Below are 57,671 nucleotides of genomic sequence, written 5' to 3'. Positions count from 1 at the left end.
TTCTGTAGAGAGATAGAATTGATTAGCTGCATATAGCGTTGTATAATAAGTTAGCTTGTTTTGCCCGGTAAAGCGAAAGGTATTGGCTACGGCGCTGCAATTTGGAAAATCCCGCAAAATAAATTGTGATGTTTTTAAGGCCTGGTTGATGTATACATCTTTATCAGTTATTCCGTTAAAGCCAGGTGTAATAGGTACATTCAGCATAGTTTCTGCGGCCCAAATGTTGCCCATTATTAAATCGCAATAATCAGCCAGTTGGGGTACTACTTCATTGGGTAGTCTGCCATATTTCCAGAGTTTGGAGCGATAATTCAGATCAATAGAAACCCTGATGCCTTTCTTTTTGGCAGCTATCAGTGCTTCCTGGCAAACCGCTGCTACATTTTCATTTATTGCCGGGCATATTGCGCTAAAATGGAACCAGCTTACATCATCAAATTGTTTATCCCAATTGATCATGCCGGGTTTGAGGGCGGCAAAAGAGGAGTGTGCCCTGTCATAAATTACCCCGTTGCTCTTTAAATCTGTTCCCTGGGTTAAAAAGTACAGGCCAAGCCTTTCTCCCCAATAAATAGTATCGGCAACATTGATGTGCTTTTGTGTGAGATCAGCAGCAATATGGTGTGAAAGCTCATTATCGGGCATTGCCGTTAAATATTTGGATGGAATATCCCACATGGCCAGCGCTGTTGCTACATTTAACTCAGCACCGCCAACGTAAAAAGGCAGTTGATTAGTTTTTAGCCATTTTGCCTCATTATCCAAACTAATACGGAGCAACAGCTCGCCGAAGGAAAGCACGGTTCCGGTTTGTAGGCTAAATAGCTGGTTGGATGATGATGACATGAGGCTACTTGCTAATTGTATTTATGTTTTAGCTGGGTATTACTAATCAGCCATTTAACAACATCATCAGCAGCTTTGTCATTTTCATAATCGGCCGGTAAGCGTCCGTTCACATATTCGTTATACACCCATGGATCGCCAACGGCCATTACCATGCCTTTGCCGTATTTAGCAATAGCAATAATAGTTGCGCCGTTTTTATTTTTTAATGCAGGCATTGCATTGTTTAGGGTGCTTATAGAACAAACGTCCTTCAGGAAAATTTTATGAGCCGTTTTCAGGATCGGATTATTTACCGGATAAACCGCGCCATCTTCAAAATGCTTATCATCAATTACATGATTTTGCAGATCATCATTAAAATGCATACCGAATACCGCAGCGAGGTTATTAAAATGAGGCAATTCAACATTGGCGCTATCATTTGCCAGCATTAACAATACACCGCCTGAGTGCACCCATTTGGCAATTTCAGTAATGTCTTTTTGTTCGATATAATTTGGATTGGGACTTTCTTTTTTGGTATCAGGATCAACAATAATATAGATGTCTGATTTTTTTAACTTATTGACTGTAGGTGCTGTTGCCAATGTATCTAGTTGAGCCCCGTTTTTCCTGAAGATCTTACCCAGTTTGGAGAAACCAGTATTGGCAGAATCATTCCACATATAATGGTAACGTTCAATTTTACCGGAGGAGGTTTTATGCACTTCGTGATTAAAATAGTAATCTAAAGTTACTACCTGGGCATGTGCAGTGTTAAAATAGGTTATAATGATAAGGCCTATCAATGATAAAGCTTTCATAATTCTTGTACTATGGATGAAATAATTGGTCTGATTTCAAAAGTATCATACCTGAACTGTTTCAACAAGCTTAGTGCATTAATTATTCACGAAATCGTTTTCAGGATTAATCCCGTTTAGCAGGGGAAGAGGAGTTTCTGATATATAATTGAGTAGGCAAAACCCTGGTTTCGAATTCTGTAACCGGTCTTTTGCTTTCAATAATGCTGATCAGCATCTCAATTGCATTTTTGCCTATCTCAAATCCCGGCTGATAAATGGTGCTGAGTGATGGATTGAGTGCATCAGCAAGTTGTGTATTGGTAAAACCAAGTAATGCAATTTCATCGGGGATTTTCACTTTCATTTGCTGCAGCAGCAGAAGGGTAGTGGTAGTGATTCTGTCTGATGCGGTGAATATGGCATCGGGGCGGTTTTCAATGGTGAGCAGATCGTTTAAAGCGCTCTTTATTTCGTCCAGATCCCTGCCGCCGTGCATGCAATATTTAACGTAGTCTTCATTAAATGCAATGCCGCGGTCTTCAAGTGCTTTAGTGTATCCCTTTAAGCGTTCGCGGGTAATGGAAATATCAGGCGAGCTGGTAATATGGGCTATCCTTTTATAACCAGAATCCAGCAAATGCTGGGTGCCTTCAAAAGCGCCGTTAAAGTTGTCGGCAATAACTTTATGGGTATTAATTTCTTCGCTTATGCGGTCAAAAAACACAATCGGCAGTCCTTTTTTGTGTAATGATTTTAAATGTTCAACGTCGCTTGTTTCTGTTGAAAGTGAAATCAATATGCCATCAACAGAACGGTAGGTAAGGTGTTTTACGTTGAGTGCCTCCAGTTCGAAAGATTCATGTGTTTGGGTGATGATCACATTATACCCTTTACTGTAAGCAATGGATTCGATGCCGTTGATAACCTGCGAAAAAAACTGGTTATCAATAGTAGAAACAACAATGCCTATGGATTTGCTGTTGCCTTGTTTAAGGCTTTTTGCGATAGGGTTTGGGCGATAGTTATGTTCTTCGGCATATTCAATAACTATCTTTTTTGTTTTTTCGCTGATTTCATAACTATCACTCAGCGCTTTGGAAACGGTTGAAACCGAAAGTCCCAATGCGGTTGCAATATCTTTTATAGTTATGGCTTCGAAATTCATTTGGCAAGTTAATGGAATATGATGACAACAATGAATTTGTGAAAATTATAAAAAAATAAACAGGATGCAAAATGATCACATTATCCAAAAACTAAAGTTGATTACAATACAATTTGTTTTGATCGTGCGGTTAAGATGCGGATAACTGCCCATGCAATTATATAAGCAAGCGCACAAATGGTAAACATAATGCCGTATGCTATTTGAGGAGTGTCTTTATAATGATCTGTTAACCTGCCAGCCAGCAGTTGAACCAACACTCCACCTAAGCCGCCTGCCATGCCGCCTATACCGGTAACAGAGCCTACAGCCTTTTTGGGGAACATATCAGATACGGTTGTAAATATATTGCATGACCATGCCTGATGAGCCGCTGCGCCAATGCAAATCAATGCTACCGCCAGTATAATTGCATGGTCACCAAAGTGAGCCTTGTTGCCAAAGTATTGTGTGAATAACAGCACCAATGGAAATAGAGCTATAATAAACATGGCTGTCATCCTGGCTTTATAAACCGGCATGCCTTTATTAATAAGGAATAGCGGTAAACTGCCGCCAAATGTACTGCCCAATATGGCTACGCCGTAAACAATAAAGGTTGGCAGCATCACTTCTTCGCCGGTTAAGCCGAATTGCTTTTTCAGGTAATCGGGGAGCCAGAATAGCAGGAACCACCAGATTCCATCTGTAAGAAACTTACCGGTAAAAAATGCCCAGGTTTGCGGGTACTGTAAAAGTTTAAACCAGGATGTTTTTGGAGCCGCGGCTACAATTTCAACAGATTCAGTTGGAATTACGGCATCATCGCTATGGATATGATTGTATTCCTCTACCGATAGTTTTTTTGATTCAGATGGGGTTGTATAAAAAGCAAACCAGAAAATCAGCCATAAAAGCCCCGAAGCTCCCGTTAATAGGTAGGCCATTTTATAACCCATGCTATTGCCCCAGTAAGCCATACACCAGGGTACAAACAATGAGGCTATCATTGCACCAATATTGGCTCCACTGTTAAAAATTCCGGTAGCCAGTGCCCGTTCTTTTTTAGGAAACCATTCTGCGACGGTTTTGATAGATGCCGGAAAGTTGCCTGCTTCTCCAATGCCAAACAAGCTGCGTATAATAACATGCAAGGCGACTGTACTGCCTGCAAGTGCATTAAGCATCCCAAAAAAAGACCATATAATGAGTGATAAAGCCAGGCCTAATTTGGTACCTATTTTGTCAATTATCCAGCCAGCAAATACGGTAACTGTGGCGTAAAATCCGGTAAAACATGAAGTTACGATTGAAAAATCGGTGTTTGTCCACCCAAAGCCACCTTTTGATACAGGGGTTGAGAAAAACTCTTTTAGGTAACTGATTACCTGCCTGTCCATATAATTAATGGTGGTTGAGAAAAGTAATAACACGGTAATTACCCAGCGGTATTTACCTATTGTATTTTTGGATGGACCCTGCATAACAATTATACCCCACTAAAAATGGAAAATCCACCATCAACACAAACCATTGACCCGGTAACAAATGCGGACGCATCGCTCAGTAACCACACCAATGCCCCGATCAGTTCATCAGGATGCCCGAAACGTTTAAATGGCGTTTTGCGGATCACGGATTCTCCACGTTGAGTATAGCCACCCTCTGGTTTGGTTAATAAGTTGCGATTCTGTTCGGTTAAAAAGAATCCCGGTGCCAACGCATTCATCCTTATGGCATCACCATAACGATTAGCCAGCTCCACCGCAAACCATTGATTGTAGCAATCAACTGCTGCTTTACCCATGTTGTAACCAAGCACCCGTGTTACGGCACTTTTGGAGTTCATAGATGATATGTTGACGATACTGCCTTTCCCGGTTTTGGCAATGCTTTCGCCAAATACCTGTGTAGGTAATATGGTTCCCCAAAGATTTACTTCGAGCACTTTTTTCATGCCCTCCAAATTCATTTTAAAAATGTTTTCATCCGGCAGTAAAACTCCTCCAGGCATGTTGCCACCTGCGCCGTTTACCAATCCATCCAGTCTGCCAAAAGTATCCAGCACTTTTTGATTAGCCAGTTTTAATTCTTCTTCGTTTAATACATCCGCAACCAGAGCTATCGCTTTGCCGCCATTATCATTAATGGCTTTTGCCCGTTCGTTGGCAACAGTTTCATTACGGCCCAATATGCCCACTGCGCCTCCTGCTGCAACAATGCCATTAACAAAAGCATTCCCTAATATACCTGTGCCGCCGGTTACTATAATCACCTTGCCGGCTAATGAATAATTGTTTTCCAATTTATTTAGTGCTAAATGTTATCTTAAATCTGTTATTGCCAGGGCATCCATATCGGTATAATCCAGGTTTTCGCCACCCATCCCCCAAATAAAACTGTAGCTGGCCGTGCCGCTTCCTGCATGGATGCTCCATGGTGGTGATACTACAGCCTCATAATTTTTCATTAGAATATGACGGGTTTCATGCCCTTCGCCCATGTAATGAAATACCTGCTGATCTGCTGCCAGGTCAAAATAAAAATAAGCCTCCATTCGGCGGTCATGCACGTGTGGCGGCATGGTATTCCATACGCTGCCCTTGCCTAAAATAGTTAAACCCATTACCAGCTGACAGCTTTGAATACCCTCCAGGTGAACATATTTATTAATGACGCGCTCATTGGCTGTTGACTGATGACCTGCATTTACTTTGGCCGCCTGGGCATGAGTCATTAATGCAACGGGATAAGTTTTATGCGCTGGTGCTGAAAGTAAGTAAAATACAGCCGGGATATTGCTGTTTTTGCTCTTAAAAGCAACTTGTTTTGTGCCTTTGCCAATGTACAGGCAATCCAGCTTGTTTACCTCGTAGCTTTTTCCGTCAACTATTACTTCGCCATCTCCGGCTACGTTAATAATGCCGAGTTCCCGTCGTTCTAAAAAATATTCGGCTCGAAGGTTTGGGTAGCTGGGTAATATTAACTGGGTATCTGCAGGATTAACCGCTCCGACGATCATACGGTCATAGTGGGTGTAAACGCAGTTCAATTCGCCTGCTTTTACTAGATCATTTATCAGGAATCTTTCCCTGATGGTATTGGTCCGGTAATCTTTAAAATCCTCCGGATGCACGCTATGTAGTACTTTCAAGACTGAAATTTTTGTAAGTTGATGGTTCGTATAATTGAAAAGCAAGTCTACAACCTTGATTTATTATTCTGAAACAATTGTACAGGTATTTCTACGCAAACGTTATAGCTGACTATCGAGGAATAAAGTTATTTGTTTTACTAAAACGTTTTCGCATAAATACAAATTAAAATGGACGATTAAATGGTTTATAGCTTGTAATATTGTGTAAACAGATATTAATAACGAGTTTTGGCCATGAAAAACAGATTTTCAACAATTAAATTATCTTTCCTTTTTATAATCATCCTAATGGAATCACAACAACTTTTTGCTCAGCAATCAAATTCTGTAAAAGAAGTAACCATTGCTGTAGAACAACTGCGTAAGGCCATGATCAATGCTGATAGCTTAGAACTGGATAAGCTAGCTGCGCCTGAACTAAGCTATGGACACTCAGGCGGATTACTGCAAAATAAACAGGAATTTATACATTCCTTTACCAGTGGTGCATCTGTTTTTGTAAATATTGAGCTTAGCAATCAAACCGTAGAGATTGTGGATAATACTGCTATTGTTAGACATCTGCTTACTGCCGATACCAATGACAAGGGAAAAGGCTCGGGCACGGTTAAAATAAATATCCTGCTGGTATGGATTAAGAACAAGGCAGGAGAGTGGAAGCTTCTGGCAAGGCAGGCAGTCAAAGCCTAATTTTAATATAATTTACCCATCAAAGGATAGCTGAATCAATCCTGCCAAAAGAATAGTTTTTGGCGGGATTGATTGTTTTAGGAGATGCCCAAAGTTGTATTGCCATCTTCGCAGCATATATTTAATACCTGTTATTTCAGCATAATAGTATTAAAGCATTCATCCACTCAGCTGCTTCTGCAGACTGGTTTATCATTCACGTTCAGTGAATTGATATTATTTTTCCGAAAACGTATTCGTAAATAAAAAAGTCAAAGTATTACGATATAAGGCTTAATAAGGTAATTTTGGATGAGTGAAGCTAGCGGCTTAGCCATTTTTAACCAATTATAAACAGCGCTTACTAAACTATTTACGGCACAATGAATACCTGGATTACTTACTAGTACGCCCATCCATATTGATTTTATTTCAATATGTTTTTTGCTTATTTAATTTGACCGGGAATATTTGATAAAAGATGATTGTTATCTGATAACGTCTTATCGGATATGAAGAACTAATTAAAACCTAATAATGATTAAAACTTAAACGGATGGAAAACTAAACAAGGCTCATAAAAAAAACCGGTAGTGCTGGAACCACGGCCGGTTTTAAAGTCCCCCTTCAGATTCGCGAAAAAATGAAACAACAGTAGTTGTATGGGGCTTTTTTTGTCAAAATTAAAGAAAAATATTTAACAAATAATGTAACAACAATATGAAGAAAAGACTTCTACACATTAAATTTATTAAAGATGCGGTGCTGCCTATACTATGTGTTTGCCTGGTGGCAAATACGGTACAGGCAAAAGAATCAGGTGGTGTGATAAATGCCAAATCGCCGGGCATTGAGGGCTCAATAACCGTATCATCACCCAAAATAGAAACCATAAAAATAACAGGTGTAGTTACTGACGACAAGAACCTGCCTTTGCCGGGTGTGGTAGTAACTATAAAAGGAACCAATATTGGCGCAGCAACAGATGGCAATGGTAAATACACCATAAATGCCGACGAAAATGCCGTGCTGGTATTTAAGCTATTAGGCTATATTTCAAAAGAAGTAAACGTTGATAAACACACTAAAATTGATGTACAGCTGGCATCTGACCAAAAAAACCTTAACGAGGTAGTAGTTATTGGGTATGGCACACAAAAGAAACGGGACGTTACCGGCGCAGTAGGTTCTGTATCGCTTACAGATGTGGCAAAAACGCCGGTATTCGGTACCGCTCAGTTATTAGAAGGACAGGTTAGCGGTGTGCAGGTTACCCAAACCAACTCACAACCGGGTGCTGCATTTACCGTTAGGGTGCGTGGTACCAACTCCATTAATTATAGCAGCGATCCTTTATATGTGGTTGATGGTTTTGCCGGAGCGGATATTACAGGGTTAAACCCGGATGATATAGCTTCTATAGATGTATTGAAGGATGCATCATCAACTGCCATTTATGGCAATAGGGGGGCAAATGGTGTAATTATAATCACCACCAAATCCGGAACATCCGGTAAAAGCACGGTTACTGCCGATGTTTATGATGGTGTACAAAACGTAAGCCGCATGCTGCCCATGATGGATGCCCAGCAGTTTGCAACTTACCTTAACCGGGTTACTACTTATAACAATCAAAATAATACTACCCAAACGGCTTTGCCTTATACTCAGGCCCAGATTGATGGCATGGGTAAAGGCACTAACTGGCAGGAAGCTTTATTTCAACGGGCGCCTATTGTTAATGCCAATGCTGCTATAAGTGGTGGATCGCCTGGTACCAAGTATTTTGTAAGCATGGGTTTTTTTAACCAGGATGGTATTATATTAAATTCAGGGTATGAACGTGGTAACCTGCGGTTCAATTTAACTCATAACATCAGTAAGAAACTAACCTTCGGTTTAAACTCGCAGCTGTCATATGATCAGCAGGAAATAGCGAATGTGAATACCAATGGCGGAAGCACAGGCGGTACCTTGCTTGATGCACTGCGGATCAGCCCTATTGTGCCTATCCGCGATAATACAGGTGCTTATACTTTTCAAAACGAGCCAAACGGATATGTTGACCTGGTGGGTAATCCTGTAGCAGCTGCAGAGCTAAATACAGATGTGAGCAAAAATTTAAGGGTATTTGCAAACAGCTATTTAACTTATGAAATTATTCCTGATCTTAAATTAAAAGTGAGTCTGGGTACTTCTGATATTTTTAACCGGGAGGATATCTTCAGACCGAGTACTACCTTTTTGGGTTTAACCACCAATGGATTTGCCCAGATCTCCAACCCGATAAATTTTAACTGGTTGAATGAAAATACGCTTACCTATACCAAGCAGATTGATAAAAACCAGACGATAACTGCTTTGGCGGGTTATACCTTTCAGCAGTTTAAATATACTACCAGTTCTGCATCGGCTCAAAACCTTACTACCAATAATTTAGGTACGGACAATTTGGGTGTTGGCGGTAGTTTGTCATCCTCATCATCAACAAACAGCCACGCATTGGAATCATTTCTGGGCAGGGTTAATTATAGTTTGATGGATCGTTATTTATTAACCTTGTCTATCCGCCGCGACGGTGCATCGGTTCTGGGTTCGGCCCATAATTTCGGTACTTTCCCATCCGGAGCGCTGGCATGGCGTGTTTCTAATGAGGATTTCATGAAGAACGTAAGCACCATCAGTGATTTGAAGCTGCGCGTAGGTTATGGAGTTACCGGTAACTCTAACATCGATCCTTACTCATCCTTGTCACAATATGGCTTTAATAGCTATGTGCTGAACAACACACGTGTAGTAGGTACATCAGCCAATAATATTGGTAATGATAATTTGCAGTGGGAGCAAACTGCATCAACCAATATAGGTGTTGATTTAGGTTTATTGCAAAACCGCATCACCTTTAATGCTGATGTGTATGATAAAAAAACTACTAAACTGCTGTTTAATCGAAGCATCCCGGCATCAAGCGGTTTTACAACGCTTTTAGATAATCTGGGTGCGGTATCAAACAAAGGTATTGAGCTTTCATTAACTACTATTGATGTGGCAAGCAAGGATATCCGGTGGACAACAAACTTTAATTTTTCGCGCAATGTCAACAAAATATTGAGTTTGGGTGGCATACCTTATCAAATTACAGGTAACGTAAGTTCAAGCTTATATCCGGGTGGGCAAAACTCGTCCATATTACAAGTTGGGCAACCTATTGGTGCTTTTTATGGGTATAAGTTTGAAGGTATCTGGCAAAGTCAGGCGCAGATCACTGCCAGCGGCACAAAAGAAGCCGTTAAACCGGGCGACCCGCGTTACGCCGACTTAAATGGTGATAACAACATTACCGCTGCTGATAGAACAATTATTGGCTATGCTGTTCCGAAATTTAATTATGGCTTTACCAGTAATTTAACGGTACAACGCTTTAACCTATTTGTATTGATACAAGGTGTTTATGGTAACCAGATATTAAACGAAAACTTAATAGAAAGTGAAAACGGCACCACTACCGATAATAAGCAAGCCTATGTGCTTACCCAAAGCTGGAACGGTCCGGGTACAAGCAATACCTTACCCAGTGTAGGCAGTACGTTGCGCCGCAGTTTAGGGCCAACCAGTGATGTGCTGGAATCAGGCAGTTACCTGCGTTTTAAAACCATCACCTTATCGTACGATTTGCCTTTGCCTAAGTTAACTCCCGTATTTAAAAGTGCCAGTGTATACATTACCGGCCAAAACTTAATCACCATAACCAAATATAAGGGCTATGACCCGGAGGTGAATTCTTATCCGGATTCAAGCGGTAATTATACTTCATTGGGTACTGATTATAACCCGTATCCTAATGTGCGTACCTTTTTGTTAGGGGCTAAGTTTGGTTTTTAATTTTTTGATAAAAAGAGATATGAAAAAGAAATATATACTATTAGCTGCATGTGCTTTTCTTGCCATTACATCGTGTAAAAAAGAATTACAGGAAAAGCCTTACAGCATTTTAACGAGTGCCAACTTTTACCAGAATGCAAACGATGCCCAGTCGGCTTTGGATGGAGTATTTAGCCAGTTGCAGCCGCAGGGGTATTATCAGCGTACCATTTACATAATGACGGAGCTTTCGGGCGATGCACTGGTGCCCCTGCTAACCCAAAACCAGGAGCGTATTGATATGTATAAAATACAATATACATCATCAAACATTGAAATTAATAACTGGTATACCAATAGCTATAAGCTGATAAGCAGGGCAAACGATGTGATTGCCAACGTTCCGGCCATTAATATGGATGGCCCAACCAAGAATAATATATTGGGAAATGCTATGTTTTTGAGGGCGATGGCCTACTTTGATATGGTGAGGAGTTTTGGTGATGTGCCATTAATACTGAAACCCATTACAAGCCCTGATGATCCTAATTTGTATCCTACGCGTACATCAACAAGTCAGATTTATAACCAGATTATAAGCGACCTTAAATACGCCGAGGCCAATTGCTATACCGAACCCAATATCACTACAGCTAATAAAGGCGAAGTATCATCAGGAGCTGCTTCGGCCATGCTGGCAAGGGTTTATCTGCAACGCGCAAGTACTTCATTTGCTGCGTCAGACGATAATACCAATGCTTTGACAGAGTGTAATAAGGTAATTAACTCAGGCGTGTATAAATTGATGCCTAATTACAGCGATGTATTTAACTGGAGTTTGAAATATTATCCGGCACAAACCGAAGTTATTTTTGCTGTACAGTTTGGTGCCAACAATAGTAATACTACACAAAATATTACAGTACGCATGTTTTCGCCAGCTGCATTGGGTGGTTCAGGCTCATTTGTTGCTAACCCGTATCTGATGAATAGTGTTTATGACCATGGCGATGTACGTAAAGTATGGAACGTTGCAAATACTATAAATGGTGTGCCAGCCACGCCGTTCATTTACAAATACCGCGATCCGCAATGGGTTAAAGGAAGCAATAACTCACAAATGAATTGGATAGTATTACGTTATGCGGATGTACTGATGATGCAATCAGAAGCATTAAATAATATTAATGCCAATGATCCAACCAAATTTAACGGATTAAATACTGTTAGAGCAAGGGCTGGTTTAAGTGCCGCGCAGATGCTGAATGCAACTAATACCCCAACATCAGAAGCTTTTGTTGATACATTGGTACGTGACCGTTTAAGAGAGCTTTGCGTTGAGGGACACCGCCGGTGGGACTTAATCCGTTTGGGGCGTTTTGCATCAGTAGAGCAAGCTGTAAATGGTTTTACGGTTACTTCTGATCAGTATTTATTACCGCTGCCGCAAACAGAGATTGATGCTAATCCGAAATTGAAACAAAATCCGGGATATTAAGAATTTACAGATAATGAGAGGTGTTAATTTATTGATTATTAATTTGATGTTGGGTTTTACCGGTTTTGCACAAAGCAAAGCCGGTAAGCCTGATTTTATATTGCTTAATCAGCAGGTATTACAAAATGTAAGTAAAAAGTATCATGATGGTGATGCCGTAACGGTAAAACAGGTAACGGTATTATTGAATGAAGCAGATAGCTTGCTGAAAGTTGAACCCTATTCTGTTACTTTTCATAAAACAAAACTGGCCCCGAGTGGAAACAAGCACGATTATGTGAGCCAGGCGCCTTACTGGTGGGCTGATTCGACCAAAGCAGATGGGAAGCCTTATATCCGTAAGGACGGCAGGCGCAACCCGGAAATTTACCTGTTGCATGATGATAGTCAGCTGACCAAAATGTGTGCCGATGTAAACAGGCTCGCACTGGCTTATTATTTATCAGGCAAAGAAAGTTATGTTCAAAAGGCAGCCTCACTTTTAAAGGTTTGGTTTATTGATACCGCTACGCGGATGAACCCTAATTTGAATTATGCCCAGTATATTCCGGGGATAAACGATGGCAGGGGGATAGGCATTATTGAAACGCGTAGTTTAACCAAAATACCTGATGCTATTGAATTAATGCAGAATAGCAAATACCTGGAGTCCACATTGATTTCGGGTATCAAAAAATGGTATGCGCAATATGCAGACTGGATACTGAATAGTAAAAACGGGAAATCGGAAAGGATTCAAACTAATAATCATGGTACCAATTACGATATGCAACTGGCCGATTTTGCCATTTTTACAGGTAACGGTACTTTAGCCACCATGGTAATTAATGAATTTACTATACCCCGGATAGACCAGCAATTTACTACTGATGGAATGCAGCCGTTAGAACTGGTGCGTACCCGGTCATGGGATTATTCTACCATGAACCTGGCTGCGTGGACTAAGCTGGCTGTTATTGCTGATAAATTAAATATTGATTTGTGGCATAACCAAACGTTGGATGGCAAAGGCATAAAAGGCGCCATTGCCTGGCTGATGCCATTTGCCTTGCAACAGAAAAAATGGACCTATCCGGAGATCGGCAAATTTGAATATGAAAATTTTCAGCAAATTGTTCTGGCAGCTAAGGATAAATATCCGGATGTTCCGTTTCCTGTATTTTACCAGAAATTCCCGGTAGAAAACGAGTTATTGCTTTTAGAGTAGACAAGAAGAAAAAACAGCGTATGTATAAACAGCAATAGCCTTAACAAAAGGCTATTGCTGTTTTAATTATATGGATATTAAATTTCAATTTTATTAAATAGTTCTACGTGGTCGTTTCTTTTTGAAAGCATCTTCTGCGCTTTGACGGGGAGCAGGCCTTGCGCCGCTCTGATATGGCTTATTGCCCGGACGTACCGGACCTGCCGGCTTTACTGTAGCCGTGCGTACTGAAAGCTGACGGTCACCTAAAAAGCTGCCATCTAACTCGGCAATAACATTAACAGCTGCTTCTTCATCTTTCATTTCCAGAAAAGAATAACCTTTTGCTTTGCCGGTTTTTTTATCCCGTACAATTTTAATGGTACTGACTTCGCCAAATGGGCTAACCAATTGTACCAACTCTAACTCCTGCATATCCAGCGGGTAGCCGCTGATGAAAACCTTAACCATTCAATTCAAATATATTGCAAAATTACGATATTGTTTAAAAAATAGTTTCAATTAATAATAATCTTACAATTGTTGTTATGATTTATTTTTTGAACAATGTTAATTGCCCCTTTCGATCAGGATGATTGTGTGTTGGTAATAATCGTTGATAAAAGCAGGTTCCGGCTCTGAAAGATATTTCATTACTTTGCACCGAGTGTATAAGGCGGCATTTTTGCCTTTGCCGCTATTTTATGTAATGGAGCTGGACAAATTTGAATTTGAGATACGGGACATTCTGCTGGAGGCTTTTGGTAAGCAGGATAGCCTTACACGCGAGCATTTACTGGAGCTGTTTGACTATGACGAGCCTATGGCAGCGGCAATTGTTGGTGTTTTATCATCCGATGGACTGGTAGCAGAGGTAGGGTTATCAGAACAAAATTATTTACCTGTATTACTTGTAAAAAAGCCAACTGTGGCAGCGTTTTTGCAAAATGGTGGTTACACCCGGCAATTTGAGCTGGCCCAGGAAAATGCACAACTGGTTTCAGTACCGGATAAACAACCTCAGCAAGCCCCCATACTATTTCAGCCCAAAGAAGAGGAACCCCAGGAAGAAATAACATTTAACGGATTACAGCAACATGAGACCCCGCAATTTGCAATAGAAGATTATAGGAGTGTGCCTGATGCAAAACCCGATGATCTGCAACAGTTAAACGCTGTTTTACAAAAAGAAAACAAGCAATACAGGCAAACCCTTAGAGAACGGGATGAGGAGATTAAATCACTGAACTTGAAACTTAAACAACAGGAATATCTTAAATTACTTTGGTGGCTTGCCGGAGCTTTATTGCTGGTGATTATATTGTTGAGTTATAAGCTGCATGTAAAGATTCATCAGTCGCTCTGATTGCTTTTGATCCTCAATATCGATACTTCGTTATTTTGGATAGACGATACGCTGTACCTGGTAAGCAATTTGAATAAACACTCACTGTGTCTCATATAGTTACATTTAGCCCTAGTTGTAAGGTAGCCTGTAGTAAATGTTGCTTATTTGACCTACTTACCGGCAGTATATGTTCCCCTATAGCTAGTTGATGATGCCCGATTGCAGTAATATGGTGTATGGCTGCAAGGTATGACTTATGGATTCTTGTAAATTTTTCCGGCGGCAGCTTAATCTCAATGGCTTTAAGGCTCGAATAAACTACATACTTACCTGTTTTTGTAATGATATTGATGTAATTCAGCATGGATTCTATAAATAGAATATCGTCGATACTGATTTTTTCGAGGCGTTGGTTACACTTTACATAAAGGGAATCGGGCTGTGATTGGATGGATTTGATGGTTGACGAGCCGCTTACTTTGGCAAGCGCCTTTTCACTGGCTCTCAAAAAACGTTCAAAAGTAACCGGTTTCATTAGGTAATCGGTTACTTCCAGTTCAAAACCTTCAATGGCATATTCAGGATATGCGGTTACAAAAATAACCTGTTGAAAAATTTGCTGACTTTTTAAAAAATCGATGCCGCTCATTTGAGGCATTTTAATATCCAGAAAGATGAGATCCACCAACTCATCTTTTAAAACCTCTTTTGCAATAGCCGGGTTACGAACACTTCCAACCAGTTTCAGAAACGGAACCCTGTTTACATAGGTTTCAATTTGCTGCCGGGCAAGGGGTTCGTCATCCACAATTAAACAATTCAGCATCATTTTAAATTTAGCGTTAGCTCAACACGGTATAGCTCATTTTTACTTTCCACATTCAGGTTAAATTTATGGGTATAAATTAATTCCAACCGCTTCTTTACATTGTTTAGGCCAATTCCTTTATTCATATCATCTGCCTGTTGGGGATAGTTCACATCAAAGGTATTAACGCAATAAAAATTGATCCCGGTATTGGTTACATTAATTTCGATATGGATTGAATTTTCTTTTTCGTCGTAATCGGAAACATACTTAAAAGCATTCTCCACAAAGAGTATCAGCAACAGTGGTGCAATCTGTAGGTTTTCATGATATCCTTTTATTAATAAACTGGCGCTGCAATTGTCTTTCCTGATCTTCTGTAAATTGAAATAGTTCTCAAGATAGGCGAGTTCCTTAGTTAGCGGAATAGAATCAGCCGTGCAATCATATAGTTGATAGCGTAATAACTCTGCCAGCGATACCAGCGTCCCTTTTGCCGCCTGTGGGTTTAACTCTAATTGTGTATATAAACTATTCAGTGAGTTAAATAAAAAATGAGGGTTGATCTGAGCCTTGAGATAAGTGAGCTCAGCCTGTGATTTTTCTTTCTCCATAATTTCCATTTTACGGCCTACCTGTATCCTGTCCATACCCAGCTTTACAAAGCAACCAGCCAAAACACCTAATAAAGCAATAAAGAAACGGTTGAATTGGAGGTCGGTATAATTCCATGAAAAATCAAAACGAATGGGTACCAGGCGGTGGTGTAAAAATATCGTCATGATCCATGAATAAAGCCCCGCCAACAAGATAACGACCATAAAAGCTAACAACATTAACCGCATTACGCTTTTGCGCCTGAAATAATTGGGCACAACATACAGATAGATCATATAAAAAGCAGCAATAATCAGGCTTACATCCAATGCAGAAAAATAGAGTCTGTTGATTTGATTACTGATGTAGAAATATACAACCTGGTTCCACATCAAAAAGAAAATAACCCAGAAAAGTAAATGCAGAAAAAAATTACGCATAGACCAATTTAGGCAAATAGACCGGCACTTATCAAAATTTTATAGCAACGGTTGTTTTTCCGGGACGAACGGCATCGTCAAATTTTTAATATGCCATTGCTATAAAATTTTGCACAGTTGATATAATTGTGGCCCCACACATTGGCAATAATCCTGATCATTGATAAAAAAAGTATGAAAAAATTACTCCCTTTAGTTTTTTGCTGCGTTGCTTTTACCTGCCGTGCACAAACTGCAGAGACTGCCGTAAAGTTAGCTGCTTCTTATTTTAAAGAGGCCGAAACTGCAAGCCAGGGGCAGCATGTCTGGAATAAAAAAGTCTATGGCCCTATGATGTTTGTTGAGCCCCGAACAAGAATAACTTATGCCAATATTCCCGACAGCGCCGGGATACTAAAGCCTGATGGGGAGATTTACCGGGGTGTGTTGCCCGAAACGGTTATGATTGCTAACACTTCTATTAATTGGGAAGGAAAAATGTGGTCGGTTATGTTATGGCCTTTGCTTGCAGATCGTGATGAGCGTGTTAACCTGATGATCCATGAGTCTTTCCATCGGATACAGGCAGAACTCGGCTTGCCTGAACGCAGTCCTACCGTTGATCATTTGAGTACGTTTTATGGGCGGATATACTTTTTGCTGGAGTTGCAGGCTTTAAAGGCGGCTCTATTAAAACCAGTTGACCAGCGTAATGCCGATTTAACTAATGCGCTGCTTTTTAGGCAGAAAAGACGCGAACTTTTTCCGTCTACATTTAAAAATGAACAGATTTTAGAAATGAGCGAGGGCCTTGCCGAATATACAGGGGTAATATTGGGCAGACCGAAGGATCATATTCGGCAGCATTTGTATGATCAGATTGATACCGCCGGTAACCGTAAATCTTTTATCCGCTCCTGTGCTTATATAACAGGGCCGGTATATGGTTACCTTATTTTTGAAAAATCGCCGTACTGGACACTGAAAGTTGACTCTAATTCGGATTTTCCGGAGCTGATTTCGCAATATTATCATCTTAAGCCAGCAAAAACTCCTGATGAACAAACTATAGCCCGACTGGAAAAGAAATATAATGGAGATGTTATTATAAAGTCGGAGACGTTAAAGGAGCAAAAACGTCTGCAACTGGTAAATCAATATGTTGATCTTTTTACAAAAGAGCCTGTATTAACCATCAAACTCATAAAGATGGGTATTAGCTTTAACCCTAATAATTTGTTTGACCTGGGCGAATATGGAACGGTTTACCCAACAGCAGAAATTAAAGACACCTGGGGAGAACTAACCGTTTCAGCCACCGGAATGTTGATGAAAGACTGGCAAATAGTTTATTTACCGATGAGTAAAGCGCCTGATATTAATGGCAATACAATAGAGGGGGAAGGGTGGAAAATTAGCCTCAATACAGGTTGGAAATTTAGTAAAATTGATGCATTGCATTACCAGCTAACTCAATAAATTGTATTAGTAAGGGCTGATGATTTTGCATTATAATATTATTTATAAATGCGCAATTATTGTTACAATCCCTGATATGACTTTAGCTTTAAGGGTAGCAGAATTATTATAATCGTTTGCTGGTACAGTTAAGCCCACTTAAGCCTGTAGCTTATCAACAAGCTTTAATAAGCCATGGCATGGCGCCTGATCAAGCCAAGAAAATATGGGAAGAACTTTTGGGTAAAGGCGTTACCATACAAAGCCAATTTAAGTGTTCTGCCAAAACTGGATTTCGTTTAAGGGATCGTACTCCCAAACCCTGTAGCAAACATGTTACCCAATCAATCAATAATAAATTTATAACTTTAATACTAAGTATTCAGCACATGGAAAACGATACTTATCACATAAAGAAATACTTTATTATATTAATGATGATGATATATTTATTCATCAGCTCAACTTATATTTTATTTCTTCCGATTTATCATTTTTCAGGGGCAATAAGTCAATCTTCATTTACTTCACCTTTGGTTATTAATCATTGCCCTAATAATACCGGCGCTATTAATGCAAATAATACAAACGCGCGAATCCAGCATCTTTATAAATCTATTCCAGAGAATAAACGTAAAGTAATTGCCACCTTATTGTTGATTAGCACTATTTTTACTTTCCTTCATTTTATTAGCTCCGTTTTACTTAATTTCCTCAAGAAACGAGGCGATTATTTATATCGTTTTATTGGTTTCTACCAGCCTTGCTATCTGAAATTCTGCTCCATCAGAATTTGATAAACCCTCCTCTTGTACTCCATTACATCACTTTTGCTATATGATTTTTGGGAATTCATAAGTGAATTGTGTATGCCTTAAATCAACTTTAATACCACAAAGGCAACACCTTTAATGCATGATGTAATTTATCAAAACGGAAAATGTTTTATTTAAGTTCTTTATTTCTAATAAATTAAAAATGAAAACAAAAATTATTTTAACAATCATATTCATTTTACCGGTGTTTATGCTCAAAGCCCAGCAAACCATCAAATCACATGCGCAACCTGATAGCATTATTAAATTTATCCCCATTCAAACACTTGATACGGTGGTATATGCTTACACAATTGGCGGGAAGCTGGCAACCCGTCAAGAAATAGCCTTCAGACTAATGACTTATGCTCCATCTGCAGAAGAGTATCACCAGTTTAAAAACAATATGACCTGGGGTAGTATTTCTGGCGGAGCTTTTGGAATTTCATCCCTGGCATCAGTAATTGCTTTTCACAACAGTAGTAAAAATGCAGTGACAACGATGGGTACAGTACACAACAATTCGGGGGCATATATTTTTACCGGAATAGCAACCGCATTTTTGGGCTCTGCAATTATTAATTGGATATACGGTGCAAAGCATTTTAAAAAGTCAATTAAAGTATATAATCAACGTTTTGAATAGTTTTAAAGCACCATTTCAACTACCCTATGTTTAACCATTATAAATCACATCAAATGAAAACCAAACTTTCAATTACAAAAAAGGCTAGTTTATATTTATCACTTATAATACTGGCAGCGTATTTATTTACATCCTGTAAAAAAAACAACCAGGGTTCACAATTTTCAGGATCTTTGGGGTTTCCAAATACCGGACTATCAGCCCAACTTAGTATTCCATTGCCAATTGATACCGTGGCATTGCCGGGAACGGCTACCGATGTAGTGAATTTGCAGATAAACTTATCAGTGTCTCCCAGTAATCTTCTTTCTCCGGTTTCTGCCACTATTGTTCCTGACACAGGTGCTTTAAATATTTATAACGCAGCACGCGCTACTCATTTTTCTGGTGAACAACCTTATCGGCAGTTACCTGCATCGCTTTATACTATCCAGAATGGTGGAAAAGTAACTATTAATCCTGGCCAGAAAAGCGTAACAGTGGGTATTACTTTTGCCGGGAATAAAATTGACTTTTTCAATAATAATGTCTTCAAAAATGCTTTAAGCCTAAAAATTATAAATGCACAAGGCGCAAAAATAGATTCTTCCTTAAGCAGAATCGTACTTGCAATTAAAGCGAAAAGCGTTTACGCAGGTCTTTACCAGGCAGTAGGTAAAGCCGTGCGGACAGATAACCCTAACGATCAATATGCAAATTATAACTACAATACACAGAAGCCACTTTCGGTTGTTACACCTGTTACTGTACAAACAAATATGGCGGATGTTGGTGATCCTATTTACTTGACAATAAACGCTGACAATACTGTTAGTATTAATTTCCTCCAGGGCATTACGGGACCATTCTATGCTGATGGTGAAAATGGTGGAATGGTTTCCTTTAGTTCATTAGGGCCATATAGCCAAACGGGTGTTAATAAATATGATCCGGCTACGAAAACTTTCACTTTAAACTATCAATATTTTGGCGGTATAGGGAGTGTTTCAGAAACCTTAACTTTTATAAAATAGATTTTGATCCGCACGAACCGGCGCGGGTATTCGGACCCGCGCCGGATGGGATGCGCTTCTTAAAAGCGCGCCAATATCCATCGTTATGGCCATGCTGGCACCTAGCAGGGCGCCCATAGAGCTACAAAGGTTCAGGACGTTTGATGGGCCGGAAAACATTGATCACTGGCGGCGACTCGGGATTGGGTCGTGAAGGAGTTAAAAAAGCAACCAATAAATGATCCGCTATAACTTTTAATTTTAAAGGGGTATTAATAATGGAATAAATTTTTCTTAGAATTACAATCTGGATAATAGTACGGAGGAAAATACTCACTAAAAATCAATCGCTTAACCAGATTAATTTAAGCAGCTGAAAATAATGGTAGAAATTGAGACTCTTAAATTTGCGCTGAAAACATTTGCCAATTTGGACCAGGATGATTTTAAACTTTCATCCTCCTTTTGGTACACTAAATCCTATAAAAAAGGTGAATATTATAATAAATATAAATCTGTATGTCAATATTTAGGTTTTATTACCGATGGTGTATTCAGATCATATATTATCGATGAAAAAACTGGCGAAGAAAAAAACATTTTCCTATACACAACCCATGGTTTTGTTGTGACCTTTAAAAGCTTTATTAATCAAATCCCATGCGATTATCACACACAAGCGCTGACTGATTCTTCGGTTATTTACATTTGTATAACCGATTTGCTTGATTTATATAAAAAATCACATAAATGGGAATGCTTTGGCAGGCTATTAGCACAGGAAGCATTTAATGTTGCTATAGAAAGAACAGAGGGTTTTCTTTTTAAAACGCCCGAAGAACGTTATCTTGATTTACTAAAACATCATCCTCATATTTTTAATAGCATCCAACAATATCATATCTCTTCTTATTTGGGCATTCAGGCGCCATCATTAAGCCGGATCAGAAAAAGACTTTCCGGGAAAAATTGATTAGGGCACCGCACTTCTTTGATGCCTCGTTTGTTTGACTGATGGGGTCGGTAATTTGCAAAACTATAACTGTTAAAAGTTGAATATAATTCTTCAAATCCAGGAATAACAGACTGATACAGGTTATTATGATATTTTCAATCAACTACATTCTGTAGCGTCTGATTTTATCCTTGTGGCCAATTCAAGTGCTTTCATTATTGGCGTTAAAAAAATAAAACTTGATAATACGATATTAACCTGGGTTAATGAGTATTGATTTTTAGTAAGTTATTATTGTGAATAATTAAATAACATGAAAATATCTTATCAAGTTGCCGATGAAAGCTTAGGCGAAAAACTCTTTCCAAATGAAGAAAAAATTGCATTTGAAACAGCCGATACAATTGAAAAAGACCTTCGCAAACAATACCAAACAGGTACTGTAAAAAGGGATGTTCATGCGAAACTGACTGGTTTAGTAAAAGCTGAATTTATCGTAAACCAAGATATCCCTGCTCCTTTTTCACATGGAATATTTGTACCAGGAAAAATTTACCAGGCTTATATCCGATATTCCAACGGTTCAGCCTTACCAAACCGTTCGGATAAAAAACCTGATGGCAGAGGCATGGCAATAAAATTACTGAATGTGCCCGGAGTAAAAGTATTGGATAACGCCAAAGAGGCATCTACGCAAGACTTTGTAATGCAAAACCATACTGCGTTTTTTACAAGTAACCCCGACACATATTTGGCTGTGATGAAAAGAATTAATGGTAATATTTTTGACAAATTATCATTGCCTTTTGTGTTAGGCCTTCGGGGACTGATGCTTGCAAGCAAATTTAATGGCGGTAAAATAACTAATCCGTTACAAATCAGGTATAACTCTATTTCTCCTTATCAATTAGGTACAGGAGTTAATAAGATAGCTGTAAAGTTTTGTGTAAAACCTGCATATGCCCACACAGACTTCTCGCCACAAAAAGCAGATGATAATTTTTTGCGGGCAGCTATGCAAAATACATTGAACAAAGAAGATGTAATCTTTAAATTTTATTTGCAGCCCAAAACGTTCAATGATATGAGTGTAGAAGACTATACTGTAGAATGGAATGAACAACAGGCGCCACTCTATGAGGTAGCAACTATACGAATACCAAAGCAAAATTTTCAAACACAGGAATTAGATGATTTAGGAGAGAATTTATCATTTAACCCCTGGCATACTTTAGCCGAACATAGACCACTAGGCTGTTTAAACAGGGTTCGCAAAATTGTATATGAAAGAATTAGCCGGGTAAGACGCGAATTGAATAAGACACCCACTCAAGAACCATAGTTTTGTATGATAAATTCTTTACAGAAATTTCAAAGTTTTAACTTCTATAAAAAATCAACTAAAGCATCGCGCTATTTTGTAACTCACCCAAAGCCTCTCAGCATTGCTGGGGGGCTTTGTTATTGCGCTCCACTACATACACAGGGTGGGTACATAAAGGGTATTAATATAAATGTTTTTTTAGTTTTAAAATCAAATCGTCGGGGTTAAAGGGCTTTACAATATAATCCTGCATTCCAGATTCCAGAATTTTATCGCGTACATCGCTGGCGGCAGAGGCAGTTATTGCCACAATTGGGGTATCCTTATTAAACTCTCTTATTTTGGCCGTTGCTGTGTAGCCATCCATTACAGGCATTTGCAGGTCCATCAATACAATATCGTAGCTTGTCTGCTGCATCATTTGTACTGCAATTTCGCCATTGTCGGCCACCTCAACCGTTGCATTCCAGCCTTCAAGTAATTGGGTTGCATATAAAACATTAAATAGGGTATCCTCCACCAGCAATAAGCGTTTGTTTTTTAAGTCAAACCCGGCTATATCATTTTCCAGTTGGTTTATCTGGTCAGCGTCAACAATGTTTAATTCCAGTGTGAAATGAAATTTTGACCCCTTTCCTAATTCCGATTCAACTTTTATATCGCTGTTAAATAATCCAAGTATCCTGCGGGTTATAGCAAGACCCAGGCCCGTGCCTCCATATTGCCTAGTAATGGAGGTAGAGGCCTGCATAAACGGTGTAAAAATATTGGTCAGGTTTTCTTTAGCTATTCCAACCCCTGTATCATGAACAGAAAAGTAGAGTAGAGCCGAATCCTGCTTTAACTTTTGTAAGTCAACACGTACTGAAATAAAGCCCCGGTGAGTAAACTTAATAGCGTTCGATATCAGGTTATTTAATACCTGGCCCAATCTTAAAGCATCGCCCATAAAATATTCAGGCACCCTTTCGTCAATTACTAACGACACCCTGTTTTCCCGCTCATTTGCGCCATTGGTATTCGCAGAAACAATGTCTTTTAACAGCTTTTTAATATTAAACGGAGCTTCCTCTAAATTGAGTTTTCCAGCCTCTATTTTATTAAAGTCAAGGATGTCATTTATCAGCACCAGTAAATTATCCGATGAGGTTTTTAAGGCTTCAAGGTTATCAAGCTGATCGGGCCGCGGATTGCTTTTAAGCAGCAGATGCCCCATACCAATAACAGCATTTAATGGCGTACGTATTTCGTGGCTTATTATTGAAAGAAATTCAGATTTGGCTAAACTTGCTTTTTCTGCTGCTTCTTTTGCTATCAGCAGTTGTAATTCAACTTCTTTGCGCCTGGTTATTTCCTCATTTAAAAGGTCAACAATTTCCAGTAAATCATCATCATTACCACCAAATCTTTCCCCGGTATCTGTTTTTATATTATTAAATGTTTCTTTAAGCTTTTTTATAGATAGCTTTCTCAGTTCAACTTCTTCTATCAGCCGCTGATTAATTTCACCAAACTCTTGCTGGCTTACCATAAAAGCATGGTCAGACAACTCTTTATCCCGATCATACGCTGCATAAGAGTCATTTACCGCTTCAATAAAGCGGATAAAATGTTTATTAGCAATTAAATCCGGGCTCGAGTACTTTTTAAGTTGTTTGTTTAATAGCTTATGGTCAGGCATGCTAATTAATTTCTTCGTCAAAGGTAGTAATTGTCATGGTTTGATTATGCAGCTCACACTTGGCATTTGTATTTAAAGGGGATATTTCTCCGTATGAATAAAAACCGGATAGCATTGTGCCTTCACCAAATATATCTTTTACTGCTTCAATTTCCTCATCAATTCGTTTTCCAAGTATCAGTTTACGGCCCACACAGCTTATAAGTAATGCCAGTTTGGGTTTAGCCGGAAACTGGCTAAGCGCTTTTGATGCAGCATGTGTTGCCGCATCAATTAATTTATCAAAATTGGCTTTCATAAACCTTACATATGAACCCTCTGGAATATCACCTGCAAATATCATGCTTTGTTCATCATTATCTATTGATAGGATGGTACGTACAACCGCGTTATTGGTGCCCTCTGGCCGTACATAAAGGGGGAATAGCAGGGCCGATCCGGGTAGCTCATCAGCATATTTACCAAGGTATTGCTTATACAATTCCAGCGCACTCTTATTATCTATTTCATAAAGTCGGTTTGAAGCCGAACGTGTAACCTTTTTTTCAGGGCCGAATATTTCCCAACCGCCCATAGAAGCATGACCAATTTTTAAGCTTTTGCCATAAAAGCCCACGGCAACAATATTCCCTTTCTTGGGTTTTTCATTACAGCCTACAACTGTGTAATTAAATTTATCGCCATCTCCAGCCAGGCCCCCGGTAACCGGTATATTATGAGTGTTTGCCTGTTCAATACCCCTAACCAGTTCGCTGCCATTTACCAGGCCCCCGTCTGATATTATCATCACATAGCTTAGCTCTGCATCATTTAATTTATCGAAAAGCATTTTGCCGGCTTCAAAGCTATTTGGTTGGTCTTTTATATTCAAACTTACCGTTTTAACCAAAGTGTTTTCAAACTCCATTATAATAATGGTAACCGTGTTGTCCAAAACGGCATCATCATAAATTTCGCCAGAGGTTGAACACAATACAATATTAGCTGAAGGATAGCTATTGTTCAAGGTGGCGTAAATATCCTGTTCAAGTAATACATCTTTAGCGCCAAACCCTAAAATAAGCAAATTGCCATTACTATTAATTTCATCTCCGGCCTGGTAGGTAGTTATCCCTCCACAGTATAATTTTTGAGCTACTTTCATGTTGATTTTATGCTGGATATTCTATTTTTAATTTATCAATTACATTTAAGAGGGTGCTTTTTAAAGTATCAAGCTTTTGTTGCAATGTTGTATTGTCTGCGTCTTCACTTACTGCATTTTCAATATCCCTTACCAGTTGTTTTAGTGATACAATATTTAAATTATCAATGCTGGGCTTCATTTGATGTGCCGTTTTACTTATTTTATCCAAGTCATTTACAAGGCTGGCGGCTTCCATTTCTTTTAACATTATTGGCGTTTGTTCGCAAAATATGTTTACCATTTTTTGCATAAATGTTTCATTCCCTCTGCTTATTGCTTTTAGGGATGATAAATCATATAATTGTTGTTCGCCCATAATTTCATCTATTAATTGTGTTGAAGGATTAGGATGTTTAGTCCATTTATCCAGCATACTTAAAAATTCTTCCTCGTTAATTGGTTTTGTAATATAATCGTCCATGCCTGCCGCTAAGCACTTTTCCCGCTCTCCTTTAATAGCTTGTGCAGTAAGTGCTACAATGGGATAGTTATAACCAGTTTTACGAATTATCCGTGTTGCGTCAAATCCATTAATGCCGGGCATTTGTATATCCATTAAAACTACATCAAAACTTCGTTTTTTTATCAATTCTATGCTATTACTTCCGTTTGCAGATTCAGTTACGTTTGCTCCATAATTCTGCAATATAATAGAGGCCACAAGGCGGTTCAATTCATTATCATCGGTTACCAATATCTGTTTGTCCTTTAAAAAATCAGGCCTGAATTGAACCTTAACCTTTTCTACCAGATCTTCGTAGCGACCTTTTTTTAACTTCAGAATGCTGGTAACCCTGGTGCCTTCGTTTTTTTTGCTTTCGGCATAAATTTCCCCGTTCATCAGCTCAACCAAATCTTTACAAATACTCATACCCAGGCCTGAACCCCCGTACCGCCGGCTCACCGAGCCAGACTCCTGACTGAATTTATCAAAAAGATGGGTTAAATAAGATTCATCCATGCCAACTCCGGTATCAACAACTTCTATTTGAATTAACTGGGATGTGTGACTATCATTCAGCAATTTAAATGTTAAATCAATTACCCCCATCTCAGTAAATTTTATAGCATTGCTAATAAGGTTAAGCAGTACCTGGTTTAAACGGTAAGGGTCGCCAATTAAAACAGGCGAAATGTTTGTATCAAAGTATGAGTTACGCAGTGTGAGGCCTTTTTCTTCGGCTTTGTGTGCCAGTACCTGGATAACCCGCTTAGCAGATTCTTTTGGCTCAAAGCCGATATTCTCAATATTCAGTTTACCTGCCTCAATTTTTGAAAGGTCAAGTATATCATTAATTATTACCAATAAGTTCTCAGAGGCTGAATGAATAACATCAAGAAAAAACCGTTGTTCAGCGGCCAGGTTTGTTTTTGACAGTTGGTTACTCATGCCCATTATGGCATTCATTGGTGTCCGTATCTCATGACTCATATTAGCGAGGAAAATCTCCTGCGTATGTGCCAAATTTTCAGCACCTTTCCTTGCTTCTATTAATTCAGTTTCCTGTTTCTTTTGATCAGATATGTCCAGATAGATGCCAATTGAACCAGCTAGTTTGCCTTTATCGTTATATCGGGGCGCCCCGCTTATTAGCCACCATTTTTCTTCCCCTTTTTTATTTACGAGTTTTGTCTCGTAAGCATCGGCAATTCCGGTTTTACGTAATTTTTTCTTTTCTTTAAATATATCTTCATTATCTCCCTCGGTTAGCAATAAAGATGCGTTTTTACCCAGTAACTCATTAAGGGTATAACCGCTCATTTCACAAAAGGTATTATTGGCAAAGGTTATCAATTCATCAATATCAACTTCAACCAGGCCTAAGTTCATATTCGCTATTATATTGCGGTACTTAGCCTCGTTAATTCGTAGGGTTTCTTCAATATTCTTTCTTTCCGTAATATCCTGTATAAACCCGGTAAATACTTTTGCGCCATTTTGAGCTATATATGAAAATGACGAATGCACACCCTGCCATTTACTACCACCGCCAGGAATGGTTAACAGTGATTCATCATAAAATGGCTCAAGCGTATCCCTGCTATGCTTGTTTTTTTTAATAATTCTTTCTCTGTCTTCAGGTTGTACGTATTTTAAATAATCTTTAAAGTCTTCAGCTTTAATCCCAAATATCCTTTCAATAGCCGGGCTTATGTATCTTAAACCCTCTGTACCGTCGGGTCGGAATTCATATTCATAAATTACACCCGGTATATTTTCAGAAAGCGATTTAAATTGTTTGGCGCGTTGCTCAAGCTCTGTTTCCGTTTGTTTTATTTTGGAGATATCTGTATGGGTGCCGCTTATTCTTAATGGTTTGCCCTTTAAATCATATTCAATTACCGCGCCCCTGTCCAGTATCCATTTAGTAGTGCCGTCACTATTAACAACACGATATTCCATGCTATGTGAATCAATTAATCCGGTCTGGTAATTTAAATAGGTTGTTTTAAGCAGTTTTAATTCATCACTGGTATGTACATCCCACCAAAACATCTCGCTGCCGCTAATTTTATGAAGTACAAATCCTGGGTCGCTGCTCGTTTTTGAAAATATAGTTTTTCCGGTTTGTAAATTGTGCTCCCAAACATTATCACCAATTTTTTCAAGTACAAGCCTGAATCTTGCTTCTGATTCTTTAATCAATTCTGATGCATTTTTTTCACTGGTGATATTTTCTTCAACAGCAAAAAAGCCCATTAAACCTCCGTTTGAATTACGTATGGGTTGTCCTTGTATTCGTAGCCAATAAGCCTTACCCGATTTTGAATAATTTAAAATTTCGGTATTAAAGTGTAGGCCGTTGGCTATTTGTTTTTTTAAATAGGCAATGGTATTTGGGTCGGTATCAGGGCCTTGTAATAAGTGACCGGGCTTTTTATTTAATGCTTCTTTAAACGTGTAACCTGTTACTTTGGTAAAGCTTTTATTAACCCAGGTAATCAACCCTTTTTCATCGGTTAATATTACGGGGTTAAGGTTATCTTCTGCAATTTTTGATAAAACTTCAAGTTTCTCTTCTTTCTGCTTTTCAAGGGTAATGTCTTCCACTATGGCAAAGCATCTTGCTTCCTGGTTTTTGCCGCTTTTAAATAGTTTTCCGTTTACTCTTCCCCAAAACCAGGTACCATCTTTTCTGTAATGTATTAATTCTTCTGTAAATGAACTTTTTTTCCCAATAGATTTTGCAATGCCAGTTAACACCGAGTCATCAGTTAATGGCCCCCGGCAAAAATCAAGTGTCATCTTGCCTATAATTTCGTCGTAAGGATAGCCTGTTAACCTACAAAAACTGTCATTTACCCAAAATATTTTACCGTCAGCAGTGTTAAATACCACCCCGTTATCATTTGAGCTAGCCACCAGCGAAAGCTGCAATAAATGTTGCATCGCCCCCTTACGCGTAAAATCATCATTTCCCAAATTTTTTGTGTCCATGTTTTAGCAACCGTAATTTCCTTATGCAGCTAAAAACTGTACCAAGTAATATATTGGGGTTAATTTGACTAATAACAGGGTATATACGCTAATTGACCTGATGTGTTATTCTATATTTTGGAAAAAAATCTCAATTACGGAAATCCTTTAGTTTAATTCACCGCTTTGAATCATTTTATAAATAGTGCTCTTGCCAATATCAAGTGCCTGGGCTGTGGCAATTACATCATCATTGTATTTGTGAAGGTATATTTTAATAATCTCGCAGGTTTGTTCACGCAGGGTTCTACCTTCCATTACAAACACATTATCTTTTTTGGTTGAGTTAAAAGTAATATCATCGGCCTTAATCTCATTATTGTCGCACATTACGGCGGCTAAATCAATTATGGCTTTTAGTTCCCGTACATTTCCCGGAAAATGGTAGTGTAATAATTTGTTTTTTGCTTCCTGCAACATGGTAATAGCACCCATTTTATTTTGCCTGGCAAAGTCATCAACAAAGTATTTTGCAAGAATCAATATGTCATTTCCACGTTGCCTTAATGGGGGAAGTTCTATTGGCAAACCAATTATCCTGTAATACAGATCTTCTCTGAAATTTCCTTTTTTTACTTCTTCTGCCAAATTTTTATGCGTGGCTACAATTACGCGGATGTCCAATTTGATTTTTTCATTGCCCCCAACCCTTACCACTTCACGCTCTTGTAAAACGCGTAATATTTTGCTTTGAACAGCTAAATCAAGTTCGGCAATCTCATCCAAAAAAATGGTACCACCGTTTGCTTCTTCAAACTTGCCTGTTTTGCGCGCTACTGCGCCAGTAAATGCCCCTTTTTCGTATCCAAATAATTCACTCTCAATTAATTCGCGTGGTATAGCAGCCATGTTTACAGGCACAAAAGCTTTCTTTTTGCGTTCGCTATTATAATGTATGCCCTTTGCAACTACTTCTTTCCCGGTACCGGTTTCACCCGTAATGGATACGTTTATATTTGTTTTGGATGCCTTTTCCATCATCCCAAAAATCTTCTTTAATACATCACTCTGGCCTATAATAGTTTTCTCAAAAGAAAATTTTTGGCCAAGCTCTTCCCGCAGTATTTCCACTTCCTTTTTTAACGACTGTGTTTCCCGTATCTTAATAATACTGTTCCATAACAAATCTTTGGTCGATTCATCTTTTACCAGGTAATCACTTACCCCCATCTTTAACAAGCTAACCGCCACCGCAATATTCTCTTGTGCACTGATCACGATAACCGGAATCTGCGAATTTACTTCTCTTATTTTTAGGTAAAGCTTGTCGCCAAGCATATCAGGCAGTGAAAAATCAAGTGTTATTAAATCGGGCTGTAGGTACAATTTATCCAATAGCTCTTTTCCAGTTTCAAAACGTGTTACTTTATAATCGGGGTTTAAACTAATATGATATTGGAGAATTTCCCCATACCAGCGATTGTCTTCAACAATAAAAATATTATAAGCACTCATATTCTGAAAGAGTTAAGGATGGATTTCTAAAATTCAATACGCAAAGGAGCACAAAAAATTCACTCACATGCAATTGCCTAAAATTAAATATTTATAAACTATATATTAATATGTAAATTGCCTAATGATTAAAAATGTGCCCCTTATTTATAAAATTAAAAAGAACCTGAACTTAAAATACCGTTAAAACACGGGTTGCGAGTGCTGTTTATTTTTGTAACTTTTATGAAAATCGCCATGGTTGTTAAACCTGTAGTTGTGAAAATAGCCTTATTAGTTAAATATTGCGCTATTGATTAACAATGCTGGCATTTTTTGATGCTGAATTAACCAATATGTCAATAAAACCTAACCGTAATAATAAAACGCTTCCACGCCAAAAAGTGCAAGACAAGCGGCAGATTGATGAAAAGCTATGCCGGGCAATGGTTAACAGTATTGTTGATTATGCCGTGATTTTAACAGACCCACAGGGTTTAATTATTAGCTTAAACAAAGGAGCTGAACTTATACTGCAATATAATGAACGTGAAGTAACAGGCAAACCGGTAACTATTTTTTATCCTGACGAAACCTTATCAACTGATGGCCCTGATATGAACTTACAGGAAGCCCTTATCAATAACAATTACCAGGTAAAAGGATGGCGGGTAAAAAAGGATGGCACTAAATTCATGGCCAATATCCATTATACCGCCTTGTATGATGAAAACCATCATTTATTAGGCTACACCAAAATAATATACGAGATAAAAGAAAATGGGATAGCCGGAAATGATAATAAAATAAAGCATAACCACGCTGAAAATAATATCAGTTTCAGAAAACTTATTGAAAACAGTTATAGCGGCATATTTCTGCTTGATAAGGATTTTAAAGTTATTTACAGGAGCCTCTCGGCACAAAGGATCAGTGGCTGGAGCACAACTGATGTAATAAAAGCCGGAATGAGTGAATTAATTCATCCCGATGACAGGGAGAGGGTGCGCCTGCTGCTTAATGAGGTATTAAAATCTCCTGGTGTACCAAAAGCTTGTGTCTATCAATCAAAACATTTTAATGGCGATTATATGTGGCTTGATTGCGTATTTACTAATTTTTTAAACGAGCCTAATGTTAATGCTATCGTCTGCAATTTTATTGATGTAACAGAAAAACGTGTTATCGAACAAAAAGCAATTGAAGGCGAAAAGTTTATTAAAACTATTACTGACAATTTACCGGCCCTTATTGCTTACTGGACCGCAGACCGGCATTGCCTGTTTGCCAATAAACCTTACTCCGATTGGTTTGAAAAACAACCGGAAGAAATGATAAATATTAGTAAAAAAGAACTGTTAGGGGAGGAGGAATACAAAAAAGATGAAATTTATATATCTGGAGTTTTAAGTGGAATACCTCAAAGCTATGAACGTACATTTTATAATCCGGGTGGTAGGCGGATTTTTACGCATACCCAATATATTCCGGATAAGGTTGAAGGTGAAGTAAAAGGTTTTTATTCGCTGATATATGATATAACGGAAGTAAAGTTGGCCGAGCAGGAGATAAATAAAAAAACGGCCCAGATTGAAAATTTGCTTGAAAATATTTTAGATGGTTTTATAGCGCTTGATGGAAATTTACGCTACACGTATACTAATAAGCAAATTGGAAAACTTTTAGGCATTCCGCATGAATCTTTAATAGGGAGATATATTTGGGATGTTTTTCCTGATTTGGTAGGTTCAGAGTTTTATAGAATTATTGAACGGGCCAATGCCGAAAAAATTAACTTAAGCAATGAGGATTTTTATGCCCCTTTAAATTCATGGCAGGAAAACAGGGTTTATCCTACAGATAATGGCATTTCCATATTTGTAAGAGATATAACCCAACGTAAAATTGAAGAACAGCAAACAGAATTACTTGCTGAAATAAGTGCCATTTTTAATGAGCCATGGCAATTAAATGATATTTTATACAAAGTATTAAAGAGATTGGCTGATTATGGAGATTTTAGCATGGCCGAGGTCTGGCTAACTTCATCGGATATGAAAAAGGCGCACCTGGCTGTTAAATACGCCGGCACACAGGCTATTAGTACGTTCTATAAAGAAAGTAATGAGCTAAAGAACCTTGTAAAGGGAGAAGGATTACCCGGAGTTGTTTGGGAAACCGGAAAGGTTCAGTTTATACCGGATCTTATTGAAAATGAAATTTTTACTCGTAAAAAGGCAGCCCAAAAAGCTGGTTTAAAAAGTGCCTACGGAATTCCGCTCCGTTTTAAAAATGAAATTATCGGCATCATTATTTTAGGGTTAAACCGGGAAGAAAAGCAGCAAGGTGTATTTACCGCCTTGTTTGAAAAGTTCAATAAAAATTTCGGGATAGAGATTCAGAGAAAGAAGCTGGAGGATGAACTAAATCAATTATTCAATTCAGCACCTGATGTGATATGTACTGCAGGAGTTGATGGGTACTGGAAAAAAGTTAACCCGGCAATGATGAAATTACTTGATTACACTGAGCTTGAATTACTAAACCGGCCTTTGATGGAATTTATTCATCCGGATGACAGGCCCGGGTCAATAGCGCAATTCAGGGAAATTACTGATGGAGAAGCCGTGACTTATTTTGAAAACCGGTATATAACAAGAACCGGTAAAATAAAAAGGTTTGCCTGGACCACATCGGCAGCCTCGCCAGATGGACTGGTTTATTGCGTTGCCAAAGATATCACAGACAAAAGAGAACTGGAGGATTTGCTGAAAAAAGCAACCACCCTTGCCCGTATTGGCGGCTGGGATATTGATCTGGTAAAAGGTACGGTACATTGGTCTGATATAACCAGGGAAATACACGAGGTTGATGCTGATTTTAAGCCTGATTTGGAGAGTGGGGTAAGTTTTTATAAGGGTGAGAGCAAAAATTACATTACTCAAAAGGTGAAAGATGCGATGGAGAAAGGAACATCATGGGATGTTGAACTACAGATCATTACGGCGCGTGGTAACGAGAAATGGATAAGGGTTATTGGCGAAGCCGAAATGCGGGGTACCAAGTGTATAAGGGTGTATGGTAGTTTTCAGGATATTGACGCACGGAAAAAGGCCGAGATTTTTGTAACTGAAATTCTGGAAGAAAGGAATATCATATTAGAAAGCATAGGTGATGCTTTTTTTGCTGTAGATAAAAACTGGATAGTTACCTATTGGAATAACATGGCTGAAAAAGTACTTGGCAAGTCAAAACAAGAAATGCTTAACCATAATTTATGGGATGTATTTGTTGATTCAATAGATTCAGAATCTTATAGGAACTATCATTTGGCTATTGAAAACAACAGTGCCATGCATTTTGAAGATTATTATCAACCTCTTGATAAATGGTATGAAATAAGTGCTTATCCTTCAGCGTCGGGCCTGTCTGTTTATTTTAAAGATACAACCGAAAGAAAGGTCTCGGAGAGCAAGCTTAAAGAATTGAATGAAAGTTTGCAAATACATACAAAAGAGCTGGCAACCTCAAATGCCGAGTTAGAGCAATTTGCCTACGTTGCATCGCACGATTTGCAGGAGCCGCTCAGAATGATTACGGGTTTTCTGACCCAGATAGAGCGAAAATATGGCGACACATTGGATGAGAAAGGTAGGCAGTATATAAACTTTGCTGTTGATGGCGCTAAAAGAATGCGCCAGATAATACTTGATCTGCTCGAGTTTTCGAAAGTAGGTGTTTTGGAGGATAGTTTGGAGGAGATAAACGTGGAGGAGCTTATTAGTGATATTATGGCCCTTTATCGCAAACAAATTGAAGAAAAAAAAGCAAAAGTTTTATTTAACAATTTGCCCGTAATCAGTGCATATAAAACTCCGTTAAGGCAAATATTAACAAATCTTATCAGCAATGGCTTAAAATATAGCAAGACAGGTATTCCGCCCCAAATTAAGATTGAGTGTAAAGAAAAACAAAGCCACTGGCAATTTTCGGTAAGTGATAACGGGATAGGTATTGAATCGGTTTACTTTGATAAAATATTTATAATTTTTCAACGACTGCATAACAGAGATGAATATGCGGGTACCGGAATGGGTCTTGCTTTAGTAAAAAAAATAGTTGAAAGCCGGGGTGGGAAAATTTGGATAGAATCTGCCGAGAACATAGGAAGTACTTTTTATTTTACCATTTTAAAAAATAAGCGTTTATGAAACCGATAAATATTTTACTGGTTGAAGATAATGAAGGTGACATTTTACTTACTACAGAGGCGCTTGAAGAGTGTAAAATAGTTAATAAAATAACCATTATAAAAGATGGCAAAGCTGCAGTTAACTTTTTTGAGTATTTGAATAAGAATGATATACCCGACATTGTTTTATTGGATGTAAACCTGCCAAAAATGAGTGGCCATGAAGTATTAATGTATATAAAGAATCATGACAACTATAAACAGATCCCAGTTATAATGTTGACTACTTCATCATCAGAAAAAGATATTATGATATCCTATAAAAATCATGTTAATTGTTATATAACCAAGCCTGTTGATGCCATTGACTTTATAAAAGCTATTTCCAAAATTGAAGATTTTTGGATCAATATCGTTTCCATCCCCAGAAATTAAAAAAATGACTTCAGATAAACATGCCTACAAAATTTTTGTGATTGAAGATAACCCGGGAGATTTTGCCTTGGTTGAAGATTTCTTATTTGAACAAATTGTAACCCCGAAAATATCGCATGCTACAACTTGTAATCAAGCCCTTGAAATTTTAACAGACAATAAGTTTGATGTTATTCTTTTGGATCTCTCCCTGCCTGACAGAACCGGAGAATTACTTATAGAAGGTATTATTGAATTATGTAAAAATACCCCTGTGATTGTTTTAACCGGCTATGTTGATTTTTCGTTTGGTGTAAAATCAATCTCGCTGGGTGTTTCAGATTATATTTTAAAGGACGAGTTAACGGCAATGTCCTTGTATAAAAGCATTATTTACAGCATCGAGCGCAAGAAAAATATCTTAGACCTGAAACAATCTGAAAAAAGGTACAGCGATCTGTTTAATTTAAGTCCATTGCCAATGTACGTTGTTGATCTGGAAACGTTAAAGTTTCTTGATGTTAATAATGCTACTGTAATTCATTACGGATTCAGCAAGCCGGAGTTTTTAAATATGACGTTGAAAGATATAAGGCCAGTTGAAGAAATTCAGTATCTCTATCGCGGGTTGGAAGAGGATAAACGGAATCCAAATGAAAACTCCAGTAGATTAATGATCCACAAAAAGAAAAATGGCAATATAATAAATGTTGAAGTTCAAATTGCCCCTGTTCAATACAAAGGCAAAAACGCTTCAATTGTAATAGCGACTGATATAACCGAAAGGTTAAAGTATATTGAAACTATTGAAGATCAGAATGAAAAATTAAAGGAAATTTCATGGATCCAGTCACACGTAGTGAGAGGTCCTCTTTCCCGGATAATGGGACTCGTCCCTCTGGCGAGCGACAATTATGATTCTTTGGAAGAAAAAGAAAAAATATTGGAATACATTTCAAGTTCAGCTAATGAATTGGACGAGATTATAAAAAGTATTACGGATAAATCTAAAGTAGAGGATTTTCAGCCTTTAATGGGTAAAACCACGTGGCTTTAAACAATTACTTTTACCCATTCCTTTTTTTCAAAATCATACCGTTTAATAACTTTAGCCGGGTTGCCAACTGCAACGCTATAAGGCGGAATATTTTTGGTAACTACAGCTCCACCGGCAACCACGCTATGTTTGCCAATAGTTACACCGGCTGTTATAACTGCGTTTGCCCCAATCCAAACCTCGTCTTCAATAATTATGGGTGCTGTTGTTACCTTTTGCAGTCTGATAGGTAAATTAACATCAGTATAGGTATGATTTAACCCGCTGGCTACAATGTTTTGTGCTAAAATAACCTGGTTGCCAATAGTAACGGGGCCTATTAATACGCTTCCCAAACCAATACGGCAATCATCTCCAATAAACACATCGCCAACTCCATTATTTACCGTACAAAAATCTTCTACGGTAGAATTGGCCCCAATGCTGAATTTTTGGAAAGGAAACAAATCCATCCTGGTATACCGGCGAATAACCGATTTTTTACCAAAATGATGCATAAAAGGGGTAATAAAGAATCTGATCCAAAAACGCGGCCGTGCATTTCTTACGATCATTTTATACACCATATTTTTTATGCGCGGACTTGACTTTATTTTAGCCGACAAACTCATCATTTAAAAGTTTAATTATTAATGCGATGTTATCGCTTTTATAAATTTTGCAGGTACACCGCCAACTAATGTAAATGCAGGCACATCCTTAGTTACAACGGCACCGGCTGCTATAACTGCACCTTCACCTATTGATACGCCCTTTAAAATGGTAGCTCGTGTGGCTATCCACACATTATCACCAATGATAATGGCCTCCTTGCCTGATGTTGCTTCCCTTTTACCCACATCATGAAAATCATCATCCATCATAATTACCTGGTTGGCTATATGGCAGTTTTTGCCAATTTTTATGTGCCTGCGGGATGTTATAATAGTACCTGTATTAATAAAAGTATTGTTGCCAATTTCAATAGTAGCACGCGGCCCGGCAGATATTTGCGTAGTGCCTATATGTGACCAGATTTTACAGTTATTACCTATTATTATTTTGCCTTTTGCTATTATATTCAACCTTCCCTTAACGGTTACCATTCTCCCTTTTGTGCAATTTCTGAGCCTTATCGATGCGTTTATCAGGTTTAAAGAACCTTTTAACATAGTCTTTATCAGCACCCACCGTATGTATATATTTTCTTTGGTTGATTCAGGTTGCCTGTCATAATAGTCAATAGACAGCACTCTTAACCGCTCTAATACTCTTTCTTTAATATTCATTGTTAAATCATCGCTTCAACTTCGTGATAAATCTCAACAGTTTTTTTAATGGCAATATCCCAGGTAAATAAAGCAGCACGTTTTTTTCCGTTTGCTGATAATTTTTCTGCAAGTTCATTGTCTGTTAGTATAAGCTGAGCCGCAAAAGCCAACGATGTTGGATTTTTAGGATCGATAAACAGCGCAGCATCACCTGCTATTTCTGGCATGCATGAAACAGATGAAGTAACTACCGGTATTCCGCTGGCCATGGCCTCAACTATTGGCAAACCAAAGCCTTCGCTAAATGAGGGGAACCACAACATACATGCTGCCTGGTAAATAGCAGGTAAATCAATATAACCCACATAACCAATAAGGTCGATTTCTTTTTCCAACCATTCTAGTTTTTCGTGTTTAAGTAAATGCTGTAGCTGCTCTTTTTTTAAGCCCTTCATAACCAATCTGGGTGCTGCCGGGTTATGCAATAATAATTGTGCATAAGCGTGTACCACCCCAATATTGTTTTTCCGGGCATCAGTATTTCCCATAAAAAAGATATAGCCTTTTTTTAAGCCAAATTTTTGAAGTACGTCATCAATTTGTGCCTGGCTGTAGTGATCAAAAAAACGTTCATCAGCACCATTATAAATTACCTTAACCTTTTCAGCAGGGATCTGGAGTTTTTCTACAATCAGCTTTTTTTGAAACTCCGAAACTGTTATAATACGCAATGCTTTTTTTGCTATAATTGAAACTGTAAGACTTCGGTATAAATTACCCAATCGCTGATACCAGCTTGCTTTGGCCAGGATATTTGATTTTTCGAGAAATATGATGTCATGCAGGGTCAATATCAGTGGCATTGCGCCTGATAATGGTGCTGTGTTGGCGGTGCAATGCAAAATATCTGCTTTTAATTTGCGGCATGCTTTAGGTAAAAAATATTGCTCCCAGATAAAATAAGGGGCCTTTCTTATAGTATGAACTATTCTGTGAGGGATTGAGGTAATACAGCGGTCGCTATCGTCCTTAACCATTACATGATAATCAATGGTGTCGGTACCTAAAGGAAGACGTTTTAAGAGTTCCTGAGCAACAACATCCATTCCATGCTTACGTGGCCTGAATATCCGTTGCACTTCAATAGCAATCTGTAATTTAGCTTTTTCAAAAATTTCCTGATTCGGGAGTAAAATATTTTCGGCTAATAGCATATTATTAAAGTTTAGTATTGATTACTTATTAATTAAAACAATATAATCTATAAATATGCCATATATTTAAGTGTCTATATATCAATTATTTAAATTAAAAATTTGTTCCATAAAATGGAATGTTTCCATAAATTATACGGGTCTTTTGGAGCGCGAAAAGTATAGGGCATTAAAAAAGGCCAACGATTCCTTGAAATCATCAGCCCTCTAACCAATAGTAAAAATCATTTTATACGCTCTCTTTTTGAAGCAACGCAGGTATTGTTCTCAATATTAATTTCAAATCGTATTTTAAGCTATGGCTCTGTGCATACTTGTTATCAAGCATCAGCCTTTCCTCTTCACTCATTTCGCCTTTACCACGCTTTTCCACCTGCCACAAGCCAGTAATCCCTGCCGGAGCCGAGAACCTTAATACATATTTGTCAGTTGTTAATTTTTCAGCTTCATACAGTGGCAATGGCCTGTTGCCAACAATGCTCATGTCGCCAATTATCACATTCCATAATTGAGGTAGCTCATCAATACTTGTATTCCTGATAAAATTACCTATCCTGGTAATCCGAGGATCATTCTTTATCTTAAAAAATGCGGAATTTGAAGTTGATTTCTTTTCGGTCCTGAAATCCTTTTCACACCATTCAATGCCATCAGCAAACAAAGGGTATTGGCATTTATTATAGGCTCTGCAATCATTGCATAAGCCGTGGTTTAAAACAGCAGGTTCTTTTTCATTTGCGGCATCAATATTATACTGGTTCAGGTGCTTTAAATCTTTTAGCCTGGCATCTGCATTAACATACATTGACCGGAATTTATAGAATTTAAATATCTGGTATCCAGAGCCCACACGCAGGGCATAATAAAAAGCAGGCCCCTTTGATTCCAGTTTTATCATTAAATAAATAATCAGAAACAATGGAGATAATACCAAAAGTGCCGTGCCGGCAAAAAACAAATCAAAAGCTCTTTTTGCAATGCCAATACCTTTAATATTGGCTCTTTTTGGTTGCGAAATATTATTCAGTTTTGATTGGTTATCGATTAAAAAATTAACCTTCTTCTCAATCTTTACCGGGTTTAGGGGCAATTTAAATGCATCAGTAATACCTGCAGCCAGGGCCAGTTTGGATAGGTTTGTATTTAAATGGTTTACTACTAAAAAAAACGGAACTTCAGGCAAGCCCTTTTTTTTGAGTGCCTCAATTAAAGGAATACCCCCGGGTGCCATAATTTCGCTGAATGAAATAATAGCAACAATATGAAGATTGTCTGTTTGCCATGCTGAAACCATTTTAATACCATTGGCAAATTGCATTATGTATCTGTCCTTAAAGTCGCAATTTATAAATACAGATAACTGATCATCTTCAAATCCAACTATAGCTATAATTGGTGTTGTGGCGGTTAAGGTTTGCTCCATATTTATAAGTTTAAGGTCAATTTACCCATCCTTCTTAAAATAACTTTTATCCTTGCATCCAGTTCAGCAGGATTAAACGGTTTTACAATAAAATCGTCGGCACCTGCATTTAGGCATTCAATCCTTTTGGCTGTGCTTTCCTCACCAGAAAGAATGATAATTGGAATGGAGTAAAAGAAATCACTGATTTTTATTTGTTCAATAAGCTCAAGGCCACCTAACTGCGGCGTATTTAAGTCGGCTATAATTAAATCAGGAAGATTACCTCTTTGCATACTGGCCAAGGCATCGAACCCATTTGGATAAATAGCTACTTCATAAGTGGCCTGCAAAAACTCCTGAAGTACGGCTTGCATAAACAAGTCATCTTCAACTACAAACACTTTAATATTATTAGGATTTGAAAAATTCATAAAATATGTTTTTTAAGTTTTATTTAACATTTATAGTAATTTAAAGTAGATACCCTATAAACATGCCATTACTTAATGTATTGACTATTAGTTAATTAATAAATTAACATTTTCCAGAATATGGAAGAAAGTCCAATAACTGAAAAAACTATAAGTTGATTTTTTTAAGGCTTTAGATACACTTATTTAAAAATTGCAGCCTTTTAAAGAGGTGAAATGGAATACTGAACCACTCTGAGTATCTCCTCCATATTTAAGATTATTTTCCATTATCTGGAAATAAAACCCATATAAACTAAATTATAAATAACTAATAATCAGATATTTAATTTAAATATAGGCTTTGGTATAGTTTTGCACTTAGTAGGTTAACCGATAATAAAACAGTAAATCAATTGCTAATTAATTACCGGAAAACATTATCAAATAGAAATGAGAATAAAAGTTTTTTCAACCCTGTTTCTTTTAATACTTCACTATGCCTGTTACGCACAAACAACAGGTGCGGAAAGAAAATCAGCACCTGTATTGCTTGATGAGCAAAAGGAATTGCAACAACAAATAGTACCGCTCGATAGTATTTTGGAGCTTGCTGTAAATAATTCGCCGTCTGTTAAATTTCAAAACGATTTGATTGAAGCGGCAAAATCACAATTGGAATTTAGTAAAAAGCAATGGTCAAATAACGTAGTGGGCTTTGTAAACTACTCAGCCGGCAATCAAAGTATTGTTTCGGCCGATAGTCAGTCACCGGGCACACAAACCTCCTCTAATGTAACTAACGGTTTAAGGGTAGGTGTTCAGGTAAACTTGCCGCTGTTTGAGTTGTTGGGTCGCAAGTCTCAAACAAAAATCTATAAGCACGATCTCAACTCAACCATTAACAAAAAGGATGAGTCTATACAGGAGCTTAAAAAGGAAGTAATACTTCAATATTATAACCTTTTATATTCAAGCAATTTGCTGGCTATCCGCAGTGATGCAAAACAGTCTACCACAAGTGAATATGCGATAGCCGAAAAACAGTTCAGGGATGGAATAATTGATTTAGGAGAGCTCTCCCGCTTAAAAACAATAGAGGTAAATGCCCGTGCAGATTACGAGGAAGCAAAACGCCAGTTTTCAACCTATTACAACCAATTTGAAGTATTGGTTGGTGTGCCATTTCAACAATTAATTTTAAAAAGATAAGCATGGTACATTATATAAAATTATTGTTGCAGTACACCAAATGGCTTATTTTATTACCCATTATATGTGCCATTACTGTTTTCTTTCTTACTAAAAAAGCTAAAAAAGAATACTCCAGCTCAACTACTTTATATACAGGTGTAGCCAGCGGCTATTCAATAACCAGTACTGAAGATGAAAGACTGGACTACTTTGCAGTCAACAATGCATTTGATAACCTTTTAGCCTCGGCTAAATCGCGCGAAACCATTGAACAGGTTTCACTGCATTTACTTGCGGAGCACCTTTTATTAACAAAACCCGATCCTCATGTTTTAGGCAGTGCAGGTTTTGAAAGCCTCAGAAAACTGGTTGACAATAGGCTGTTAGCGCGTGCAAAACAGCTAAAAGATCCTCAAAGTGTTTACAACTATATCAACCAGCTTTATACATCTCAAGATGATAATGTAATAACTGATATTTTAAATAAACCAGGCTCATTTTATAGTATTGATGATCTGAAATCAAACCTGGTAGTAACCCGAATCAATACCAGTGATATTATCCAGGTGGTTTATTCAGGTAATGACCCTGCGGTTTGTTTACGCGTACTTCAATTACACAGCAGTATTTTTACTGCAAATTATAAACGTCTTAAATCTGACCAAACCTATAGTGCCGTTCAATATTTTGAAACAAAGCTTGCTGATGCCAAAACCAGGCTGGCGGCATCAGAGAATGATTTAAAAGTATTTGGACAGAAGAACAGAGTAATAAATTATTACGAACAAACCAGGTACGTTGCCCAGGCAAAAGAAGAGCTTGATAAAGAAATTTATGCCGAAAAAGTGAACCAAAGCGGCAGCAAACACGCGTTGTTGCAAGTTGATAAGAAGCTAAGTTCACGGGAAAACCAGGTTTCGAATGGACTGAGTCTGATAAATCTGCGGCAGCATTTAAGTGAGGCTAACTCAGGTTTGGAACGGGCAAAAGTTTATAATAACACAGCGAAGATTAACGAGTTTTCGAAAAGAGTTAAAATGCTGGATGACTCTTTAAAATCAGAGTCCAACAAATATCTTAATTTAAATTATACGCCAGAGACCATTCCGCGCCCTAGTCTTATACAGCAATATATAGACAATTCTGTAAGTAGTGATAAAGCTACAGCTGGGCTGGGTGTACTTAATAATCAAAAACAAAATTACCTTAATGAGATAGATGAACTTGCGCCTCTTGGTTCTACATTAAAACAGCTTGAGCGCCAGATAGATATTAATGAAAAAGAATACCTGGCCATTTTAAATGGTTTACACCTGGCCCGGCTGCGCCAAAGCAATCTATCCCTCAATTCAAATATTGTGGTACAGGATAAGCCGTTTTTTCCATTGCAGCCACAAGCATCAACCCGGGGATTACTGATAGGACTTTCATTTTTTGTGGGTTTTATATTGGTGGTGACGTTTGCCATTGGAAAAGAGTTTATGGATTCTTCTATCCGTAGTCCCGAAAGGGCAAAAAAAACTATAGGGCTTCCCTTGGCCGGGGTATCCATTACGGGTGGGGTGACTATAATGCCTTACCAGCACGCCCTCCGGAATTTGCTTGCAGAAAAATTTGTAAGCACTATTCTTCCTTACATCTCCAAACCAATTGAAGATAACGGTAACGCGCAAATATCAATCATTACAACCAAGGCTGGTGTTTTCCCGAAAACAGATTTAAAACGGCTGCATAAGTTTTTATCATCACTATATAATGATACCTATTGGATTGTTCCTATAAATTATTCAGAGGTTTTCACAGCAGCATTACCTCAAAATGCTTTCGCAGTTTACACACCTAACCTGGTGCATCTCAACTACAAAAATGTATATGAGCTGGTAAATGAAACTCCACAGAAACACCAACTGACTATTTATATCTCCCCCGATTTATCACAAAGCAGTTTGCCTGTTTCGTTTGCAAAATCATCCGATTTAATGCTGCTGGCATTTAAAGCCAATGATACATGGTTGCCGCTTGATAAGGAGATATTAATAAAAGTAAAGGCCGCCATTAATGATATTCCATTTTTTACCTGGCTTATAAATACTGACGAGGCTAACCTTGACGGTTTAATAGGGGAGGTCCCCAAAAAAAGGAGCTGGCTACGCAAAAAAATAAAAAAACTATTAACCCTGAACCTTAAATAAAATGGAGCAATTAAAACCAAAACATATTGTGTGCTTTGCCCTGCCAGCCTGGGAAGCAGATTATTTACGGTCGACAGTTGAATTAATGAAAGGCCTGTCGGATGACAACCTGGTGCTTTATGTTGATTATGCCTATACCATATCCGATTTAATAAAAGGAATACTTGGTAAAAAGAATTTTGAATGGAAGCGGCTGCTTGGCATAACAAAGCGTTTGAGAAGGATAAGCGGTGATGATGGAACCGGGCTTTGTGTATTATCACTACCGCCGGTGTTGCCTGCTTTTATTATCAAATCATACCCATTATTTAAAATAGTAAACAGGATTAATGCTGCAATAACAGGCTATTATATTAACAAAGCCATTAAAAAGCTACAGATGCACAATATTATAGGCTTTAATTCCTTTCAGCCCTTTTTAGGTAATTACTGGACTATAAATAACCTGCAATTTACCGTTTACTACATTTATGATGATTTTTCTAATGTTCCCTGGTTTAAGGGATTTGCTACAATTGAAGAAGAAAAATTTATCTCAAAAACCAACCTGGTAATTGTAAGCTCGGACGAGCTTAAAAAGAGAAAGCAAAAGATCAATAAACCGGTAGAAGTAGTTAATAACGGCGTTCATTTTAATGCGTTCTTCAGCAACATGAAAAGCCGCAAACTCAACGAGGGCTATATAAAAACAGTTGGCTACACCGGAACAATGGATAATAGGATTGACTTGGATTTATTAGAAACGGTTGTTAAGCAATTGCCCAGGATACGCTTCCTTTTTATCGGAAAGGTGCGCGAAAAAAGCATTTCTGACCGGCTTTTAAAATATATGAATGTATGCTTTGAGCCACCAGTGCTGGCCGATCAGATTCCATTGCTGCAAAGGCAAATTGACGTAGGTATTATCCCATACGTTTGCAATGAATTAACCGCTGCCATATACCCCTTAAAAGTAAATGAATATTTGGCAATGGGCCTGCCCGTTGTAGTTACCCCTTTTGCATCATTAGGCGAGGCAGATGAGGTTGTCTATGTAGCTAAAACCTCTCAGTTATTTATAGCCGATATTGAAATGGCACTGGCAGAAACAGATGATTGTGTAAAACAACAGCGGTTAGGCGTTGCGAGAAAAGCCGATTGGAAAGAGAGATCAACACAATTGATGGCGATTATAGAGCAATACCATACTAATACATTAATTCCTGATTCCATTTTAATTAAAAGCAGCTTATCATCATGATAAAGAAAATTTTATACAGTAATACCTCCTGGTCGTTATTTTCAAACGGAACCACGGCGCTGCTTGGCTTTGTTAATCTGGGCTTTATTGCCCATCAGTATTCGCGTGATGATGCAGGTAAATGGTTTATGCTGCTTACTGTTTACACATTATTAGAAATGCTGCGAAGCGGATGGGTACAAACCCCCTTTGTTAGATATTTTGCAGTTTCCATCAACCACGAAGAAAAGAACAGGTTAATAGGGGCATCATGGCAGCTCTTACTGGGTTTTACCATTATAATAGCCCTATTGGCTTTACCATTTATGTACTTTTTTAAGTTAGATAACGGTGCCTTTTTACTGGCAAAAAGGTTCACCATTTTTTGGCTCTTTAGCGCCTTACCTTACCAACTATTACAATGGCAATTACAGGCCAGTCAGCTTTTTAAAAAATTAGCGGTGGTGAAAATATTTTTTGCTGCCGGCTTTACTATCCTGCTGCTTTTTCAGGTAAAACTGAGATTTTCAATTGAAACGGTAGTATTACTTTATGGCTGCTTGCAATTTGGTATTGGTATGGTTGGATCCATATTCGGATGGCTCCGATTTGGGACATGGAAAACGAATCTGCAGATTGAGCGAAGAAGATTATCGGCCTTTGGCAGGTATAGCATGTTTACCATGGTAACATCAAGCCTTTTGCGTAGCAGCGACCAGTTTATCATAGCGCTCTGGCTTGGGCCAGCAGCGGTAGCCGTTTATTCTGTTCCGCAAAAGTTAATTGAAGCTATAGAGATTCCTGTACGGTCCTTTGCATCGGTAACCATGCCCAAAGCTGCTTCACTGTTTCAGCAACAAAAGTCAGAAGAGTTAAAGCTGTTATTTTACAAGCAATGCGGGTTTTTAACTGCGTTAATTTTCCCTATGCTGGTTGTATTTTTAATTTTCCCCTCACACATTGTAAACCTGTTAGGTGGTGGTAAGTACCATGAGTCGGCATTGCTATTACAGATCTTCTGTTTTTATGCAGCCCTGATACCTATTGACAGATTTTGCGGCGTTTTATTGGATGCAGGCAATCGCCCACAAAAAAACACTATGAAGGTTTTAATCATGCTGGCTACAAATGTATCGCTTGATGTTTTTGCGTTGTGGATGGGGGCAGGCATATATGGCGTGGCTGCAGGCTCAACCATAACGTTTTTACTGGGTGTAATTGTAGGCTGGGTGCAACTAAAAGATGTTCTTGACACTTTTGCCATAAAGTTGTTCTGGAAACATGGTGTTTTAGCATCAGTTAACTTATTAAGAAAAATCCCTGCTGCATAATGATGAGTTTACAAAAAATATATAGTTTATGGTTTGTACAGGCAATATTTATATCTGTAGTTGCAATTGCTTTAGGCTATATTATAACTGAAACAGACCTTGCCGGAGCCGCCGGATTCATAGCTATCCCTTTTGTATTAATATACATTGTTTTGCTCTTCAGAAATCCGCGAATTGGTCTATACACGGTATTGAACCTCGGCTTTTTTGTGAACGGGATGATCCGTTATTCAACAGCGCCGTTTGGTTTGTCGCTGGATGTTTTTTTACTGCTATCCTTAATCGCAGCGTTAAGTAAAGCTACCCGCAGGGATTATAAATACTTGAAAAATCCTTTTGTGTATGGAATAGCCATTTGGACAGCCTTTACCATATTTGAAATTATAAACCCTCAATCACGAAGTTTCGCCGCCTGGTTTTACTCGGTTAGGGGTACCTCTTTATACATGATCCAGCTGATTATCTTAACCATTTTATTGTTAAATGATCCTAAAGAGATTAAAATTTTTATCAGGATATGGATAGCATGGTCGCTGTTTGCGTGTTTATGGGGAATGAAACAACAGCTTTTGGGTGTTAACCATGCCGAACAAATGTGGCTGGATGCCGGTGCTTACAAAACGCACATACTGTTTGGCAGGCTTAGGGTATTTTCTTTTTATTCAGATGCCGGGCAATTTGGGGCAGCCATGGGGCACATTGCGCTGGTTTGTTTAATACTCTCCTTTGGGCCTGTTAAGCTAAAGCAAAAGTTAATATACTGGGCCTTAGCCGGATTTTTCTTTTGGGGAATGTCCATATCCGGTACACGGGGCGCCCTGTTTGTGCCGCTTTCTGGGATAATGGTATATCTGTTTTTAACGCGCAACTTTAAAATTCTGTCAGTAGGTGTAATCATTGTTGCGCTGCTCTTCTGTGGGCTAAAGTTTACCAAAATAGGAGCCGCCAATTACCAGATACAGCGGATGCGGAGTGCGATGGACCCTAACGATCCATCGTTACAGGTAAGGTTAAATAATCAAAAAACACTAAAGGCCTACCTTGCTTCAAGGCCAATTGGTGGTGGCATCGGCTCTGCCGGTTCATGGGGACAACGGTTTAGCCCCGGCACCCTGTTAGCTGATACCCCTACGGACAGCTGGTATGTACGTATTTGGGCAGAAACTGGGATTGTTGGCCTTTGGGTGCACCTGGGAGTAATATTCACCTTCATTATTTCGGGTACTGTTATGATTTTTAAAATGAAGAACGATAAAATGCTGCGGCAAATGGCCATGGCGCTATTTGCGGGTTTTGTTGGTATAGCTTTTGCCAGTTACGGCAACCAGGTTTTGGGGCAGGCACCCACCGGCGTGGTTGTTTTTATGAGCATTACTTTTGTTTGGCTTGCTTACCGCTGGGACAAACGAATTTTAAGACCGATGCCAATTTTAACCGAAAATTCTGCTGTACTATGAACAATTACATTAATCCATTGGTATCCATCATTTCGGTAAATTATAATACCGATGCCATTACCGTTGAAATGTTGCGGTCATTGCAGCGCATTACTTATCCAAATGTTGAGGTAATTGTAATTGATAATGCTTCGGCCATTGATGCCCGTTATTTGGCTACTGATTTTCCGGCTATTACATTTATACAGAATGAAAAAAATGAAGGCTTTGCCGGTGGAAATAACCGGGGGATTGTCATAGCAAAGGGAGAAATTATTCTTTTATTAAATAATGATACCGAGGTTCAACCTTCATTTCTTGAACCAATAGTTAGACTTTTTAATACCTGCGAAGATATAGGTATTATTAGTCCTAAGATACTTTACTATCAATCCAAAAATACCATTCAATATGCTGGTGGAACACCTATAAATTCATTTACGGCCCGTGGCAAATTTATCGGAACCGGTGAAGCGGACAAAGGTCAATATGACGTTGCCCACCAAACACACCTGGCACATGGCGCGGCCATGGCTATAAAGAAAGACGTATTTGAAAAGATAGGGATGCTCCCCGAAGACTACTTTCTTTATTATGAAGAACTGGATTTTAGTGAGCATGCACAGCGCGCCGGCTTCAAAATATGGTATCAGCCGGCATCGGTAGTATACCATAAAGAATCAATGAGTGTAGGGAAAATGAACCCGCTTAAAATATACTATCAAAGTCGTAACCGATTATTGTTTATAAGGCGAAATACCTTCGGAATAAAAGGAATAATCAGCAGGCTTTTCTTTATTGCTATTTCAACACCTGTTGCATTATTAAAATATGCCATGCAGGGTAAATGGGATTTTGCTGGTAAAATATGGCAGGGCCTGGTGTGGAACGCAAATTATAAACGTACTTAAATCTTCAAAATTATGAATTACTTAAATGCCCTGATCTTTTTCCCTGCTTTATTGGTGTACGTTTTTCTTGCGTTCCAGGCTATTTACCTTTTTGTGTTTTCGTTGGCTGGTCGTATTATTTCTTTATCTGCGGCACCCCAAAGTAACCACATAGGTTCCTTTGTAATATACATCCCATCCTATAAAGAGGATGCCGTGATTATAGACACAGCACTCGCAGCACTGGCAATAAATTATCCCGAAAACAAAAAACACGTGGTGGTTATTGCCGATTCATTAAAGCCGGAAACATTGGTGACATTACGCTCGCTTCCTGTCCAGGTGGTGGAAGTTACTTTCGATAAAAGCACTAAGGCAAAAGCTTTAAATGTGGCCCTTAAGCAAACCATACTCAGCTATGATTATGCCCTGGTGCTTGATGCCGATAATGTTTGCGCAAAAGACTTTTTATTACGAATGAATGAGGCACTGCAAAGCGGCTACCGGGTAGTGCAGGGGCAAAGGGTAGCAAAAAACACCGATACTAATTATGCACTACTGGATGCCATAAGCGAAGGGATTAATAATCATATATTTCGAAAAGGACATCGTGCTTTAGGATTATCATGTGCTATTATAGGCTCTGGTATGGCACTGGAATTTGATTTGTTTAAAGCCATAATGCCCGAAATTACTGCGGTAGGTGGCTTTGATAAAGAGATGGAACTGCGCCTGTTAAAACAACGCATTCGTTTTGGTTATGCCGAAAACGCCATTGTTTACGATGAGAAAATCAACCAGTTATCAACCTTACAGAATCAACGTAGGCGTTGGTTGTCAGCACAACTTAATTACATGAAAAAATATGTAGGAGAGGGCTTTGTACAACTATTTAAGGGCAACTTTGATTTTTTTGATAAGGTAATACAAACACTGTTATTGCCACGTTTGATATTGCTGGGCATAACGCCGGTAATGTTTATGTTATCGTTACTTCCCGGGCATTCATTGCCCCCTGTTTATTGGCTTTTACTGTGGATAGTTACTTATACGGCTATAATTCTTGCCGTTCCGCCTCAATATTTTGACAGAAGGTTATTTAAAGCTATAGTTAGTTTGCCAGCTGCTTTTTTTACAATGTTTAAGCTATTATTCAAACTTAAAAACGCTAACCGCACTTTTATCCACACGCCACATGGCGAAGCTAAATAAGACTTTGTTTTTATGATGTTTTTGGTGGGACGTGATTTACTCTTATCTCAGCATTAATACTTACCTGGGTGCTGATAGCTTTGTAATTTAATCATCTTTTAACCAGACCATAACACTACCCCCCCCCTGTGTTTTTCAGGGCAATAAAAAAGGCCGGGCTAGGCCCGACCTCCACATTGAATATAACCCCTGCACTTATTATTTTTTATAGATCATTGATTCGTTACGGTTGCCTGGGTTATTTAAGTACCAATCCTTGTGCAAAGTACCGCCGGATTGTGCCCATTGCAAAAAGTAATTGTATGATTTACCTATTGAAATACCTTCGGCTGAATAATCAAAAGGTCCTGCGAAGTTTAACGCCCAGGGCCATGATTTTTTACTCAAATAGTAAGTACCCATAACTGGGTTAGTATTATCCTGTAGTGTTCCAAATAGTTTTTTATCGGCCAGATCAGTAGGTAGTGTGTTGGCCAGATGCACCTCGTATCCCCGGCGCTGATTGCTGATAAGGAAAGGGTTAAATGGTGCATTACCTAAAGTTGATGCTGATATTGGGGTTGTAAAGCTCATATAAACATGTACGGTATCACCGGTAATATAAGGTGCACCATTTTGAGTGTTTATATAATAGCCACCAGGACGTTTAATAATAGCCTTGTAGCTATCAAATGGTATAATAACTGCGTTGCTTTGTGAAGCTTCGGTACCATTAGCGTTTTGTGTTATGTAGCCACCTACTAATTTTTGACCGCTTACTGTTTTTACCATATCTGGGCTGAATGGGAATTGTACCCCAAAACCACTTACATACGAAGCGCCTGATGCTTCGACCATATAGTCTGCATATATTTCAACAGCCAGGTTCTGTGCATTGGTAATGGTTTTATAACGATAGCCAACAACCAGGTCATTCATATCATAATCGCCGGTTGCAGGCCACAGGTCTTCAAACAATACGGTGCCAAAAGTGCTTGGTGATGGATAATAACTTATATAGGCCCTTGTTGGGTCATTCGGAAATTGGTCAAATGTATCGCTTACGCCATCTCCGTCAGAATCTACAGGCTTGTCAATAGGTTCAATATTAATGGTGGATATTGCTGTTACCGGGTTGGAAGTAGCGTAAAATACCACATCATTAAAATCGTTGTCGCAGCTTGGTGATTCCCTGTTTTGATCCTCAAAACCAACAAGAAATAAGTCCGGAGATGTTGAATATAATAGTACGGTGTGTTTTTTCAGATCGGGATTGGTTTCAGGGTTGCAGGCTGTTGTTGAATAAAATTTAGTTGTATTGCTATTTACCGTTTGTGTGTTGCCATTCCATCCATTTGAAAGCAATACGAACCCAATTGATGTACCTGCATTAAAACTACCCAGTTTAACTTTACTACCCGATTTAAGGTTTCCGCCTGAGCCTGGTAAAGAAGCATTGGGGAAAATGTAATTTACCGTGCTAATATCTGCCGGACTTTGTGGCGGATTATTGGTTGGGTAGGTATAATAACCAAGCGAGTTTAAATAGCTGGCACCCTCACTTACAAAAGTTATCCAAACATCGGCAGTTTGAGTAATGATAATATCGGAAGTGGCCGACGGTTGTAAATATTGTGGATGAAGCTTTCTTACGTCCAGTGTTTCGGGCAATGATGTATTTAAAAATGATAGCAACTGGGCAGTAACCACATCGGGTGGAGATATAAGATATTCCGGAACACCGGAGTTATCATATTGCCCCATATAATTATATACTGTATTGTTAATTATATATGCCATATTTTTAGTTAAACTTAATGATCGCATAGCCATTGCCGTATGCTCAGCATAGTTGGTTGCAGTAATATTGCCGGTGTAGCCGGCAGCTCCTCCAATTTGGGCTGTTATGGCATTGTTACTAATCACCGCCTTTGCATTGCGCATTAGGCCAATGTATTTAGCATCGATTATCAGTGTATCAATATAAGCCGGAACATTCACCTGGGCCTGTAATACCCCTTGAGAATTGGTTATGGCAGTAAAAATAGGAGAGCTAACGGTAGGATCGCCCTGGTAAATATTTACAGGTATTCCGGCAATGGGATCATTATTGTTTGCCGCAAAGCTGATATTAAGACTTACCGTTTTTGTGGTGCTGAAATCAAAACCCATAGGCGCTATAACACTATCAATTGGTGCAGTAGCTGTTTGGGCTTTGCCTGGCATATTATCAGTCTTTTTACATGACAACATTACTACACATAACCCCATAATTAAAATAGTAACTTTTTGTTTCATGCCTCTTTAAGTTTATTGAACAATTCAATGTAAGTGCCACTTGTTAATTAGTTGATAATAAATAAGTTGAATGTTGAAATGTTCTATTTTTTGGAATATTTCCAGTTTAAGTATAAAGAAGCAAGCAATTTGCGCCAATAATATTTAAATGAGAGCCGATAATTACCAGTCATATAAATAGCAAGAACAATGTTCCGGTTCGATTGCTATTAAAATATGCTGATTTTCAAAAATTTAATCGTATTATTGATTGCATTCTATTTTCCTTTCCTGTCGGATTTTTTTTCCGAATATTTAAACGATTCTTTAATACCTTGCTATGCATCCTAAACCTCCCCATTATATCATTGCTATTGGCGCTTCTGCTGGGGGGATGGAAGAGATCAATTCTTTCTTTGATCATACACCACTGGATGGAGTTTCCTATATCATTATTCAACATTTATCATCCGATTTTAAAAGCCGTATGGTGGAGCTGCTTGCACGGCATAGCAAACTGGCCGTGGTGGAAGCAACAGAAGGTTTGACCATCGCCTCCAATGTGGTGTACCTGATACCACATAATAAGTATATGACTGTATTGGGCGGCCGGCTTTTTTTAACTGCTAAAGATCAGGAGAAAACGCCTCACTTAACCATCAATCATTTCTTACTATCATTGGCGGCAGATTTTGGAGAAAAAACAATTGCAATTATCTTATCGGGTTTAGGATCTGATGGCACTGAAGGGATTAAGGCAATTAAAAAAGTCGGGGGCATGGTTATAGCCCGTAACCCGGAAAACTCTGACTTTAGTAGTATGCCTTCTCATGCTATTGCAACAGGATTGGTAGATTTTGTACTGGAACCTGAGCTTATGCCTAATGCTATTGAAGATTATGTTCAATATGGTATCAGCTTAGTGTCGGATAATAAGGATGACGAGAAAAACCTGGGAGCAATCCTTAACCTCATAAAGGATAAGCTGCCGCTGGATTTTTCAGAATATAAACAAACTACCATTTTGAGAAGGACCTTAAGACGTGCTGCTCAGAATAACTTCTCTTCTTTAGGTAAATATTTACTTTTTTTAAAAGAAACCCCATCTGAAATTGAGGCCTTAGCCAAAGATTTTCTGATCAGTGTTACCGCTTTTTTTAGGGATGCACCAGCCTTCGATTTTATTGAAACTAATGTGTTCCCGAAAATATTAAAAAGACTGGCACCTGGCGAAGAGTTGAAAATATGGGTGGCCGGTTGTGCTACAGGTGAGGAAGTATATTCCATAGCTATTATAATAGCCGAATTGTTAACCGGTGATTATAAAGATACCGTAGTAAAAATATTTGCCACTGATATTGATACCGCAGCATTGGCACATGCCGGTAAAGGATTATATCCGGCTGGTATTACCAAAAATATATCAGCCCACAGGTTGGAAAGTTTTTTTTTAAAAGAGGGCGAAAGTTACCGGGTAAAACCTTTGATAAGAAAGATGGTGATTTTTGCACATCATGATCTGGTGAAGAATCCGCCCTATTGTAATATGCAGTTTATCAGTTGCCGTAACCTGCTTATTTATATGACGCCCGTTTTGCAAAAGAAAATATTTGCCATGTTACTTTTTGGGCTTAAAATGGATGGTTATTTGTTTTTAGGTTCGAGCGAAAATCCGATGCCTATCATTCAGAATCTTGAAGTAGTTAATAAAAAATGGAAGATTTATCGTAACCTCGAAGCTAAACGTGTAGTCAGTTTTGATGCATTTTCATTCCCTGATCAATTGGAGGTCAAGCGGAATCCATCTGGTTTTACGTCAGATAACAATATTGTTTTGCCTGTTAATCCGACACTGGCTGAAGCTATGCACGAAAGCCTTGCACAGGAAATGGACTATTTGACTATTTGCATTGACGAAAACAACCAGGTGATTAAATCATATGGCGACACAGCTAAATATTTACTCCCCAAGCATTTCAATTCTAACTTAACTGCACTATTACCTAAACCACTTGATATGGCTTTTAATACTTTAAGTAAAAAAGCTTTAAAGACAAATGAAAGGGTAAGTACCAGCGGCATCAAAATTAAATATGATGGGAAAGTAATTAAGGTAAAACTGTCCGTCAATCCCCTTTCACTTAAACCAGGGGGCCCAAGGTGGTTAATAGTTACCTTTAAAAAAGATAATTTTATAGGCACCGCCGAGGCTGGTGACCTTATTTTCGACGAAAAAATTAACCTGGATCAGTACACCCTGAACCTTGAAGAAGAAGTAAAGGACCTCAAAGTAAGCCTGCACTCTTCACGTGAGCAATTGAATGCCTCTAACGAAAACATGCAGTCGTTTAATGAAGAATTGCTTTCTGCAAACGAGGAAATGCAGAGTACTAATGAAGAAATGCAATCAGTAAATGAGGAGCTGGACACCATCAATTCAGACTATCAATCAAAAAATAAAGAATTGCTGGAACTGAATGATGACCTCAATAATTATTTCAGAAGCAATATAAACGGGCAGTTCATCAACAATAGCCTCTTGCTAATGAAATTTTCACCTGGAACAGTTAATCAGATCAATTTACTGGAAAGTGATATAGGGCGGCCGCTGAGTAATATTTCTACTAATATTAAACTGGAAACAATAATTGAGGATGTAAAGCAAGTGCTGACTGACGGAAGTATCATTACCAAGGAGATTGAGACCAATAACGGTAAATGGTACCAGGTTATGACTATGCCTTACGTGCAACAGTCGGATAATAAAAATAACGGGGCGGTTATTACTTTTAACGATGTAACTGCTTTGAAAAGAGCCCAGCTTGAACTTGATCAGAAAAATATTAGTCTGTTGCGCATCAATGCAGATCTGGATAATTTTATTCATGCTGCATCACATGATCTTCTGGCACCGTTAAGTAATATTGAGACCAGTATCAATATCATGAATAAAATAGCATTAAGTGATGCCAAACTGCACGATTTTTTATTGATTATCAATGAGTCTGTTAAAAAGTTTCGTGAGCTGATTACCGATATTGCCACCATAGCCAAGGTAGAAGGCGAGATGTCGACGCAAGATACGGTTGACCTTGACGAAATTATTAATAACATTGAATGGAGCCTGGAAGATAAGATAAAAGAATCCGGAGCCATCATTAAACGGAATCTTGAAATCACGGAGATCATGTTTTCAAAGAAAAACTTACGAAGCATCGTTTATAATTTGATTTCGAACGCCATTAAGTTTAAGCGGGACGAAAGCCCTGTTATTCATATCACCACAGTTAAAAATGGGGATTATCTTGTTTTAACCGTAGAGGATAATGGTAAGGGTATTAGAAAAGGCGGAATTGAAAAAATATTTGAAATGTATGGCCGGTTGAGCCATGATGTTGAAGGACAGGGTATTGGTTTATATTTGGCAAAAAAGATAGTAAACGCAGCTGGTGGCAGTATCACCGTAGAAAGTGAACTCGGTATTGGCACAACTTTTATAATAAATTTAAAAATGGTAGCCCAGGAGTCAAGCATTACACCCATTTTTAATTAAAACGATGAAAAAAATACTTGTGCTTGACGATGATAAAGATCATCTCCGAATAGTTTCTTTTATTTTAACTGATTTTGGTTATGAGGTACGGACATTACTCCATGGCGAAACCATCTTTGAAGAGATAGCGGACTTTAAGCCCGATCTTATTTTAATGGATGTGATGCTTGCCGGAATGGATGGCCGCGTAATCTGCCGGAGTATTAAGGAAAATCCGCTACTCAATTATTTACCCGTCATCCTGATTTCAATAACACATGATCTGGCCGAATCAATGCATTTACAGGGAGCGCCAAATGATTATATTTCTAAGCCCCTTGATATTGATCGATTGCTTAGCAGTGTTAAAAAGCAATTGGAAGTATAGGTTTACAAAAGTGTTAATTCAATTAATATGAGACTAATGAATAGTCTCTTTCTCGGCTTGCTTTCAGCTAAAATATAATCGCGCCCGTCCAGGGTGCCGCCCGGATGCACAGCAGTTTAAGCGTTGTGCCAGATTGACGTCAATTATTTAACCTTATCATAAATAAATTATCAAAAGTGCTACTTTTATGGGCAACTGAAAACCAGCATGAACACAATTATTAAAAACAGGGTAACCTCTATCGATTTTCTGCGCGGCACCATTATGATCATTATGGCGCTTGATCATGTGAGAGATTATTTATTCGCGGGCTCATTTTATTACGATCCGCTGGATTTGACCAAAACAAGCGGCATTTTATTTTTTACCCGGTGGATAACACATTTTTGCGCACCCATATTTATGTTTCTGGCCGGCACTTCGGCGTACTTTATAGGGCAGCGGAAAACTAAAAAAGAACTCTCCGTGTTCCTGATAAAAAGAGGACTGTGGCTCATCTTTCTGGAAATGATAGTGGTGAATTTCGGTTGGAATTTCAATATCACTTTCCCCATGTTTTTCTTTATTACTATATGGGCGCTGGGTGTTAGTATGATTCTGCTTGCCGCATTTATCCATCTGCCTGTAAAATCAATTCTTGTTATCTGTCTTGTAATAGTGGCGGCCCATAATTTGTTAGATGGTGTTCATGTGGCAGGGAACTCACTGTTAGCGTTTGATTGGGCGCTGGTGCACAGTCAACGGTTTTTTACCTGGCATAAGGAGATTTTTTTAGTGGGGTATCCTATTGTACCGCTGATGGCCATTATGCCCTTGGGCTATTGCATGGGCACCTGGTATACATCAAGCTACGATGTTAAAAAAAGGCAGCGAAATTTATTAAGCGTAGGCGCTTTTGCTATTGTTTTATTTGTTGTGCTACGTTACAGCAACCTGTACGGCGATCCGGTTAAATGGACCGTTCAAAAAAATGCATTCTTTACCTTCCTGTCGTTTCTTAACGTAAACAAGTATCCGCCATCGTTATTATACGTTTTAATTACATTGGGTGCTGCATGTTTATTCCTTGCATTTACCGAAAAGCTAAAGGGGGCAGTTGTAAACGTTATTTCCGTATATGGCAGGGTGCCTATGTTTTATTATCTTATCCATATCTACATTATTCACCTTATCGCCTTAACCGCATCGGCCTTAACACCCGGGCAGGACTGGACAATATGGATACTGCAAAAGCCTATCTGGTTCACTAAAGATTTGAAGGGTTATGGATTTTCGTTACCGGTGGCTTACCTGGTTTGGATAGCAATAGTGATTGCCTTATACCCTTTATGTAAGCGTTACGATGCCTACAAGCAGGCTAACAAGGACAAATGGTGGCTGAGCTATTTGTAAAATTTGGCTTGATGCAAACACATGGATAATGATGACAACATTTGCCAAATAATAATCCGCCCGTCCAGACGAAACGTGGCTGTTGCACAACGAAGCGTTTAGGAATTACAATTCCAGTCTGACGATTTATGTTAACCTTAGATTCATTAAAGTGAGAAAACAAATCGTGGCGATAACAGACTTAATAACGCATCCCAAAAGCATTTTCCGCCGTATTTTATTAGTTTCTTGAGATTATATGCGATCCCAGCCATTATCATACATTTATTGGCCAGTTTTATCCCAATGGTGTTGACTTTCCGCATGCCCAGGTATTCAATAAGGTTTCCAATGATGGGTTCCACGGTGCTTTTTCTTATAATCATCATCTGTTTGCCATATGCTTCATTCATCC

At 38.4% G+C, this 57,671-nt stretch carries 44 protein-coding genes (1 of these 44 running past the window's edge); 24 read left to right on the top strand and 20 right to left on the bottom strand.

Features of this window, described 5'->3' with window-relative positions:
* From JN11_RS21140 to kduI, 6 genes are all read right to left on the bottom strand, one after another.
* Positions 1–849, bottom strand: the 5' portion of a protein-coding gene (locus JN11_RS21140; protein ID WP_144915919.1) for a sugar kinase. Its footprint begins 195 nt before the window's first position; the window shows 849 of its 1,044 coding nt (coding positions 1–849); its start codon is at positions 847–849; the stop codon falls past the left edge of the window.
* An 11-nt stretch (positions 850–860) separates the two neighbouring features.
* Positions 861–1,655 (bottom strand): lacto-N-biose phosphorylase central domain-containing protein, encoded by a 795-nt coding sequence (locus JN11_RS21135; protein WP_144915917.1) that lies wholly within the window; start codon positions 1,653–1,655, stop codon positions 861–863.
* A 106-nt stretch (positions 1,656–1,761) separates the two neighbouring features.
* Positions 1,762–2,802, bottom strand: coding sequence for a LacI family DNA-binding transcriptional regulator (locus JN11_RS21130; RefSeq protein WP_144915914.1), 1,041 nt, complete (start codon positions 2,800–2,802; stop codon positions 1,762–1,764).
* A 101-nt stretch (positions 2,803–2,903) separates the two neighbouring features.
* Positions 2,904–4,265 carry an MFS transporter gene (locus JN11_RS21125; RefSeq protein WP_144915912.1) on the bottom strand — a complete coding sequence of 454 codons (1,362 nt, stop codon included), beginning with the start codon at positions 4,263–4,265 and terminating at the stop codon, positions 2,904–2,906.
* Positions 4,266–4,270: 5 nt separating this feature from the next.
* On the bottom strand, positions 4,271–5,086 hold the full coding sequence (locus JN11_RS21120) for an SDR family oxidoreductase (RefSeq protein WP_144915909.1): 816 nt from the start codon (positions 5,084–5,086) through the stop codon (positions 4,271–4,273).
* Between the two features lie 18 nt (positions 5,087–5,104).
* Positions 5,105–5,935, bottom strand: coding sequence for a 5-dehydro-4-deoxy-D-glucuronate isomerase (gene kduI, locus JN11_RS21115; protein WP_144915906.1), 831 nt, complete (start codon positions 5,933–5,935; stop codon positions 5,105–5,107).
* 291 nt (positions 5,936–6,226) lie between these two features.
* On the opposite strand from kduI, the gene JN11_RS21110 reads away from it, so the two are divergent.
* The 4 genes from JN11_RS21110 (at position 6,227) to JN11_RS21095 (ending at position 13,173) form a co-directional block, all read left to right on the top strand.
* Positions 6,227–6,628 carry a nuclear transport factor 2 family protein gene (locus JN11_RS21110; protein WP_144915904.1) on the top strand — a complete coding sequence of 134 codons (402 nt, stop codon included), beginning with the start codon at positions 6,227–6,229 and terminating at the stop codon, positions 6,626–6,628.
* A gap of 699 nt (positions 6,629–7,327) precedes the next feature.
* Positions 7,328–10,489 (top strand): SusC/RagA family TonB-linked outer membrane protein, encoded by a 3,162-nt coding sequence (locus JN11_RS21105; RefSeq protein WP_144915901.1) that lies wholly within the window; start codon positions 7,328–7,330, stop codon positions 10,487–10,489.
* Positions 10,490–10,508: 19 nt separating this feature from the next.
* On the top strand, positions 10,509–11,966 hold the full coding sequence (locus tag JN11_RS21100) for a RagB/SusD family nutrient uptake outer membrane protein (RefSeq protein WP_144915899.1): 1,458 nt from the start codon (positions 10,509–10,511) through the stop codon (positions 11,964–11,966).
* 13 nt (positions 11,967–11,979) lie between these two features.
* Positions 11,980–13,173 (top strand): alginate lyase family protein, encoded by a 1,194-nt coding sequence (locus JN11_RS21095; protein ID WP_144915896.1) that lies wholly within the window; start codon positions 11,980–11,982, stop codon positions 13,171–13,173.
* Between the two features lie 93 nt (positions 13,174–13,266).
* On the opposite strand, the gene JN11_RS21090 is transcribed toward JN11_RS21095, so the two are convergent.
* Complete coding sequence (locus JN11_RS21090; RefSeq protein ID WP_144915893.1) at positions 13,267–13,623, bottom strand: RNA recognition motif domain-containing protein; 357 nt, start codon at positions 13,621–13,623, stop codon at positions 13,267–13,269.
* A gap of 196 nt (positions 13,624–13,819) precedes the next feature.
* Here JN11_RS21090 and JN11_RS21085 point away from each other — a divergent pair, with 196 nt between their 5' ends.
* Positions 13,820–14,518, top strand: a complete 699-nt coding sequence (locus tag JN11_RS21085) for a hypothetical protein (RefSeq protein ID WP_170227818.1) — start codon at positions 13,820–13,822, stop codon at positions 14,516–14,518.
* 91 nt (positions 14,519–14,609) lie between these two features.
* Here JN11_RS21085 and JN11_RS21080 read toward each other — a convergent pair whose 3' ends face one another.
* Together JN11_RS21080 and JN11_RS21075 are read right to left on the bottom strand one after the other, a co-directional pair.
* Positions 14,610–15,329 (bottom strand): LytR/AlgR family response regulator transcription factor, encoded by a 720-nt coding sequence (locus JN11_RS21080; RefSeq protein WP_144915888.1) that lies wholly within the window; start codon positions 15,327–15,329, stop codon positions 14,610–14,612.
* A complete protein-coding gene (locus tag JN11_RS21075) occupies positions 15,326–16,345 on the bottom strand; it encodes a sensor histidine kinase (protein WP_144915886.1) in 1,020 nt (339 codons plus the stop codon). Before JN11_RS21075 ends, JN11_RS21080 begins: the two co-directional genes overlap by 4 nt.
* 174 nt (positions 16,346–16,519) lie before the next feature.
* Here JN11_RS21075 and JN11_RS21070 point away from each other — a divergent pair, with 174 nt between their 5' ends.
* The 6 genes from JN11_RS21070 to JN11_RS21045 all read left to right on the top strand — a co-directional run bounded on the left by JN11_RS21070 (position 16,520) and on the right by JN11_RS21045 (position 22,532).
* Positions 16,520–17,803, top strand: coding sequence for a hypothetical protein (locus JN11_RS21070; protein ID WP_144915883.1), 1,284 nt, complete (start codon positions 16,520–16,522; stop codon positions 17,801–17,803).
* A 179-nt stretch (positions 17,804–17,982) separates the two neighbouring features.
* Positions 17,983–18,579: a hypothetical protein gene (locus JN11_RS21065; protein WP_144915881.1), complete on the top strand. Its 597-nt coding sequence runs from the start codon at positions 17,983–17,985 to the stop codon at positions 18,577–18,579.
* A 181-nt stretch (positions 18,580–18,760) separates the two neighbouring features.
* Entirely contained in the window at positions 18,761–19,243 is a 483-nt protein-coding gene (locus tag JN11_RS21060) for a hypothetical protein (RefSeq protein ID WP_144915878.1), read from the top strand.
* Positions 19,244–19,296: 53 nt separating this feature from the next.
* A complete protein-coding gene (locus tag JN11_RS21055; protein ID WP_170227817.1) occupies positions 19,297–20,256 on the top strand; it encodes a BT_3044 domain-containing protein in 960 nt (319 codons plus the stop codon).
* Positions 20,257–20,617: 361 nt separating this feature from the next.
* A complete protein-coding gene (locus JN11_RS21050) occupies positions 20,618–21,208 on the top strand; it encodes a Crp/Fnr family transcriptional regulator (RefSeq protein ID WP_144915874.1) in 591 nt (196 codons plus the stop codon).
* A gap of 295 nt (positions 21,209–21,503) precedes the next feature.
* On the top strand, positions 21,504–22,532 hold the full coding sequence (locus JN11_RS21045) for a catalase family protein (RefSeq protein ID WP_144915871.1): 1,029 nt from the start codon (positions 21,504–21,506) through the stop codon (positions 22,530–22,532).
* Between the two features lie 163 nt (positions 22,533–22,695).
* On the opposite strand, the gene JN11_RS21040 is transcribed toward JN11_RS21045, so the two are convergent.
* From JN11_RS21040 to JN11_RS21025, 4 genes are all read right to left on the bottom strand, one after another.
* Positions 22,696–24,195: a response regulator gene (locus JN11_RS21040; RefSeq protein ID WP_144915868.1), complete on the bottom strand. Its 1,500-nt coding sequence runs from the start codon at positions 24,193–24,195 to the stop codon at positions 22,696–22,698.
* A gap of 1 nt (position 24,196) precedes the next feature.
* A complete protein-coding gene (locus tag JN11_RS21035) occupies positions 24,197–25,339 on the bottom strand; it encodes an FIST signal transduction protein (protein WP_144915866.1) in 1,143 nt (380 codons plus the stop codon).
* A 7-nt stretch (positions 25,340–25,346) separates the two neighbouring features.
* Positions 25,347–28,820, bottom strand: a complete 3,474-nt coding sequence (locus JN11_RS21030; RefSeq protein ID WP_144915863.1) for a PAS domain S-box protein — start codon at positions 28,818–28,820, stop codon at positions 25,347–25,349.
* Positions 28,821–28,967: 147 nt separating this feature from the next.
* Complete coding sequence (locus JN11_RS21025; protein WP_144915860.1) at positions 28,968–30,314, bottom strand: sigma-54-dependent transcriptional regulator; 1,347 nt, start codon at positions 30,312–30,314, stop codon at positions 28,968–28,970.
* A gap of 302 nt (positions 30,315–30,616) precedes the next feature.
* Between JN11_RS21025 and JN11_RS21020 the strand changes: the two genes are divergently transcribed.
* Genes JN11_RS21020 through JN11_RS21010 form a run of 3 tightly spaced genes read left to right on the top strand, consistent with a single transcriptional unit; the run spans position 30,617 to position 35,956 of the window.
* Positions 30,617–34,504, top strand: a complete 3,888-nt coding sequence (locus tag JN11_RS21020; protein WP_144915857.1) for a PAS domain S-box protein — start codon at positions 30,617–30,619, stop codon at positions 34,502–34,504.
* Positions 34,501–34,920 (top strand): response regulator, encoded by a 420-nt coding sequence (locus tag JN11_RS21015; protein ID WP_144915855.1) that lies wholly within the window; start codon positions 34,501–34,503, stop codon positions 34,918–34,920. Before JN11_RS21020 ends, JN11_RS21015 begins: the two co-directional genes overlap by 4 nt.
* Positions 34,921–34,924: 4 nt before the next feature.
* Positions 34,925–35,956, top strand: coding sequence for a PAS domain S-box protein (locus JN11_RS21010; RefSeq protein WP_144915852.1), 1,032 nt, complete (start codon positions 34,925–34,927; stop codon positions 35,954–35,956).
* On the opposite strand, the gene JN11_RS21005 is transcribed toward JN11_RS21010, so the two are convergent.
* The 5 genes from JN11_RS21005 to JN11_RS20985 all read right to left on the bottom strand — a co-directional run bounded on the left by JN11_RS21005 (position 35,953) and on the right by JN11_RS20985 (position 40,256).
* A complete protein-coding gene (locus JN11_RS21005) occupies positions 35,953–36,510 on the bottom strand; it encodes an acyltransferase (RefSeq protein ID WP_246139066.1) in 558 nt (185 codons plus the stop codon). The genes JN11_RS21010 and JN11_RS21005 overlap by 4 nt on opposite strands.
* A 75-nt stretch (positions 36,511–36,585) precedes the next feature.
* Positions 36,586–37,224, bottom strand: a complete 639-nt coding sequence (locus JN11_RS24935) for an acyltransferase (RefSeq protein ID WP_170227816.1) — start codon at positions 37,222–37,224, stop codon at positions 36,586–36,588.
* A gap of 2 nt (positions 37,225–37,226) precedes the next feature.
* On the bottom strand, positions 37,227–38,420 hold the full coding sequence (locus JN11_RS20995) for a glycosyltransferase family 4 protein (RefSeq protein ID WP_144915851.1): 1,194 nt from the start codon (positions 38,418–38,420) through the stop codon (positions 37,227–37,229).
* A gap of 229 nt (positions 38,421–38,649) precedes the next feature.
* On the bottom strand, positions 38,650–39,843 hold the full coding sequence (locus JN11_RS20990; RefSeq protein WP_144915848.1) for a sugar transferase: 1,194 nt from the start codon (positions 39,841–39,843) through the stop codon (positions 38,650–38,652).
* A gap of 2 nt (positions 39,844–39,845) precedes the next feature.
* A complete protein-coding gene (locus tag JN11_RS20985; protein ID WP_144915845.1) occupies positions 39,846–40,256 on the bottom strand; it encodes a response regulator transcription factor in 411 nt (136 codons plus the stop codon).
* A gap of 432 nt (positions 40,257–40,688) precedes the next feature.
* Here JN11_RS20985 and JN11_RS20980 point away from each other — a divergent pair, with 432 nt between their 5' ends.
* The 7 genes from JN11_RS20980 to JN11_RS20950 are packed head-to-tail and all read left to right on the top strand — an operon-like array spanning position 40,689 to position 49,709.
* Complete coding sequence (locus tag JN11_RS20980) at positions 40,689–41,447, top strand: TolC family protein (protein WP_144915844.1); 759 nt, start codon at positions 40,689–40,691, stop codon at positions 41,445–41,447.
* A gap of 2 nt (positions 41,448–41,449) precedes the next feature.
* Positions 41,450–43,621 carry a GumC family protein gene (locus JN11_RS20975; protein WP_144915841.1) on the top strand — a complete coding sequence of 724 codons (2,172 nt, stop codon included), beginning with the start codon at positions 41,450–41,452 and terminating at the stop codon, positions 43,619–43,621.
* Between the two features lies 1 nt (position 43,622).
* Positions 43,623–44,861 carry a glycosyltransferase gene (locus JN11_RS20970; RefSeq protein ID WP_144915838.1) on the top strand — a complete coding sequence of 413 codons (1,239 nt, stop codon included), beginning with the start codon at positions 43,623–43,625 and terminating at the stop codon, positions 44,859–44,861.
* Positions 44,858–46,171, top strand: a complete 1,314-nt coding sequence (locus JN11_RS20965; protein ID WP_144915836.1) for an oligosaccharide flippase family protein — start codon at positions 44,858–44,860, stop codon at positions 46,169–46,171. Before JN11_RS20970 ends, JN11_RS20965 begins: the two co-directional genes overlap by 4 nt.
* A complete protein-coding gene (locus tag JN11_RS20960) occupies positions 46,171–47,628 on the top strand; it encodes an O-antigen ligase domain-containing protein (protein WP_144915833.1) in 1,458 nt (485 codons plus the stop codon). The genes JN11_RS20965 and JN11_RS20960 overlap by 1 nt, the downstream gene beginning before the upstream one ends.
* The gene (locus JN11_RS20955; RefSeq protein WP_144915832.1) at positions 47,625–48,518 is read left to right on the top strand and encodes a glycosyltransferase family 2 protein; all 894 of its coding nucleotides are present in this window, start codon (positions 47,625–47,627) and stop codon (positions 48,516–48,518) included. Before JN11_RS20960 ends, JN11_RS20955 begins: the two co-directional genes overlap by 4 nt.
* Positions 48,519–48,530: 12 nt before the next feature.
* Positions 48,531–49,709 carry a glycosyltransferase gene (locus tag JN11_RS20950; protein ID WP_144915829.1) on the top strand — a complete coding sequence of 393 codons (1,179 nt, stop codon included), beginning with the start codon at positions 48,531–48,533 and terminating at the stop codon, positions 49,707–49,709.
* 198 nt (positions 49,710–49,907) lie between these two features.
* Here JN11_RS20950 and JN11_RS20945 read toward each other — a convergent pair whose 3' ends face one another.
* A complete protein-coding gene (locus JN11_RS20945; protein ID WP_144915828.1) occupies positions 49,908–51,986 on the bottom strand; it encodes an LruC domain-containing protein in 2,079 nt (692 codons plus the stop codon).
* 319 nt (positions 51,987–52,305) lie between these two features.
* On the opposite strand from JN11_RS20945, the gene JN11_RS20940 reads away from it, so the two are divergent.
* The 3 genes from JN11_RS20940 (at position 52,306) to JN11_RS20930 (ending at position 57,277) form a co-directional block, all read left to right on the top strand.
* Positions 52,306–55,518 carry a chemotaxis protein CheB gene (locus JN11_RS20940; protein WP_144915825.1) on the top strand — a complete coding sequence of 1,071 codons (3,213 nt, stop codon included), beginning with the start codon at positions 52,306–52,308 and terminating at the stop codon, positions 55,516–55,518.
* Positions 55,519–55,522: 4 nt separating this feature from the next.
* Complete coding sequence (locus tag JN11_RS20935; RefSeq protein WP_144915823.1) at positions 55,523–55,885, top strand: response regulator; 363 nt, start codon at positions 55,523–55,525, stop codon at positions 55,883–55,885.
* A gap of 207 nt (positions 55,886–56,092) precedes the next feature.
* Positions 56,093–57,277: a DUF1624 domain-containing protein gene (locus JN11_RS20930; protein WP_144915820.1), complete on the top strand. Its 1,185-nt coding sequence runs from the start codon at positions 56,093–56,095 to the stop codon at positions 57,275–57,277.
* Positions 57,278–57,423: 146 nt separating this feature from the next.
* Here the strand turns inward: JN11_RS20930 and JN11_RS20925 are convergent.
* A partial coding sequence (locus JN11_RS20925) for a transposase (protein WP_144915227.1) occupies positions 57,424–57,671 on the bottom strand: 248 nt, incomplete at its 5' end.

This window comes from Mucilaginibacter frigoritolerans (assembly GCF_007830615.1).
Taxonomy (GTDB): Bacteria; Bacteroidota; Bacteroidia; order Sphingobacteriales; family Sphingobacteriaceae; genus Mucilaginibacter; species Mucilaginibacter frigoritolerans.
The sequence above is the reverse complement of the archived record's forward strand: the minus strand, read 5'-3'. Positions and strand labels throughout refer to the sequence as shown.

Bases quoted from the DNA above. Each gene is read 5' to 3' on its own strand.
- JN11_RS21030 (WP_144915863.1), bottom strand. From the start codon at position 28,820: ATGGACACAAAAAATTTGGGAAATGATGATTTTACGCGTAAGGGGGCG.
- JN11_RS20960 (WP_144915833.1), top strand. From the start codon at position 46,171: ATGATGAGTTTACAAAAAATATATAGTTTATGGTTTGTACAGGCAATA.
- JN11_RS20940 (WP_144915825.1), top strand. From the start codon at position 52,306: ATGCATCCTAAACCTCCCCATTATATCATTGCTATTGGCGCTTCTGCT.
- JN11_RS21095 (WP_144915896.1), top strand. From the start codon at position 11,980: ATGAGAGGTGTTAATTTATTGATTATTAATTTGATGTTGGGTTTTACC.
- JN11_RS21110 (WP_144915904.1), top strand. From the start codon at position 6,227: ATGGAATCACAACAACTTTTTGCTCAGCAATCAAATTCTGTAAAAGAA.
- JN11_RS21045 (WP_144915871.1), top strand. From the start codon at position 21,504: ATGAAAATATCTTATCAAGTTGCCGATGAAAGCTTAGGCGAAAAACTC.
- JN11_RS21080 (WP_144915888.1), bottom strand. From the start codon at position 15,329: ATGATGCTGAATTGTTTAATTGTGGATGACGAACCCCTTGCCCGGCAG.
- JN11_RS21050 (WP_144915874.1), top strand. From the start codon at position 20,618: ATGGTAGAAATTGAGACTCTTAAATTTGCGCTGAAAACATTTGCCAAT.
- JN11_RS20970 (WP_144915838.1), top strand. From the start codon at position 43,623: ATGGAGCAATTAAAACCAAAACATATTGTGTGCTTTGCCCTGCCAGCC.
- JN11_RS21075 (WP_144915886.1), bottom strand. From the start codon at position 16,345: ATGCGTAATTTTTTTCTGCATTTACTTTTCTGGGTTATTTTCTTTTTG.
- JN11_RS21125 (WP_144915912.1), bottom strand. From the start codon at position 4,265: ATGCAGGGTCCATCCAAAAATACAATAGGTAAATACCGCTGGGTAATT.
- JN11_RS20955 (WP_144915832.1), top strand. From the start codon at position 47,625: ATGAACAATTACATTAATCCATTGGTATCCATCATTTCGGTAAATTAT.
- JN11_RS21015 (WP_144915855.1), top strand. From the start codon at position 34,501: ATGAAACCGATAAATATTTTACTGGTTGAAGATAATGAAGGTGACATT.
- JN11_RS21035 (WP_144915866.1), bottom strand. From the start codon at position 25,339: ATGAAAGTAGCTCAAAAATTATACTGTGGAGGGATAACTACCTACCAG.
- JN11_RS20990 (WP_144915848.1), bottom strand. From the start codon at position 39,843: ATGGAGCAAACCTTAACCGCCACAACACCAATTATAGCTATAGTTGGA.
- JN11_RS20985 (WP_144915845.1), bottom strand. From the start codon at position 40,256: ATGAATTTTTCAAATCCTAATAATATTAAAGTGTTTGTAGTTGAAGAT.
- JN11_RS20975 (WP_144915841.1), top strand. From the start codon at position 41,450: ATGGTACATTATATAAAATTATTGTTGCAGTACACCAAATGGCTTATT.
- JN11_RS20965 (WP_144915836.1), top strand. From the start codon at position 44,858: ATGATAAAGAAAATTTTATACAGTAATACCTCCTGGTCGTTATTTTCA.
- JN11_RS20980 (WP_144915844.1), top strand. From the start codon at position 40,689: ATGAGAATAAAAGTTTTTTCAACCCTGTTTCTTTTAATACTTCACTAT.
- JN11_RS20945 (WP_144915828.1), bottom strand. From the start codon at position 51,986: ATGAAACAAAAAGTTACTATTTTAATTATGGGGTTATGTGTAGTAATG.
- JN11_RS20930 (WP_144915820.1), top strand. From the start codon at position 56,093: ATGAACACAATTATTAAAAACAGGGTAACCTCTATCGATTTTCTGCGC.
- JN11_RS21005 (WP_246139066.1), bottom strand. From the start codon at position 36,510: ATGATCGTAAGAAATGCACGGCCGCGTTTTTGGATCAGATTCTTTATT.
- JN11_RS21060 (WP_144915878.1), top strand. From the start codon at position 18,761: ATGAAAACAAAAATTATTTTAACAATCATATTCATTTTACCGGTGTTT.
- JN11_RS21070 (WP_144915883.1), top strand. From the start codon at position 16,520: ATGAAAAAATTACTCCCTTTAGTTTTTTGCTGCGTTGCTTTTACCTGC.
- JN11_RS21040 (WP_144915868.1), bottom strand. From the start codon at position 24,195: ATGCCTGACCATAAGCTATTAAACAAACAACTTAAAAAGTACTCGAGC.
- JN11_RS21020 (WP_144915857.1), top strand. From the start codon at position 30,617: ATGCTGGCATTTTTTGATGCTGAATTAACCAATATGTCAATAAAACCT.
- JN11_RS21090 (WP_144915893.1), bottom strand. From the start codon at position 13,623: ATGGTTAAGGTTTTCATCAGCGGCTACCCGCTGGATATGCAGGAGTTA.
- JN11_RS21130 (WP_144915914.1), bottom strand. From the start codon at position 2,802: ATGAATTTCGAAGCCATAACTATAAAAGATATTGCAACCGCATTGGGA.
- JN11_RS20950 (WP_144915829.1), top strand. From the start codon at position 48,531: ATGAATTACTTAAATGCCCTGATCTTTTTCCCTGCTTTATTGGTGTAC.
- JN11_RS21055 (WP_170227817.1), top strand. From the start codon at position 19,297: ATGAAAACCAAACTTTCAATTACAAAAAAGGCTAGTTTATATTTATCA.
- JN11_RS21065 (WP_144915881.1), top strand. From the start codon at position 17,983: ATGGCGCCTGATCAAGCCAAGAAAATATGGGAAGAACTTTTGGGTAAA.
- JN11_RS21100 (WP_144915899.1), top strand. From the start codon at position 10,509: ATGAAAAAGAAATATATACTATTAGCTGCATGTGCTTTTCTTGCCATT.
- JN11_RS21105 (WP_144915901.1), top strand. From the start codon at position 7,328: ATGAAGAAAAGACTTCTACACATTAAATTTATTAAAGATGCGGTGCTG.
- JN11_RS20935 (WP_144915823.1), top strand. From the start codon at position 55,523: ATGAAAAAAATACTTGTGCTTGACGATGATAAAGATCATCTCCGAATA.
- JN11_RS24935 (WP_170227816.1), bottom strand. From the start codon at position 37,224: ATGAATATTAAAGAAAGAGTATTAGAGCGGTTAAGAGTGCTGTCTATT.
- JN11_RS21135 (WP_144915917.1), bottom strand. From the start codon at position 1,655: ATGAAAGCTTTATCATTGATAGGCCTTATCATTATAACCTATTTTAAC.
- JN11_RS20995 (WP_144915851.1), bottom strand. From the start codon at position 38,420: ATGCTATTAGCCGAAAATATTTTACTCCCGAATCAGGAAATTTTTGAA.
- JN11_RS21025 (WP_144915860.1), bottom strand. From the start codon at position 30,314: ATGAGTGCTTATAATATTTTTATTGTTGAAGACAATCGCTGGTATGGG.
- JN11_RS21010 (WP_144915852.1), top strand. From the start codon at position 34,925: ATGACTTCAGATAAACATGCCTACAAAATTTTTGTGATTGAAGATAAC.